The sequence below is a fragment of the Allobosea sp. TAF32 genome (assembly GCF_052113585.1).
In the GTDB taxonomy this organism is placed as follows: Bacteria; Pseudomonadota; Alphaproteobacteria; order Rhizobiales; family Beijerinckiaceae; genus Allobosea.
Genome location: NZ_JBFRDM010000002.1, coordinates 1 through 54,932, shown reverse-complemented (window position 1 = coordinate 54,932; position 54,932 = coordinate 1). Strand labels below are relative to the sequence as shown.

General features: G+C 66.6%; 54 protein-coding genes (1 of these 54 running past the window's edge). 22 read left to right on the top strand and 32 right to left on the bottom strand.

Annotation, left to right across the window (positions count from 1 at the left end; genetic code table 11):
- The 3 genes from tilS to glmM form a co-directional block, all read left to right on the top strand.
- Nucleotides 1–951, top strand: the 3' portion of a protein-coding gene (gene tilS, locus AB4Z16_RS04670) for a tRNA lysidine(34) synthetase TilS (protein ID WP_441510179.1). The gene continues 78 nt to the left of window position 1, outside the view; 951 of the gene's 1,029 nt are visible here — the last part of the coding sequence; its start codon lies beyond the left edge, outside the window; the stop codon is at nt 949–951.
- A gap of 109 nt (nt 952–1,060) precedes the next feature.
- Nucleotides 1,061–2,986 (top strand): ATP-dependent zinc metalloprotease FtsH, encoded by a 1,926-nt coding sequence (gene ftsH / locus AB4Z16_RS04665; protein WP_441510178.1) that lies wholly within the window; start codon nt 1,061–1,063, stop codon nt 2,984–2,986.
- Between the two features lie 162 nt (nt 2,987–3,148).
- Nucleotides 3,149–4,492: a phosphoglucosamine mutase gene (gene glmM / locus AB4Z16_RS04660; protein WP_441510177.1), complete on the top strand. Its 1,344-nt coding sequence runs from the start codon at nt 3,149–3,151 to the stop codon at nt 4,490–4,492.
- Nucleotides 4,493–4,625: 133 nt separating this feature from the next.
- On the opposite strand, the gene AB4Z16_RS04655 is transcribed toward glmM, so the two are convergent.
- Nucleotides 4,626–5,393: an SDR family NAD(P)-dependent oxidoreductase gene (locus AB4Z16_RS04655; RefSeq protein WP_441510176.1), complete on the bottom strand. Its 768-nt coding sequence runs from the start codon at nt 5,391–5,393 to the stop codon at nt 4,626–4,628.
- 252 nt (nt 5,394–5,645) lie between these two features.
- Here AB4Z16_RS04655 and AB4Z16_RS04650 point away from each other — a divergent pair, with 252 nt between their 5' ends.
- A complete protein-coding gene (locus AB4Z16_RS04650) occupies nt 5,646–6,683 on the top strand; it encodes an L-idonate 5-dehydrogenase (protein ID WP_441510175.1) in 1,038 nt (345 codons plus the stop codon).
- A gap of 5 nt (nt 6,684–6,688) precedes the next feature.
- Here the strand turns inward: AB4Z16_RS04650 and AB4Z16_RS04645 are convergent, their stop codons facing one another.
- The 4 genes from AB4Z16_RS04645 to AB4Z16_RS04630 form a co-directional block, all read right to left on the bottom strand.
- Nucleotides 6,689–7,834 (bottom strand): alpha-D-ribose 1-methylphosphonate 5-triphosphate diphosphatase, encoded by a 1,146-nt coding sequence (locus AB4Z16_RS04645; protein ID WP_441510174.1) that lies wholly within the window; start codon nt 7,832–7,834, stop codon nt 6,689–6,691.
- Between the two features lie 85 nt (nt 7,835–7,919).
- Nucleotides 7,920–9,593 (bottom strand): formate--tetrahydrofolate ligase, encoded by a 1,674-nt coding sequence (locus AB4Z16_RS04640; RefSeq protein WP_441510173.1) that lies wholly within the window; start codon nt 9,591–9,593, stop codon nt 7,920–7,922.
- A gap of 158 nt (nt 9,594–9,751) precedes the next feature.
- Complete coding sequence (locus tag AB4Z16_RS04635) at nt 9,752–10,438, bottom strand: glutathione S-transferase family protein (RefSeq protein WP_441510172.1); 687 nt, start codon at nt 10,436–10,438, stop codon at nt 9,752–9,754.
- Between the two features lie 19 nt (nt 10,439–10,457).
- Nucleotides 10,458–11,207: a haloacid dehalogenase type II gene (locus AB4Z16_RS04630; protein WP_441510171.1), complete on the bottom strand. Its 750-nt coding sequence runs from the start codon at nt 11,205–11,207 to the stop codon at nt 10,458–10,460.
- Between the two features lie 117 nt (nt 11,208–11,324).
- Here AB4Z16_RS04630 and gpmI point away from each other — a divergent pair, with 117 nt between their 5' ends.
- On the top strand, nt 11,325–12,839 hold the full coding sequence (gpmI, locus tag AB4Z16_RS04625) for a 2,3-bisphosphoglycerate-independent phosphoglycerate mutase (protein WP_441510170.1): 1,515 nt from the start codon (nt 11,325–11,327) through the stop codon (nt 12,837–12,839).
- A 75-nt stretch (nt 12,840–12,914) separates the two neighbouring features.
- Here the strand turns inward: gpmI and AB4Z16_RS04620 are convergent, their stop codons facing one another.
- From AB4Z16_RS04620 to AB4Z16_RS04585, 8 genes are all read right to left on the bottom strand, one after another.
- Nucleotides 12,915–13,766 carry an outer membrane protein gene (locus tag AB4Z16_RS04620; RefSeq protein ID WP_441510169.1) on the bottom strand — a complete coding sequence of 284 codons (852 nt, stop codon included), beginning with the start codon at nt 13,764–13,766 and terminating at the stop codon, nt 12,915–12,917.
- 212 nt (nt 13,767–13,978) lie between these two features.
- Complete coding sequence (locus tag AB4Z16_RS04615) at nt 13,979–14,263, bottom strand: hypothetical protein (RefSeq protein WP_441510168.1); 285 nt, start codon at nt 14,261–14,263, stop codon at nt 13,979–13,981.
- A gap of 93 nt (nt 14,264–14,356) precedes the next feature.
- Nucleotides 14,357–15,193 (bottom strand): S-formylglutathione hydrolase, encoded by an 837-nt coding sequence (gene fghA, locus AB4Z16_RS04610; RefSeq protein WP_441510167.1) that lies wholly within the window; start codon nt 15,191–15,193, stop codon nt 14,357–14,359.
- A gap of 159 nt (nt 15,194–15,352) precedes the next feature.
- Entirely contained in the window at nt 15,353–16,465 is a 1,113-nt protein-coding gene (locus AB4Z16_RS04605) for an S-(hydroxymethyl)glutathione dehydrogenase/class III alcohol dehydrogenase (RefSeq protein ID WP_441510166.1), read from the bottom strand.
- Between the two features lie 25 nt (nt 16,466–16,490).
- On the bottom strand, nt 16,491–16,775 hold the full coding sequence (locus AB4Z16_RS04600) for a metal-sensing transcriptional repressor (protein ID WP_441510165.1): 285 nt from the start codon (nt 16,773–16,775) through the stop codon (nt 16,491–16,493).
- Nucleotides 16,776–16,913: 138 nt separating this feature from the next.
- Complete coding sequence (locus AB4Z16_RS04595; RefSeq protein WP_441510164.1) at nt 16,914–17,831, bottom strand: hypothetical protein; 918 nt, start codon at nt 17,829–17,831, stop codon at nt 16,914–16,916.
- A gap of 327 nt (nt 17,832–18,158) precedes the next feature.
- Nucleotides 18,159–18,722 (bottom strand): NUDIX hydrolase, encoded by a 564-nt coding sequence (locus tag AB4Z16_RS04590; RefSeq protein WP_441510163.1) that lies wholly within the window; start codon nt 18,720–18,722, stop codon nt 18,159–18,161.
- 5 nt (nt 18,723–18,727) lie between these two features.
- Nucleotides 18,728–19,771, bottom strand: a complete 1,044-nt coding sequence (locus AB4Z16_RS04585; protein WP_441510162.1) for a DUF3616 domain-containing protein — start codon at nt 19,769–19,771, stop codon at nt 18,728–18,730.
- A gap of 174 nt (nt 19,772–19,945) precedes the next feature.
- On the opposite strand from AB4Z16_RS04585, the gene AB4Z16_RS04580 reads away from it, so the two are divergent.
- From AB4Z16_RS04580 to AB4Z16_RS04570, 3 genes are read left to right on the top strand one after another with little or no spacing between them, the layout of a single operon-like run.
- The gene (locus AB4Z16_RS04580; protein WP_441510161.1) at nt 19,946–20,158 is read left to right on the top strand and encodes a hypothetical protein; all 213 of its coding nucleotides are present in this window, start codon (nt 19,946–19,948) and stop codon (nt 20,156–20,158) included.
- Nucleotides 20,159–20,166: 8 nt separating this feature from the next.
- Nucleotides 20,167–21,111, top strand: a complete 945-nt coding sequence (locus AB4Z16_RS04575) for a dihydrodipicolinate synthase family protein (RefSeq protein WP_441510160.1) — start codon at nt 20,167–20,169, stop codon at nt 21,109–21,111.
- Between the two features lie 44 nt (nt 21,112–21,155).
- A complete protein-coding gene (locus AB4Z16_RS04570; RefSeq protein WP_441510159.1) occupies nt 21,156–21,317 on the top strand; it encodes a hypothetical protein in 162 nt (53 codons plus the stop codon).
- A gap of 62 nt (nt 21,318–21,379) precedes the next feature.
- Here the strand turns inward: AB4Z16_RS04570 and aceB are convergent, their stop codons facing one another.
- Nucleotides 21,380–22,987 carry a malate synthase A gene (gene aceB / locus AB4Z16_RS04565; RefSeq protein ID WP_441510158.1) on the bottom strand — a complete coding sequence of 536 codons (1,608 nt, stop codon included), beginning with the start codon at nt 22,985–22,987 and terminating at the stop codon, nt 21,380–21,382.
- Nucleotides 22,988–23,241: 254 nt separating this feature from the next.
- Here aceB and AB4Z16_RS04560 point away from each other — a divergent pair, with 254 nt between their 5' ends.
- Nucleotides 23,242–24,609, top strand: a complete 1,368-nt coding sequence (locus AB4Z16_RS04560; RefSeq protein WP_441510157.1) for a pilus assembly protein TadG-related protein — start codon at nt 23,242–23,244, stop codon at nt 24,607–24,609.
- On the opposite strand, the gene AB4Z16_RS04555 is transcribed toward AB4Z16_RS04560, so the two are convergent.
- From AB4Z16_RS04555 to ygfZ, 3 genes are read right to left on the bottom strand one after another with little or no spacing between them, the layout of a single operon-like run.
- Nucleotides 24,584–25,210: a YfbR-like 5'-deoxynucleotidase gene (locus AB4Z16_RS04555; protein WP_441510156.1), complete on the bottom strand. Its 627-nt coding sequence runs from the start codon at nt 25,208–25,210 to the stop codon at nt 24,584–24,586. The genes AB4Z16_RS04560 and AB4Z16_RS04555 overlap by 26 nt on opposite strands.
- Entirely contained in the window at nt 25,210–25,854 is a 645-nt protein-coding gene (locus AB4Z16_RS04550; protein ID WP_441510155.1) for a DNA-3-methyladenine glycosylase I, read from the bottom strand. The genes AB4Z16_RS04555 and AB4Z16_RS04550 overlap by 1 nt, the downstream gene beginning before the upstream one ends.
- Nucleotides 25,851–26,750, bottom strand: a complete 900-nt coding sequence (ygfZ, locus tag AB4Z16_RS04545) for a CAF17-like 4Fe-4S cluster assembly/insertion protein YgfZ (RefSeq protein WP_441510154.1) — start codon at nt 26,748–26,750, stop codon at nt 25,851–25,853. The genes AB4Z16_RS04550 and ygfZ overlap by 4 nt, the downstream gene beginning before the upstream one ends.
- A gap of 150 nt (nt 26,751–26,900) precedes the next feature.
- On the opposite strand from ygfZ, the gene AB4Z16_RS04540 reads away from it, so the two are divergent.
- From AB4Z16_RS04540 to AB4Z16_RS04525, 4 genes are all read left to right on the top strand, one after another.
- Nucleotides 26,901–28,241 (top strand): dihydroorotase, encoded by a 1,341-nt coding sequence (locus AB4Z16_RS04540; protein ID WP_441510153.1) that lies wholly within the window; start codon nt 26,901–26,903, stop codon nt 28,239–28,241.
- 182 nt (nt 28,242–28,423) lie between these two features.
- Entirely contained in the window at nt 28,424–28,846 is a 423-nt protein-coding gene (locus AB4Z16_RS04535) for a YciI family protein (protein ID WP_441510152.1), read from the top strand.
- Between the two features lie 35 nt (nt 28,847–28,881).
- Nucleotides 28,882–29,307 carry a YciI family protein gene (locus AB4Z16_RS04530; protein ID WP_441510151.1) on the top strand — a complete coding sequence of 142 codons (426 nt, stop codon included), beginning with the start codon at nt 28,882–28,884 and terminating at the stop codon, nt 29,305–29,307.
- Nucleotides 29,308–29,369: 62 nt separating this feature from the next.
- On the top strand, nt 29,370–30,641 hold the full coding sequence (locus tag AB4Z16_RS04525) for an RNA polymerase sigma factor (RefSeq protein WP_441510150.1): 1,272 nt from the start codon (nt 29,370–29,372) through the stop codon (nt 30,639–30,641).
- Here AB4Z16_RS04525 and AB4Z16_RS04520 read toward each other — a convergent pair.
- The 5 genes from AB4Z16_RS04520 to pdxH all read right to left on the bottom strand — a co-directional run bounded on the left by AB4Z16_RS04520 (nt 30,638) and on the right by pdxH (nt 33,431).
- Nucleotides 30,638–30,907 carry a hypothetical protein gene (locus AB4Z16_RS04520; protein ID WP_441510149.1) on the bottom strand — a complete coding sequence of 90 codons (270 nt, stop codon included), beginning with the start codon at nt 30,905–30,907 and terminating at the stop codon, nt 30,638–30,640. The genes AB4Z16_RS04525 and AB4Z16_RS04520 overlap by 4 nt on opposite strands.
- Nucleotides 30,908–31,089: 182 nt before the next feature.
- Complete coding sequence (locus AB4Z16_RS04515; protein ID WP_441510148.1) at nt 31,090–31,533, bottom strand: TIGR02301 family protein; 444 nt, start codon at nt 31,531–31,533, stop codon at nt 31,090–31,092.
- Nucleotides 31,530–32,009: an NUDIX hydrolase gene (locus tag AB4Z16_RS04510; protein ID WP_441510147.1), complete on the bottom strand. Its 480-nt coding sequence runs from the start codon at nt 32,007–32,009 to the stop codon at nt 31,530–31,532. Before AB4Z16_RS04510 ends, AB4Z16_RS04515 begins: the two co-directional genes overlap by 4 nt.
- Nucleotides 32,010–32,025: 16 nt before the next feature.
- Nucleotides 32,026–32,802 (bottom strand): SDR family NAD(P)-dependent oxidoreductase, encoded by a 777-nt coding sequence (locus AB4Z16_RS04505; RefSeq protein WP_441510146.1) that lies wholly within the window; start codon nt 32,800–32,802, stop codon nt 32,026–32,028.
- Between the two features lie 14 nt (nt 32,803–32,816).
- Complete coding sequence (gene pdxH, locus AB4Z16_RS04500; RefSeq protein ID WP_441510145.1) at nt 32,817–33,431, bottom strand: pyridoxamine 5'-phosphate oxidase; 615 nt, start codon at nt 33,429–33,431, stop codon at nt 32,817–32,819.
- Nucleotides 33,432–33,554: 123 nt separating this feature from the next.
- Between pdxH and AB4Z16_RS04495 the strand changes: the two genes are divergently transcribed.
- The 3 genes from AB4Z16_RS04495 to fabI all read left to right on the top strand — a co-directional run bounded on the left by AB4Z16_RS04495 (nt 33,555) and on the right by fabI (nt 36,113).
- Nucleotides 33,555–34,010 carry an RT0821/Lpp0805 family surface protein gene (locus AB4Z16_RS04495; RefSeq protein WP_441510144.1) on the top strand — a complete coding sequence of 152 codons (456 nt, stop codon included), beginning with the start codon at nt 33,555–33,557 and terminating at the stop codon, nt 34,008–34,010.
- A 153-nt stretch (nt 34,011–34,163) separates the two neighbouring features.
- Nucleotides 34,164–35,108 carry a DnaJ C-terminal domain-containing protein gene (locus AB4Z16_RS04490; protein ID WP_441510143.1) on the top strand — a complete coding sequence of 315 codons (945 nt, stop codon included), beginning with the start codon at nt 34,164–34,166 and terminating at the stop codon, nt 35,106–35,108.
- A 165-nt stretch (nt 35,109–35,273) separates the two neighbouring features.
- Nucleotides 35,274–36,113: an enoyl-ACP reductase FabI gene (gene fabI, locus AB4Z16_RS04485; protein ID WP_038359560.1), complete on the top strand. Its 840-nt coding sequence runs from the start codon at nt 35,274–35,276 to the stop codon at nt 36,111–36,113.
- A gap of 64 nt (nt 36,114–36,177) precedes the next feature.
- On the opposite strand, the gene folK is transcribed toward fabI, so the two are convergent.
- The 3 genes from folK to folP are packed head-to-tail and all read right to left on the bottom strand — an operon-like array spanning nt 36,178 to nt 37,896.
- Complete coding sequence (gene folK, locus AB4Z16_RS04480; RefSeq protein WP_441510142.1) at nt 36,178–36,693, bottom strand: 2-amino-4-hydroxy-6-hydroxymethyldihydropteridine diphosphokinase; 516 nt, start codon at nt 36,691–36,693, stop codon at nt 36,178–36,180.
- The gene (folB, locus tag AB4Z16_RS04475; RefSeq protein WP_441510141.1) at nt 36,683–37,057 is read right to left on the bottom strand and encodes a dihydroneopterin aldolase; all 375 of its coding nucleotides are present in this window, start codon (nt 37,055–37,057) and stop codon (nt 36,683–36,685) included. The genes folK and folB overlap by 11 nt, the downstream gene beginning before the upstream one ends.
- On the bottom strand, nt 37,054–37,896 hold the full coding sequence (folP, locus tag AB4Z16_RS04470; protein WP_441510140.1) for a dihydropteroate synthase: 843 nt from the start codon (nt 37,894–37,896) through the stop codon (nt 37,054–37,056). The genes folB and folP overlap by 4 nt, the downstream gene beginning before the upstream one ends.
- A gap of 151 nt (nt 37,897–38,047) precedes the next feature.
- Here folP and AB4Z16_RS04465 point away from each other — a divergent pair, with 151 nt between their 5' ends.
- Entirely contained in the window at nt 38,048–38,644 is a 597-nt protein-coding gene (locus AB4Z16_RS04465; RefSeq protein ID WP_441510139.1) for a histidine phosphatase family protein, read from the top strand.
- Between the two features lie 245 nt (nt 38,645–38,889).
- Nucleotides 38,890–42,909 (top strand): Pls/PosA family non-ribosomal peptide synthetase, encoded by a 4,020-nt coding sequence (locus AB4Z16_RS04460; RefSeq protein WP_441510138.1) that lies wholly within the window; start codon nt 38,890–38,892, stop codon nt 42,907–42,909.
- 12 nt (nt 42,910–42,921) lie between these two features.
- Here the strand turns inward: AB4Z16_RS04460 and AB4Z16_RS04455 are convergent, their stop codons facing one another.
- The gene (locus AB4Z16_RS04455) at nt 42,922–43,713 is read right to left on the bottom strand and encodes a pseudouridine synthase (protein ID WP_441510137.1); all 792 of its coding nucleotides are present in this window, start codon (nt 43,711–43,713) and stop codon (nt 42,922–42,924) included.
- Nucleotides 43,714–44,111: 398 nt separating this feature from the next.
- Between AB4Z16_RS04455 and aroC the strand changes: the two genes are divergently transcribed.
- Nucleotides 44,112–45,230 (top strand): chorismate synthase, encoded by a 1,119-nt coding sequence (gene aroC / locus AB4Z16_RS04450; protein WP_441510136.1) that lies wholly within the window; start codon nt 44,112–44,114, stop codon nt 45,228–45,230.
- Between the two features lie 197 nt (nt 45,231–45,427).
- Complete coding sequence (gene ribB, locus AB4Z16_RS04445) at nt 45,428–46,708, top strand: 3,4-dihydroxy-2-butanone-4-phosphate synthase (protein ID WP_441510135.1); 1,281 nt, start codon at nt 45,428–45,430, stop codon at nt 46,706–46,708.
- A 7-nt stretch (nt 46,709–46,715) separates the two neighbouring features.
- Here ribB and AB4Z16_RS04440 read toward each other — a convergent pair whose 3' ends face one another.
- Nucleotides 46,716–47,645 (bottom strand): histone deacetylase family protein, encoded by a 930-nt coding sequence (locus AB4Z16_RS04440; protein ID WP_441510134.1) that lies wholly within the window; start codon nt 47,643–47,645, stop codon nt 46,716–46,718.
- 223 nt (nt 47,646–47,868) lie between these two features.
- On the opposite strand from AB4Z16_RS04440, the gene AB4Z16_RS04435 reads away from it, so the two are divergent.
- Nucleotides 47,869–48,465 (top strand): L,D-transpeptidase, encoded by a 597-nt coding sequence (locus AB4Z16_RS04435; RefSeq protein ID WP_441472844.1) that lies wholly within the window; start codon nt 47,869–47,871, stop codon nt 48,463–48,465.
- A 150-nt stretch (nt 48,466–48,615) separates the two neighbouring features.
- Here the strand turns inward: AB4Z16_RS04435 and AB4Z16_RS04430 are convergent, their stop codons facing one another.
- The 4 genes from AB4Z16_RS04430 to AB4Z16_RS04415 all read right to left on the bottom strand — a co-directional run bounded on the left by AB4Z16_RS04430 (nt 48,616) and on the right by AB4Z16_RS04415 (nt 52,478).
- The gene (locus AB4Z16_RS04430; protein ID WP_441510133.1) at nt 48,616–48,825 is read right to left on the bottom strand and encodes a hypothetical protein; all 210 of its coding nucleotides are present in this window, start codon (nt 48,823–48,825) and stop codon (nt 48,616–48,618) included.
- A 210-nt stretch (nt 48,826–49,035) separates the two neighbouring features.
- A complete protein-coding gene (locus tag AB4Z16_RS04425; protein WP_441510132.1) occupies nt 49,036–50,412 on the bottom strand; it encodes an aspartate aminotransferase family protein in 1,377 nt (458 codons plus the stop codon).
- A gap of 130 nt (nt 50,413–50,542) precedes the next feature.
- Nucleotides 50,543–52,006: an amidase gene (locus tag AB4Z16_RS04420; protein ID WP_441510131.1), complete on the bottom strand. Its 1,464-nt coding sequence runs from the start codon at nt 52,004–52,006 to the stop codon at nt 50,543–50,545.
- Nucleotides 52,007–52,013: 7 nt separating this feature from the next.
- Nucleotides 52,014–52,478, bottom strand: coding sequence for a MarR family winged helix-turn-helix transcriptional regulator (locus AB4Z16_RS04415; RefSeq protein WP_441510130.1), 465 nt, complete (start codon nt 52,476–52,478; stop codon nt 52,014–52,016).
- 135 nt (nt 52,479–52,613) lie between these two features.
- On the opposite strand from AB4Z16_RS04415, the gene AB4Z16_RS04410 reads away from it, so the two are divergent.
- Complete coding sequence (locus tag AB4Z16_RS04410) at nt 52,614–54,242, top strand: long-chain-fatty-acid--CoA ligase (RefSeq protein WP_441510129.1); 1,629 nt, start codon at nt 52,614–52,616, stop codon at nt 54,240–54,242.
- A 96-nt stretch (nt 54,243–54,338) separates the two neighbouring features.
- Here AB4Z16_RS04410 and AB4Z16_RS04405 read toward each other — a convergent pair.
- On the bottom strand, nt 54,339–54,932 hold a 594-nt coding region (locus AB4Z16_RS04405; protein WP_441510128.1), incomplete at its 5' end, for a methyl-accepting chemotaxis protein.

Genomic DNA, 54,932 nt, shown 5'->3' with positions numbered 1-54,932 from the left:
TCAGGCGGACCGGATTCGGTCGCGTTGCTGGGGCTGCTGGCCGAATGGGCGCGCGCTCCGGGCCGGCCCTTGCTCCATGCCGCGACCGTCGACCATGGCTTGAGGCCGGAGGCCGCGGCGGAGGCCGCCGCCGTCGCCGCGCTGTGCGCGCGCCTCGGCATCGCGCATGCGATCCTGCGCTGGGAGGGAGAGAAGCCCGCAAGGGGTATCCAGGCTGCGGCCCGGCACGCCCGTTACGCGCTGCTGGCGGGAGAGGCGAAGCGGCTCGGCGGCGCCGCTCTCGTGACTGCCCACACGCTCGACGATCAGGCCGAGACGATGCTGATGCGGCTCGCCCATGGCTCCGGCCCGTCCGGTCTCGTCGGGATGCGGGCCCGAACCGTGAAGGACGGTGTCAAGCTCATCCGCCCGCTTCTCGGCCTCCCGAAGGCGCGGCTCATTGCGGCCGCCCGGGCGCGGGGCCTTCCTTTCGCCAGCGATCCGAGCAATGCCGACCAGCGCTTCGAGCGTGTTCGCTGGCGCGAGATCATGCCGGTTCTCGCTGAGGAGGGGCTGACGGCCGAGCGCTTCGGGCGGATGGCGGAAAGGATGGCGCGGCTGGACGCTGCGGCGAGCCAGCGCGCGCAGGCCGTGTTTGCAGCGGTCGATTTGCCGCGAGAGGCGGGCGAGGACCGGCTGCGGCTCGATTTTTCGGCGCTGATGGCTGAGCCGGACGAGATCGTTCTGCGCGTGGTCGGGCGGGCGCTCGATGCCATCGTGACCACCGGCGACCGCTACCGTCGGCTGGAACGGCTGGAGGATTGCGTGCAGGCGCTGCGTGCCGCGACGAAGACAGGTTCTGCCATGAGACGGACATTGTCCGGCTGCATGATAAGGCTCGGCTCCGACGGCGTTCTGCTCCTCGAACGGGAGCCGCCGCGGCGACGCGGGGTTCACCCTGCGACATCTTAGTGCCCCTACGTCTTCTGTTTCCCTTGGCAAGGGCGACCGCCGCTCCTAGATTAGTCCAGTAAACCCTTGGCCTTATCCGGTTGGTCCGGCAGGCCCGATCGGACTGGTGATGAATCCGAATTTTCGTAATTTCGCCCTCTGGGTGGTGATTTTCCTTCTCGTCCTGGCGCTGGTGACTCTGTTCCAGAGCCCAAGCCAGCGCGCGAGCACCAACGAAATCCCCTACAGCCAGCTCATCAACGAGGCTGAAGCCGGGCGTGTCGCCAATGTCGTGGTTGCCGGACAGGAGATTTCCGGCAGCTTCTCCGATGGCCGCAATTTCGTGACCTATGCGCCCTATGGCGACCCCAACCTCCTGAAGACCATGGCGCAGAAGGGTGTGCAGGTGTCGGCCCGTGCGCCGTCCGAGGGCACGCCGTGGTTCATGGCGCTGCTGGTCAATTCGCTGCCCTTCGTCATCTTCATCGGCCTGTGGATCTTCATGTCCCGCCAGATGCAGAATGGCGCCGGCCGGGCGATGGGCTTCGGCAAGTCGAAGGCCAAGCTGCTGACCGAGGCGCATGGCCGCGTCACCTTCGAGGACGTCGCGGGCATCGACGAGGCCAAGGAAGACCTGCAGGAGATCGTCGAGTTCCTGCGTGATCCGCAGAAGTTCCAGCGGCTGGGCGGGCGCATCCCGCGCGGCGTGCTGCTCGTCGGCCCTCCCGGCACCGGCAAGACCCTCACGGCGCGCGCCGTCGCGGGTGAGGCCAATGTGCCGTTCTTCACCATCTCGGGCTCTGATTTCGTCGAGATGTTCGTCGGCGTCGGCGCGAGCCGCGTCCGCGACATGTTCGAGCAGGCCAAGAAGAATGCGCCCTGCATCATCTTCATCGACGAAATCGACGCGGTCGGCCGTCATCGCGGCGCTGGCCTCGGCGGCGGCAATGACGAGCGCGAGCAGACGCTGAACCAGCTCCTCGTCGAGATGGACGGCTTCGAGCCGAACGAGGGCGTGATCATCATCGCCGCGACCAACCGTCCGGACGTGCTCGACCCGGCGCTGCTGCGCCCGGGCCGCTTCGACCGCCAGATCGTCGTGCCGAACCCGGATGTTGCCGGCCGCGAGAAGATCCTCAAGGTTCATGTCCGCAAGGTGCCGATGGCCCCTGACGTCGATCTCAAGATCCTCGCCCGTGGCACCCCCGGCTTCTCCGGCGCGGACCTGATGAATCTCGTCAACGAAGCCGCGCTGCTGGCGGCCCGTCGTGGCAAGCGCATGGTCACCCATGCCGAGTTCGAGGACGCCAAGGACAAGGTCATGATGGGCGCCGAGCGCAAGTCGATGGCGATGTCCGAGGAAGAGAAGAAGCTGACCGCCTATCACGAGGCCGGCCATGCGATCGTCGGTCTCTATGTCCCGGCCGGCATCCCCGTCCACAAGGCGACGATCATTCCGCGCGGCCGTGCGCTCGGCATGGTCAAGTTCCTGCCGGAGGGCGACCGCTACTCGATGAAGTTCAAGGAGTTCACCTCGCAGCTCGCGGTCGCCATGGGTGGGCGCGTGGCGGAGGAGATGACCTTCGGCCGCGAGAACGTCACCTCAGGCGCGACCGGCGACATCCAGCAGGCGACCAAGATGGCCAAGGCCATGGTCACGCAGATGGGCTATTCGGACGAGCTCGGCATGGTCGCCTATGGCGACAACCAGGAAGAGGTCTTCCTGGGCATGTCGATGGGCCGCAGCCAGTCGGTCTCCGAGGCAACCGCCCAGAAGATCGACGCCGAGGTCAAGCGCCTCGTCGACAATGGCTATCAGGACGCCAAGAAGATCCTGACCGAGCACCATGACGAGTTCGTTTCGGTGGCCGAGGCGCTGCTCGAATTCGAGACGCTGACGGGCGAGGAGATCCGCGACCTGATCGCCGGCAAGCGCCCCTCGCGCGATCTCGACGACACCCCGCACGCCCCGCGCGGTTCGGCCGTGCCGAGCGCCGGCAAGGGCCGCAAGCGCGGCGAGCCGGATGCGGGCATGGAGCCGCAGCCGCAGGTCTGATGCATCAAGCAGCGTTGAAGGAACGGGCGGCCTCAGCGGCCGCCCTTTCTGTTTGACCGGCCACGATGTCACGTTCCGTCATAATTTGTGAGAAGGCGGAAAGATTTTTTGGCTATAGAACACGCACAATCGGGCGTTGCAGCCCCTCGGAAGCGGAACGCAATGACGCGCAAATATTTCGGAACCGACGGCATTCGCGGGCGCGCGAACGGCGTCATCACGCCCGACCTTGCCATGAAGGTCGGCCAGGCGACTGGGCTCGCCTTCCGCCGCGGCGAATATCGCCATCGGGTCGTGATCGGCAAGGATACCCGCCTCTCCGGCTATATGATCGAATATGCCATGGTCGCCGGTTTCACCGCGGTCGGCATGGACGTGTTGCTGCTCGGCCCGATGCCGACGCCGGCCGTCGCCATGCTGACGCGCTCAATGCGCGCGGATCTCGGCGTGATGATCTCGGCCTCGCACAACGCCTATGAGGATAACGGCATCAAGCTGTTCGGGCCCGATGGCTACAAGCTCAACGACGAGGTCGAGCGGGAGATCGAGGCGCTGATCGACGCCGATCTCGGCCCGCGCCTGGCGACGTCGCCGGCGCTCGGCCGGGCCAAGCGCATCGACAGTGCCGATGCGCGCTATGTCGAGTTCGCCAAGCGGACGCTGCCACGCAATCTGAGCCTTGAAGGCCTGCGCATCGTGCTCGATTGCGCCAATGGCGCCGCCTATAAGGTAGCGCCGCAAGCGCTCTGGGAGCTGGGCGCCGAGGTCATCACCATCGGCGTCGAGCCCGACGGCTTCAACATCAACCGCGAGATCGGCTCGACCCATCCTTCGACGCTGATCGAGAAGGTCAAGGAGATGCGCGCCGATGTCGGCATTGCGCTGGATGGCGACGCCGACCGCGTGCTGATCGTCGACGAGCACGGCCATATCGTCGATGGCGACCAGCTCATGGCCGTGATCGCGCGCAGCTGGATGGAAGACGGCCGTCTCTCGGCCCCGGGTATCGTCGCAACCGTGATGTCCAATCTCGGGCTGGAGCGTTATCTGGCGGGGCTGGGCCTCTCATTGGCGCGCACGGCGGTCGGAGACCGCTATGTGCTGGAGCATATGCGCAACCACGGCTTCAACCTTGGGGGCGAGCAGTCCGGCCATATCATCCTTTCGGATTTCGGCACGACCGGCGACGGCCTCGTCGCAGCGCTGCAACTGCTCGCGGTGGTCCAGCGGATGGACAAGCCGGTCTCGGAGGTCTGCCACTGCTTCGAGCCGCTGCCGCAGATTCTCAAGAATGTGCGCTACAAGGCCGGCAAGCCGCTGGAGGAACAGCCCGTGATCAGCGCGATCGAGGCGGCGAAGCAGTTGCTGGGCGATAGCGGGCGCCTGGTGATCCGCCCGTCCGGAACCGAACCGGTGATCCGCGTCATGGCGGAGGGCGACGACCGCGATCTGGTCGAGCGCGCCGTGGACGATGTGGTCGATGCGGTGACGAAGGCCGCGGCCTGAGCCCAGGCGTCATGCTCGGGTTCGACCCGAGCATCTCCAGCCGGAGGAGGCTTTTGTGCTGTCTCCTCCTGCCGTCTCGTTCCGCGCTTCTCGGGTCAGCTGACGCTGCCCGAGAAGGCCGGCTGAGGCGTCCTCACACCACCGCGGTCAGGCCACCGTCGACCATCAGCAGGTGGCCGTTGACGTAGTCGGATGCCGCCGCGGACAGGAAGATGGCGGCGCCGACGAGTTCCTTCGTCTCGCCCCAGCGCCCGGCCGGAGTGCGGGTGGAAACCCAGTTCGAGAAAGCTTCGTCCGCGATCAGCGCGGCATTGATCTCGGTGGCGAAATAGCCGGGGCCGATGGCGTTGGCCTGGATATTGTGCTTGCCGAGCTCGGCGGCGAGTCCCCGCGTCATCATCTTCACCGCGCCCTTCGAGGCGGTGTAGGGGATGATGGTGGCGCGGCCGAGCTCGCTCATCACCGAGCCGATACTGATGATCTTGCCACGTTTGCGCGGCACCATCCGCTTAGCCACCGCCTGAGTGACGTAGAACACCGAATGCAGGTTGGTGTTCATCACTTCGTGCCAGCCCTCGACCGGGAATTCGGTGATCGGCGCGCGCTTCTGCATGCCGGCATTGTTGATGAGGATGTCGATCGGGCCGATCTCGGCCTCGATCGCGGAGATGCCTGCCTCGACCGCCTTCTGGTCGGTGACGTCGAAGGGGGCGATGGAGGCCTTGCGGCCGGCCGCTGTGAGCGCCTGCTGGGCACGTTCGAGCTTGGCCTTGTCGCGGCCGTTCAGCACGACATGGGCGCCGGCCTCCGACAGGCCGTCTGCGAGCGCCAGACCGATGCCCTGGCCGGAGCCGGTGACCAGCGCGATCTTGCCTTCGAGACTGAACAGCGACAGCGACATGGCGTATCCTCGCAGCGTTCTGGTGTGAGCAAATTCGGTTTGCGCAAAGACTGCATCTTTGGGTAAGCAGGTTTCAATCGATTAGACAATGATGGATTGGCTTTCTCGGCCGTCATCATGAGGAGCAAGGCGCAAGCCTTGCGTCTCGAAGGAGGCCCCCGAGGGCGCTGGATCAGCCTTCGAGACGCCGCTTCGCGGTTCCTCAGGATGAGGGCTGAGAAAAGCAGGCCAGTCGGATCAGGGAGAGCCACCATGCGGGCCGTCGTTATTCATGCCGAGAAGGATCTGCGCGTCGAGCCGACCACGGCGCCTGAATTGGGACCGCGCGACGTCCGCGTGAGGATCGAGGCCGGCGGCATCTGCGGCTCCGACCTGCACTATTATCTCCATGGGGGCTTCGGCACGATCCGCGTGCGGGAGCCGATGATCCTCGGCCATGAGATCGCCGGCCGGGTCGAGGCGGTCGGCGGCGAGGTCTCGCGGGTGCAGCCGGGCGATCGCGTCGCGGTCAATCCGAGCCGGGCCTGTGGCCATTGCCGCTACTGTCAGATGGGACTGCAGCAGCACTGCACCGACATGCTTTTCTACGGCTCGGCGATGCGCTTCCCGCATGTGCAGGGCGGCTTCCGCGACGTGCTCGTCGTCGAGGAGCGGCAGGCGGTGAAGGTCGCGCCACATGTCACCGCTGCCGAGGCCGCCTTCGCCGAGCCGCTCTCGGTCTGCCTCCATGCCGCCAAGCGTGCGGGGCCGTTGCTCGGCAAGCGCGTGCTGGTGACGGGAGCGGGGCCGATCGGCGCGCTCACCATCGTGGCCGCGAAAGCGGCGGGCGCCGCCGAGATCGTCGCGACGGATGTCGTCGACGGGCCGCTACCGATTGCGCGGAAGATGGGCGCGAGCGCAACCGTCAATGTCGCGGCCGAGCCCTATCGGCTGAAGGCGGAATACGGGCCCGAGAAGGGCGCGTTCGACGTGATGTTCGAGGCCTCCGGCAATCAGCATGCGCTGACCGGCGCCTTCGACGTGATCAGGCCGGGCGGCGTCATCGTGCAGATCGGCGTTGGCGGCCAGTTCACGCTGCCGATGAATGTCCTCGTCGCCAAGGAATTCGACCTGCGCGGTTCCTTCCGTTTCCATGAGGAGTTCGACTGGGCGGTGGCGATGATCGGCTCCGGGAACATCGATCTCTCGCCGCTGCTGACGGCGACGATCCCGGTCGACCGAGCGGTCGAGGCCTTCGATCTTGCCGCCGACAAGTCGAAGGCGATCAAGGTGCAGCTCGATTTTGCCTGAACGCCTCAGCCGGTGAGCAAGCTCGGGTCGGCGAGATGGACGAGCCGCCCGCCGGCGATGGTCGCCACCACACGCGGTGTGGGCTCGGGTCTGACGAGGACGAGGTCGGCCCTCAGGCCCGGCGCGATCCGGCCGCGGTCGGTCAATCCCAGCGCCGTCGCCGGGTTCTCCGAGACAAGCTTCCAGGCTGCGGCGAAGGAGGCCGCGCCACGCTCGGCCAGCAGGAAGGGCGCGAGCGGCAGCGCCGGGTAATAATAGTCAGAGGCCAGGATGGTGCAGAGCCCCTGGCGCACCATCTCCTCGGCAGCCGGGCAACCCGTATGCGAGCCGCCGCGCACCACGTTGGGCGCGCCGAAGACGATCGCCTCTCCAGCCCCGGCTGCTTCATGCGCCGTCGCTTCGTTGATCGGGAATTCGGCGACGGCGATTCCGAGCGCGCGATGTTCCCGCCGCATCTCAGGGCTCATGTCGTCATGGGACATGATCGGCACCCCGGCTTTGCGCGCCGCCTCGGCCAGCCTGATGATCGAGCCCGCCACCTCGCCCTTGCGGGCATAGACGCGATCGACGAGCTCCATGAATTCGCCGTGGCTCAGGCCCGTGCGCTCGACCATCTTGCCGACCTTGTCCGGCCGGTGGCGGGATTTCAGGGTGCCCTCGGTGTGGTCGTTGAAGGCGAGGACGCCGATGCGCCCCTCGGCGAGCCACGCGGCTATCTCGTCCTCGGCATCGAGGTTGAAGGTCTCGTGGCGCATGTGGAAGCGGGTATCGGCGCCCAATTCCGGCTTGAGCGCGGCGATGCGTTCGACCAGCCGGCGCGCGTTCTCCGCACCGCGCAGGCCCGGTTCCCAGGACCAGGTGACGCCGTGGAAGGCGGTGGTGATGCCGCTCGCCAGGAGAGCCCGGTCGGCGTCACGCAGCGCCAGATCGATGTCGAAGGCAACGCCCGGGCGCGGCATGATGTGGCGCTCGAAGGCATCGCCATGGCAGTCGACGATGCCCGGCAGGACAAGACAGCCTTGGGCGTGGATTACGAGGTCCGCCGTTTGCGTGCCCCCACCCAGCGAAGCGATCCGACCTCCGTCGAGCGCGACGTCCGTCGTGACGAGTTCGTCGAGGAGCGCTTGGCCGCCCGTGATCTTCATGCTCATCTTTGCCGCCCCGCTTTCGATGCCGAGGCGCGCCGCTTCGACGAGCCACATGACGAAGGCGTGACGGCAGCCATGGGAAGAGCCGTCAGAACAACCCTTCGATCCGCCCCAGCGCGTCGATATGGATACGCTCGGCCGCCGGATGACGCGGCAGGCCGGGCATCGTCATGATGTCTCCGCAGATCGCGACGACGAAGCCCGCGCCGGCCGAAAGCCTGAGCTCGCGCAGCGGCACGATATGGCCGGAGGGGGCGCCACGCAGCGCCGGGTCGGCCGAGAAGGAATACTGGGTCTTGGCGACGCAGATCGGCAGGTTACCGAAGCCGGCCGCCTCCAGCTCGGCCAGGCGGTCACGCAGCCTGCCGTCGACGCCGACGCCTGCAGCCCCGTAGATCTCGCGGGCGATCGTCTCCAGCTTCTCCCGCAGCGGCATCTCGTCGGGGTAGAGCGGGGCGAAATCGGCGTCGTCCTCGTCGGTGAGCGCGGCGACCTTGCGGGCGAGCTCCTCGGCGCCGGCGCCTCCCTCGGCCCAGTGCCGGCAGACGATCGCCTCGGCACCAAGATGGTTGCGGCAGTAGTGGCGGATCAGATCGTGCTCGGCCGCCGTGTCGGTAGCGAAGTGATTGATCGCGACGATCGGCGGCACACCGAATTTGCGGATGTTCTGGACATGGCGAGCGAGGTTGGCCATGCCGGCTTCCAGCGCCTTGAGGTTCTCCTGGCCGAGCTCGTCCTTGGCGACGCCGCCATGCATCTTGAGGGCGCGCACTGTGGCGACGACGACAGCCGCAGCGGGCTTGAGCCCGGCCTTGCGGCATTTGATGTCGAAGAACTTCTCGGCGCCGAGATCGGCGCCGAAGCCGGCCTCGGTGACGACGTAGTCGGCGAGTTTGAGCGCGGCGCGTGTCGCGATCACCGAATTGCAGCCATGGGCGATGTTGGCGAAGGGGCCGCCATGGACGAAGGCGGGCGTGCCTTCCAGCGTCTGCACCAGATTCGGCATCAGCGCGTCCTTGAGCAGGACGCTCATCGCGCCGGTCGCCTTGAGGTCGGAGGCGGTGATCAGGCGCTTGTCGCGGGTGCGGCCGACGACGATGCGGCCGAGACGCTCCTCGAGGTCGGTCGCGTCGCGCGCCAGGCAGAAGATCGCCATGACCTCCGAGGCGACGGTGATGTCGAAGCCGTCCTCGCGCGGAAAGCCGTTGCCGGGGCCGCCGAGCGAGGAGACTGTCGAGCGCAGCGCCCGGTCGTTCATGTCGAGCACGCGTCGCCAGGCGATGTGCCGGGTGTCGAATTCCAGCCCGTTGCCCCAGTAGACATGGTTGTCGACCATGGCCGCGAGCAAATTATGGGCGCTGGTGATGGCGTGGAAGTCGCCGGTGAAATGCAGATTGATCTGCTCCATCGGTACGACCTGGGCATAGCCGCCCCCGGCCGCGCCGCCCTTGACGCCGAAGCAGGGGCCGAGAGAGGGCTCGCGGAGTGCGATCAGCGCGCGCTTGCCGATGCGGGACAGGCCGTCCCCGAGACCGACCGTCGTCGTGGTCTTGCCTTCGCCGGCCGGTGTCGGGCTGATCGCCGTGACCAGGATCAGCTTGCCGTCCGGCCGCGTTTCGAAGTCGGGGATCGCCTGGGTGTCGATCTTGGCGATATGCTTGCCGTAGGGATTGAGCGCCTCCGAAGGAATGCCCGCCTGCTCGGCAATAGCGGCGATAGGTTGAAGCGTCGCGGCGCGCGCGATCTCGATATCGGTCGGCATCCGTCCTCTCGGAGACTGTACTTGCTCCGCGCCTCCCCGGGGGCAGAGCCGCGGCGACACTGGCGTGAAACGTCCGTCGCCGCCAGCGCTTTTGCCGCGGTGGCCGCCATGATGCACAGGCGTGCGGCGCTTCGCGGTGAGCGCGCCGCACGGGCCGCTCAAGCTTTCAGATGAGCGTTCTGCGGGAACAGGTACTTGAACGCTTCCGCGTCGAAATCGGTCTTGAAGGCGAACTGATCCTTAAGGGCGACCGCGCGCTGTGCGGCAGGGCGGGCCGAGATCTCGTCGAGATGGCGCTTCACATGCGGAAACATCTCCGGCCAGGTCTCGCCCACCGCGAAGGAAAGGCGGGTCGCCCAGCCCCAAATGGACATGTCGACCAGCGTGTAGACGTCCCCGAGCATGTAGCGGCGCTTGGCGAGGAGATCGTTGACGATGCCCCAGTGGCGCTCGGCCTCACGGGAATAGCGGTTGATGGCGTAGGGGATTTTCTCCGGGGCGAAGCGGCTGAAATGCACGGCCTGGCCGCAATAGGGGCCGATGCCGGTGGCGACGAACATCAGCCAGGACAGCATATCGCCGCGTGCCTTCGGCGTATTCTCAGGCAGGAACTGCCCGGTCTTCTCGGCAAGGTAGAGCAGGATGGCGTTGGAATCGAAGACGGTGACGTCGCCATCTGTGAGGGCCGGGGTCTTGGCGTTGGGGTTGATCGCCAGGAATTCCGGCTTGAACTGATCGCCCTTGCGTGTGTCGACCGGCACCATCTCGTAGGGCAGGCCAGCCTCTTCGAGGAAGAGCGCGATCTTCGCCGGGTTCGGGGACGGGTGGTAGTAGAGCTTGATCATGGGGCTCCTCGGCGGCGCTTCACGCCTGTCTCAATGCGGCGACATAGGAGACGAGATCGGTCAGCGCGGCAATGGTCGCGTCGGCCTGGAAGCCGAGCTGCTCCGGCTGCATCCTGAGCGCCTTGAACATCAGGGCCGGGTCGATCGTCGCGGCCATTTCCAGCTCGCAGCGCAGCCTGTCTGTCGAGACGCGCTCGATGCGGGCGACGTGGAAGCCGTGCGATTTGGCACCGGCGATGTCGAAGCCGTTGGAGGAGACGAAGAGGATTTCGTCACGCGTCAGCCCGAGCCGCTTCTCGACATAGGCGTAGCCACGCGGGTCGGGCTTGTAGATGCCGATCTCGTCGACGCTGATCACGGTCTCCAGCAATTCGCCGAGGCCGGCATGGGTAACGAGCCGCTTCAGCATAGCCGGGCTGCCATTCGAGAAGATGGCGAGCCGGTATGGGGCGAGCCCTTCCAGTGCCGCCCGCGCCTCCGGATAGAGGGCGAGCGCGTCATAGGCCTCGGCGATCTGCCAGACGAGATCAGGCGGCGCCGAGAGCCCGAGCGTCCGCAAGGTGAAGTCGAGCGAGTCGCGCGTGACGGTCCAGAAATCCTCGTAGCGGTCCATCAGGGCGCGCAGCCAGGTGTATTCGAGCTGCTTCAGCCGCCAGATCTGGGTGATCGTCGTGCCATGTCCGGGAAACGCTCTGTCCGTGACGGCCGCGACGGATTGCACGTCGAACAGCGTGCCATAGGCATCGAAAACCAGCGCCTTGATCGTCATCGGGGCCTCCCATTGGGGCTTCGCCGCGGTTCCGCCGCTTTCTTAGCACTCGCATAGACGAGCGGGTGCGTGATATCCGCACAAGCACCTTTCACAGATGCCGACAGGTCAAAGCCGATGCCGCCTCGCCCCGTGATGCTGATGATCCTCGACGGCTGGGGCTGGCGCGAGCAGAGCGAGAACAATGCGATCCGGCTGGCGAAGACGCCGAATTTCGATCGTTTCTGGGCGAGTTGCCCGCATGCCTTCCTTCGAACCTCCGGCCTCGATGTCGGGCTGCCCGAAGGCCAGATGGGCAATTCCGAGGTCGGGCACCTCAATCTCGGTGCTGGCCGGGTGGTGATGCAGGACCTGCCGCGGATCAACCAGGCGATCGCGGATGGCTCGATCGAGGCGGCGCTCGCGGCGTCGGGCCTCGTTGCGGCGCTGAAGGCGAGCGGCGGGGCCTGCCATCTGCTCGGCTTGGTCTCGCCCGGCGGCGTCCATGCCCATCAGGACCATGCGGTGGCGCTCGCCCATATCCTGGCGAAGCAGGGTATCCCGGTGCAGGTCCACATCTTCACCGACGGGCGCGATACGCCGCCGCAATCGGCGGCTGAGTACGTGAAAGCCTTTGCCGCCGCACTGCCGCCCGGCGCGACCATCGCCAGCGTCTGCGGCCGCTACTACGCGATGGACCGCGACAATCGCTGGGAGCGGGTCGAGAGGGCCTGGCGTGCGATGGTGCTGGGGGAGGGCGAGGCCTTCGCCACGGCCGATGCCGCGATCGCGGCTGCCTATGCCGGCAAGGTCAACGACGAATTCATCCTCCCGGCGGTGATCGGCGGCTATGCCGGAATGAAGGATGGCGACGGGCTGCTCAGCTTCAACTTCCGCTCGGACCGCATCCGCGAGATCCTGAATGCGGTGCTGGAGCCTGATTTCACCGGCTTCGTGCGCCCGCGCCGGCCGCAACTCGTCAAGGCGGTCAGCATGACCTCCTACAGCGCCGAGCTCGGCAAGATCATGCCGGCGCTCTTCCCGCCGCAGACGCTCGCCAACGGGCTGGGCGAGACGGTCGCCAAGGCCGGGCGGACGCAGATCCGCATGGCGGAGACGGAGAAGTATCCGCACGTCACCTATTTCTTCAACGGCGGCGAGGAGACCCCTTATGCCGGGGAGGAGCGGGCGATGGTGCCGTCGCCCAAGGTCGCGACCTATGATCTGCAGCCGGAGATGTCGGCGCCGGAGCTGACCGCCAGGGCGGTCGAGGCGATCGACTCCGGTCGCTACGATCTTGTCGTGCTCAATTTCGCCAATCCCGACATGGTCGGCCATACCGGCGTGCTGGCGGCGGCGATCAAAGCGGTCGAGACGGTCGATGCGGGCTTGGGCGCCATCGCCGAGGCGGTGCAGCGCCAGGGCGGCGCACTGCTCGTTACCGCCGATCACGGCAATGCCGAGCTGATGGTCGATCCGCAGACTGGCAAGCCGCATACGGCGCACACGACCAATGTCGTGCCGCTGATGCTGATCGGCGGGCAGGCCAAGGCGCTGGCGGATGGGCGCCTGGCGGACATCTCGCCGACATTGCTGGCATTGATGGGGATGGCGCAGCCAGAGGAGATGACCGGGCAGTCGCTGCTGCGCTGAAGCGCGCCGACCGACAAATGCAAAACGGCGCGGAGATGATCCGCGCCGTTTCGTTTGCTGGCTGTCGAGGCCGCCTCAGTACTTGCGCACGACCGGCGGTGCGTAGGCGACCGGCTCCGGCGTGCCGCAGCAGTTCGGGTCGCCGAAGTTCCAGCGCATGCCGATGCGGAAGTCGTGGCTGTCGATGTCCTTGGCCTTGAGCGGGCCATAGCTCTCGGGGAGGAAGGCGTTCTGGATGCGGCCCGACTGGCCGTCGCCCAGGTTGAGGTAGCGATAGCCGAGTTCGAGCGTGAGGTTCTTGTTCACCTCGTAACCGAGGCCGGCCATGAGCGCCCAGGCGACGTTGGTCTTGGTGCCGTTGTTTGCAAAACCCAGCGTCGGGAAGCCGGCGACCGAGCCCTGGTCGGTGAGGCCGCTGATGCGGTTCTGCGTGAAGCCGATGCCGGCGCCGATATACGGCGTCAGGCAGTTCCAGGTGCCGAGGTCGATATAGCCGTTGAAGAGCGTGACCAGCGAGGACAGGTTGCCCTTGTAGGTGTTGGTCTGGTTGTCGTTGATGAAGGGGTTGAAGACGATGTCGTTCACCCCGATCGACGAAGAGCCGCGATATTCGCCGGTGACGTCGAAGCGGAGCCAGTTGTTGAAGCGATAACCAATGCCGAGGCCGGCGAAGAAGGCCGAGTTGTCGGTCTTGCCGAAGAACCTGCCGCCGAACTGAGCAACATCTTCCTGAAAATACTTGCCGACGGTCTGGACGCCGACGCCGACATCGCCGCGCAGGTAGATGCCGCTGGAGATCGTGCCCTTGAGGCCGAGGGGCTCGGGCGGGGGAGGCGGAGGCGCGTAGGCCAGATCGGCCGCTTGCGCCGCGAGGGAGGCACCGAGGGTCAGGGCGCCCGCCAGCGCGAGAGTTTTCAGGCTGCCCATGGCAGTGTCCTTCGCGTTTGCGCGGCGCAAGAACGCAGCCCGCGCGAGTTACCAACGGGAAGAACCTGCCAGATATTTCTTAAATGACCCTTAACCCTAACTGCTAACCTTACTTTTGCCTGAAGAATGCCCGGATTCTTAACGAAATCTTGTCGCTTGCGGAATTGGCCGAAGCTCGAAGCGGGCACAATGGCGGGCAGGCCGCCACCCTGTCATTGGCAGGGCAGAGTCGCGTTCAGCTTGCTGCGGATGATCGGCAGCGACAGGCTCCGGAAGAAGCTGTGAAAGCGTTGGGGTGCCCGAAAGGCCAGGCGGTCGCCATGCTGCCAGACGGGAACGACCGTGCCGTTGAGATGCGCTGCCATCGCAGCAAGCCGCATTCTGTCGATCGCGGCCTCCTGAGCCACGCGGGACTGCGCGCCGAAGGAGCTTTCGACCGGAACGATGACAAAAAAATTCCCACGCTCATTCAGATGAGCGATCTGCATTTCCATCATTGATAGGCCGCACCTGTGGCCCCCCGGGGCATAGTTGGCCCCAAATAGCGTTAAGCAGCATCCTCCATTTGGATGAATACCGCGGGGCGCCGGCTACGCGAACAGCCGCTCGGCATGCCAGGCGATGTGCTGCGCCATGAAGGTCGAGACGAAATTATAGGAATGGTCGTAGCCGTCCCGCATCGTCAGCTGCAGGGGGATTCCGGCCGTTGCGCAGGCGATTTCGAGCAGTTGCGGGCGCAGGCCCTCATCGAGGAAGCCGTCGGCGGTGCCCTGGTCCACCAGCAGATCAGGGATACGATGCCCATCCGCAATCAGCAGGGTTGAATCATAGGCGCGCCAGGCCGTCTCGTCGGGGCCGAGATATTTCTCAAAAGCGGGCCGGGACCAGCCGGCGGTGGAGGGCTGGGCGATCGGCGCAAAGGCGGAGATCGACGCGTAGCGTCCGGGGTTCTTGAGCGCGAGCGTGATCGCCCCGTGCCCGCCCATGGAGTGGCCGAAGATGCCCTGCCGGCGCATGTCGAGCGGAAAATTCTTGCTGACCAGCGCGGGCAACTCGTCCCGGATATAGCTCTCCATCCGGTAGTTGCGGGCGTAGGGCTCCTGGGTGGCGTCGAGATAGAAGCCGGCGCCCGAGCCGAATTGCCAGTTGTCGGGCTCATCGGGCACGGCTTCGCCGCGCGGGCTGGTGTCGGGGCAGATGATGGCGATGCCGTTGGCGGCGGCTGCGGCGCGGTACTCGCCCTTATCCATGACATTCTGATGGGTGCAGGTCAGCCCGGAAAGATACCAGAGCACGGGAACCGGGCCATCCTCGATCTGGTGCGGCAGATAGATCGCGAAACTCATCGGGCAGGCGCAGGCCGTGCTTTCATGACGATAGACGCGCTGGGAACCGCCGAAGGCCTTGGAGGAGGAGAGGAGTTCCATATGGGGTCCTTTCTTGTGGGCGGCGGCGAGACGTCATTTTCCGGATGGGGAGCACTGTCCCGGGAGCCGGAGTTCAGAGAATGCCAGCAAAGAGGATGGCCGGGGCGCGCCCGGCCATCGCGTCCTGATGCCCGCCCTATGAGGCGGCAAAACGGCGGCTCAATACACCACGACGCTGCGGATCGACTTGCCCTCATGCATCAGGTCGAAGCCGTGGTTGATCTCGTCGAGGCTCAGCTTGTGGGTGATCAGGTCGTCGATGTTGATCTTTCCTTCCATATACCAGTCGACGATCTTCGGCACGTCGGTGCGCCCGCGCGCGCCGCCGAAGGCGGTGCCCTTCCAGACGCGGCCGGTGACCAACTGGAAGGGACGCGTCGCGATCTCCTTGCCGGCCTCGGCGACGCCGATGATGATCGACTCGCCCCAGCCGCGATGGCAGCACTCCAGTGCCTGACGCATCACATTGGTGTTGCCGGTGGCGTCGAAGGAGAAATCGGCGCCGCCGCCGGTGAGGTCGACGATCGCCTGCACCACCTTGTCGTTGCCGATCTCGGCCGGGTTGATGAAGTCGGTCATGCCGAACTTCTCGGCCATCGCGCGCTTGGCCGGATTGATGTCGACGCCGATGATCTTGTCGGCGCCGACCATGCGGGCGCCCTGGATGACGTTGAGGCCGATGCCGCCGAGGCCGAAGACCACGACGTTCGCCCCTGGCCAGACCTTGGCGGTGTAGATCACAGCGCCGATGCCGGTGGTCACGCCGCAGCCGATATAGCAGATCTTGTCGAAGGGCGCGTCCTCGCGGACCTTGGCAAGCGCGATCTCAGGCAGGACGGTGAAGTTCGCGAAGGTCGAGCAGCCCATATAGTGGAAGACCTCGCCGCCGTCGCAGGAGAAGCGGCTGGTCCCATCGGGCATCAGGCCTTGCCCCTGGGTGGAGCGGATCGCGGTGCAGAGATTGGTCCGGCGCGACAGGCAGGACTTACAGCTGCGGCATTCCGGCGTGTAGAGCGGAATGACATGATCGCCGGGCTTCAGCGTCGTCACGCCGGCGCCGACCTCGCGCACGATGCCCGCGCCCTCATGGCCGAGGATCGCCGGAAACTTGCCCTCCGAATCCAGGCCCGACAGCGTGTAGGCGTCGGTGTGGCAGATGCCGGTGGCCATGACCTCGACCAGCACCTCGCCGGCCTTGGGGCCGCCGATCTCGATGGTTTCGATGGTGAGGGGCTTGCCGGCTTCCCAGGCGACGGCGGCACGGGTTTTCATCGGGGGTTTCCTTCCTTGCGAACGGCTATTTCAAATAGGGGCGGATGACCCGCATGATCGCGGCGATCTCGTCGGCATCGTCGGGCGGCGCCTTGGCCGCGTCGGCAGTGCCGTGCATGGTCTCGCGCAAGTGACTTTCCAGCACCTCCGCCATCAGCCCGGTCGCTGCGCCGCGCAGCGCCGCGAGCTGCTGGAGCAACGCGCCGCATTCCTCGCCGCGCTCCACGGCGGCGATCAGGGCGTCGGCCTGCCCCTTGATCCGGCGCAGCCGCGTCACGGCGCGCTTCTTTTCTTCAGGCGTGTGAGGCATTGGGGGGCATCGAGCTTCGATCTGCCGGTCAGGCTATGGTACTCGGGGGGAGTATGTCAATGCGGACGACCTGCCGACATGAAAAAGGGCGGCAGCGTTGCCGCTGCCGCCCTTGCGCAGGCGCGATGTTCGGAAGGCTCAGAAGCTGTAGCCGAGCTTCACCTTGACGAGGTGCTGGCTGAAATTGGTCAGGTCGAGATTGCCGGGCTCGCCCTTGGCCTTGCCGGCGATCTGGATGTTGTAGGCGGCGGAGAGGGCGAGCTGCTTCGTCGCCTGCCAGAAGATGCCAGGGCCGGCGAAGGTGGCGTAGCCGGCTTCATTGCCGAAGCCGAGCTCGTTATGGGCGCGCATATGGCGGACCTCGCCGCTGAGATAGAGCCCGTCCGACACCTGCCAGGAAAGCGAACCGCCGACCGTGAAGGTGGATGAGCGCTGATAGGGTGATGGCCCGGTCCAGGTCAGATCCTGCGAGAGGTTGAGCGCGGCGTACAGTGTATTCGGGATCAGCGTCTTGTCGGCGAAGAGGCGGATGCCGGTGTTGTAGGTGGTGAAGCGGCCGGCGCCGTCCGGATCGGCGCGGTTGAAGCTGGGGTCGATCACGAGGGTCAGGCCGAGCCCGTGCATGTCCCGGCCGAGCAGCTTGTACTTCATCTCGACGCCGGCGCCCAAGGCGCCCGAGTCGGCGCTCACGCCGCCCGCCGAGGCATTCGTGAAGTTGCCCAGCACATAAGGGCCGACTTCGAAGCAGGGGAAGAGCCCGTAGGAGCCCTGCAAGGTAAGGGCGTGCCCGTTCGAGGAGCCGACGCGCGTGCCGAAGCCACCGTTATAGGTCAGGCTCGGGCCGAAGGAGCCCTTCTCCGCAACATCCGAGCCGGTGGTGAAGCCGAAGGCGTCGGTCGGGATGCCTTCGCTCTCGATACAGGCCGAGACGACTGGCGCCGGTGCGGGAGCGGCCTTGCGGGATGGCAGGTCGGCGGCGGAGGCGATGGAGGCGGCGCAGGTGCCGACGAGGGCGAGACCGAGGCGGGCGGAGAGGAGGGCGGAGGCCAGCTTCATAGCAGAAATTCCAGTTGAGTGGGAACCGGGCGCGTGCAAACCGCGCTCAGTCATCCGGGATCGGTGCAAGGATGCATTCGTGGCCCGCCTGCCGCGATAAAGGAGCCATAAGTATTGCGACAATCCATCCGGCTGTTGTGCCGCAGCAACAGAGACGGGTTTGTCAGCATGACGACTCCAGCGGGTGAGCGACGGTCATACGTTATTGCAAGTGATTTGCAATAGAGGGGCGCCTCCCGACGAACTATGGCGTGACCGCGACGGCGACGCGAGAGTTGGAATGCCTCTTGTTCCGTTATAAAGTTACATGTTGCGTTGCAGCAACAATCAGGCGGGCAGGGACAGCATCGCGATGCGGGCCAGGGCGCGCGGCGCGATCGCCGCCAGTTCCTCGACGGGTTTCCAGGCCGCGGCATGTACCTCCTCCGCCTGGGCAACCAATGGCCAGGCAGGATCGGCCAGGAAGAGGTATTGCAGATCGTGATGGATATGGTCCGGCTCGCCGCGCGCGGGCTTGCCGGGCACGTCGTGGCTGTCGATGGTGAAGGGCACGTCGCCGCCCGCGTGCCAGGGATGCAGGGACAGCCCCTGGACGCCGGTCTCCTCCTCAGCCTCGCGCGCCGCCGAGAGGTGGAAGTGCTCAGCCTCCTCCCAATGGCCTCCGGGCTGGAGCCAGCGACCGATCACGACATGGTCGATCAGCAGGATCTGCGCATGGTCGGGGGAGAGCACGAAAGCGCTGGTCGTGAGATGGCCGGGAAAGGTATCGCGGCGGTCGAGCACATGGCCCTCCGCCATCTGCCAGCGCAGCAGCGAGAGATGCTCGCGCGGGCCGGCGACCTCGCTCCGGTAGCGCGCGACGGCGCGGGAGAGGCGGGCGTGGAAGTCCATGGCGTTCAGCGGGTCTCTGCCGGCAGGGGCAATCGGTAGGATTCGAAATGGCCGTTCTTGCGGCCGTCATAGCCGATCAGGACGTTGAGCGCGCCGCGGCCCTCGGCCAGAACGGTCAGGGATTCCGCCTTGCCGCCGCCGCGGGCGGGCAGCTCGCCGAGGGTCTCAGCCGCCTCGGGCCGGGCCGTGTCGACCAACATCAGGGAATATGGGAGCGATTGCTCCTGTGCCGGGCCAAGCAGCGCGAGCAATCGCCCACCGGGCAGGGGGGCGAGGTCACGAATGCCGCGATCGCGCCCGGCCGGCAGCGCCACCACCGTCGGAGCCGCTGTCGCGGCCGCATGCCCGGGTGCGAAGAGCGCTGTGAGCGAAGCGCCGACGAGGAAGCTGCGGTCGCCGAGCGAAGGTGCGCGCAGGCCGGCCCAGAGCGTATCGCCGATGACGGCGATGCCTTCCACATTCAGCCCGTTGTCGTCCATCAGGCTCCGGCCGAAGAAGGCTCCCGCCTCGCCGGCCTGGCGCAGCATGTCGCTCAGGCGATAGGTCAGCTCGACGCGGCCGGTCGGGGCGCCTTCCACATCGACCTTGATCCGCGCCAGATGGAAGGCGGAGAGTCGGAATTCGCCCTTGTTGCGCGAGCAACCATGCGAACCCGCCAGATAGAAGGCGCCATCCGCATAGGCGACGGCCTCGCCGTCGAGTTCGGCAAAGCGGCCGGGGGCCCGGCAGATGCCCTGCGGCGGCTGGCCGAGGGTGTCGGGCGAAGCGTCCGTGCCGACGATCGGGAGCGTGGCGCGGGGCGTGATGCGGTTCTCCGCAATCCGGGCGAACTGGGCGAATGAGCCCTCGTCATTGATCAGCAAGCAGCGCTGGGCGCCGTTCGCGACCGGCATGCAGGCGAGGCCGCTGACATCGCGGGCCGGCTTGCCGGGCTTTTTGCCCGAGAAGTCGCCCAGCGTCCTGAAGCGCTGTTCGGGGGCGAGCGTCGCGGCCTGGGCGAAGGAGGCGCAAAGCAGGGCGGCGAGGAGGGGGAGAAGGCGGGGGCGCATGCGGCGAATCCAGACGAGAGGGCCGGATTGAGCGCGAGCGGCCCGCGGAAGTCAAAAGCGGTTTCGCGTTCTCCTTATGCATCGTTGATGTTGTCGCCCCTTGCCCTGTCTCGAATGGCTATGGCGGCGAAAATACCTTGTCCGTGCGGTCCCGGAGACCGTTCGGGAAACAGGATGATGCTCAGTATCCCTCGCAAACCCTTTGGCGGCCCGCTCGCGTTTCTGATCGGGCGAGACGTTGAAGGTCACTGGCTGGCCGTCGAGACCCATGGTCGCGGCGGCGGAATCTTCGCCGATCAGGGGGCCGCGCTGCGCTATGCCGTGTTCGAAGCCGGCCGCAGGCCACGCGCGGTCCGTATGACCGCGAAAACGCTCCGGCTGCTTTGAGGCGCGCCATGAACCACTGGCTTCACGGCACGTTCACAGCGCTGGTCACGCCCTTCGACGAAGACGCGATCGACTACGGCGCTCTGGAACGCCTCATTCACTGGCAGATCGCTCAGGGCGCCGACGGTATCGTGATCGGCACTGCCACAGGCGAGAACTCGACGCTGAACGAGGCGGAGCGCAGCGAACTTTGTGCTGCCGCCCGCCTCATCGCGGGCAGGCATGTCCCGGTGATCGCGGCCGTCGGCAGCTATGCCACGGCCGAGACGATTGCCGAGATCGTCGCCGCCGAGAAGGCCGGCGCCTCGGCGCTGCTGCTGCGCATGCCCTATTACAACAGGCCGACGCAGGCGGGGCTCGCGGCCCATGCGCTCGCGGCGGCGCAAGCAGCGGGTCTCGAGGTCATCCTCGACAATGATCCGGACCGCTGCAGCGTCGAGATCGCGTCGGAAACCCTCGAGATGCTCGCAGGCGCGGCGAACATTGTCGGCATCCTCGAACGGCGCGGCGATCTCGCGCGCTGCGACCGGATCGCGCGGCTGCGCGACCGCCGGTTCATGCGGCTCACCGGTGCGGCCGAAACTATCCCGGCCTATCTGCTCGCGGGTGGATGCGGGGCGGTCACCAGCGTCGGCAATCTCGCGCCGCATTGGCTGGCGCGGCTGGAGAGCGCGGCGCGCTCCGAGCTCTACGGGCAGGCGCAGATCCTGCAGCGGCGCCTCGTCCCGCTGCTCGACCTGCTGGCGCGGGAGCCCGATCCGGTGCTGGTCAAGCTCGCCTTGTCGATACTGCATCCCGGCATCGGCGCGGCCTGCCGCGCGCCGCTCGCCTCGGCGCGCTCCGAGCTCGCAACCTTCGTGCGTGATGTGATCGAGGATCTACCGCGCCCGCTCGCAGGGACGGTACCGGCCGCCGTGAGCCGGGGCGCGATGGGGCCTGCCCACCGCGCCTGACCGGCGTGGGGGAAGCGCCCGCAATGTTTCGGATGGAGACTTCAATGAGCACGATCGGCAGCTATCGTCGTCGCCGGGAAGCGATCTACCGGCATGTGCGCTCCTCGCCGGCCGGCGGCTGGAAAGCCGATCTCCTGCACCTCTTCGGGGCGGTGATCCTGCTTGCCGTGATTATCGGCGGGCGCGTCTGGTGGCACCTGAACTGACCACGAAAGCGAAAGGGCGCCACCATCTGGCGGCGCCCTTCCTGGACTGATCGGAGCTGTGTTCAGCCCAGCTTGGCGTAGGCGGGCACGGTGAGGAAGTCCTCGAAGTTCGGCGCCAGCGACAGCGTCTCGAAGAGCGCGATCGCTTCGGGGAACCTGCCCTTGGCATAGGCCTCCGCCCCGAGCTCGCCCTTCACCCTGTCCATCTCCTCGGGCAGGCAGCGCTTGAACAGCGCGGCATCGGCCTTGACCCCGCCTTCGAGTCCGACGCCGTACTGGACGAACTGCCAGATCTGGGCGCGGCTGATCTCGGCGGTCGCGGCATCCTCCATCATGTTGTAGATCGGCACCGCGCCGCGGCCGCGCAGCCAGGCCTCGATATACTGCACGCCGATGCGGATATTCTCGCGGAAGCCTTCCTCCGTGCGTGTGCCCTGATGGACCTCAAGCAGGTCCCTGGTGCCGATGTTCACGTCGTCGCGCTTCTTGCCGAGTTGGTTGGCCTGCGGCATCAGCCGGTCAAAGACCTCCATGGCGACCGGGACGAGGTCGGGATGGGCGACCCAGGTGCCGTCATGGCCATCGCCGGCCTCGCGCTCCTTGTCGGCCTTGACCTTGGCGAAGGCGGCGGCATTGGCCTCGGGGTTGTTCTTGACCGGGATCTGCGCCGCCATGCCGCCCATCGCGAAGGCGCCGCGCTTGTGGCAGGTCTTGATCAGCAGCAGCGAATAGGCGCGCAGGAAGGCCTTGGACATCACGACCTGCGACCGGTCGGGCAGGATATAGGCCTTGTTGCGGGCGAGCTTCTTGATGAAGGAGAAGATGTAGTCCCAGCGACCGCAGTTGAGGCCTGCCATGTGCTCGCGCAATTCGTAGAGGATCTCGTCCATCTCGAAGGCGGCGGGCAAGGTCTCGATCAGGACGGTCGCCTTGATCGTGCCGTTCTTCAGGCCGAGCGCCGATTGCGCGGCGACGAAGACGTCGTTCCAGAGCCGGGCCTCGAGATGGCTCTCCAGCTTCGGGAGGTAGAAATAGGGGCCGGAGCCGGCGGCCAGCGCCGCCTTGGCGTTATGGAAGACGTAGAGGCCGAAATCCATCAGGGAGCCGGAGGCCTCCTCGCCGTCGATCTCGATATGGCGCTCCGGCAGATGCCAGCCGCGCGGACGGATGATCAGGACCGCGGGCTTTTCCTTGAGCTTGTAGTCCTTGCCGTTTGACGGGTCGGTGAAGTCGATCTTGTTCGCCCAGCGGTCGCGGAGATTGATCTGGCCTTCGATCATGTTGGCCCAGACCGGCGAGGAAGCATCCTCGAAATCGGCCATGAAGACCTTTGCGCCGGAATTGAGCGCGTTGACGATCATCTTGCGGTCGACAGGGCCGGTGATCTCGACGCGGCGGTCCTGCAGATCGGCCGGGATGGGCGCGACGCTCCAGTCGCCTTCGCGGATATGCCGGGTCTCGGCCAGGAAGTCGGGCGTCTCGCCGGCGTCGAAGCGTTTCTGCCGCTCGGCGCGAACGGCGAGCAGCCGCTTGCGCGTTTCGTTGAAGCGGCGATGCAGGTCGGCGACGAAGGCGAGCGCTTCCGTGGTGAGGATCTCGTCGAAGCGCGGCTGCACGGCGCCCTTGATGACGACGCCGGAGGGCAGGGAGAGAGCGGGGGTGTCCGACATGGCTGCTCCTTTGGTGATCTGATCGCATTGTCCTGTGAAATCATTATTTTCAAAACGACAAAAAATGATCATCACTTGTTCTGAAGTGGCAATAATATTCCGCACGTCGAAGGCGATGTGACGTCGCGGTACCTATTTTACGGCAAAATATGCAGATAGGGCCGAGTTCCACGAATCGATTTTAGCAATTCGTAAGCTCCGACCCCCAACGCTCATCCGGCTCAATGCGGCAATCCGGCCCAGGATGAGATGTGATGGTCAAGCTCGCTTTCGTTTCGGAATTGATGCGGCGGTTGCGCCGCGATCAGCGCGGCAACGTGCTCGTCATGACCGGCTTCCTGACCCTTCCGCTGATCGGAATCGTCGGGGTCACCGTCGACTATGCGCGTGCCAGCAACGCCCGCCAAGCGCTGAGTTCGGCGATCGACTCCGCCTCGCTGATGGCCGCGCGCGATGCCCAGAAGCTGACCGACGCTCAGCTCCGGGACCGTATCGATTCCTGGATCCGCGACAACCTGCCAGCGAGCGTGAAGAGCGAGTTCGCTGGCGCGACGGTGTCGATCGACCGTACGGCGCGAACGATCAAAATCTCGGCGAATGCCAGTGTGGAGACGACGATCGGGCGCGTGCTCGGCCCTCAGTCCATCGCAGTTGCGAGCGATAGCCAATCGACCTGGGGCACCAACACGATCGAGCTCGCGCTGGTGCTCGACAATACCGGCTCGATGTCGTCCTCGGGAAAGATGACGGCGCTGAAACAGGCGTCGAAGGATCTGATTCAGATCATGAAAGACGCGACGATCGACACAGATCAGATTCGGATCTCGATCGTGCCGTTCAACACACAGGTTCGTATCGACCGAGCCCTGAAGGACGAGCAGTGGATCCGCTACGGCATGACCCGTTCGGTGACGATGACCTGCGATAAGAATGGCAATAACTGCAAGGCGCCGAGCGGTGCAGCTTCGTCGGATCCAACGATCTCGGGCTGCAAGACGAACAAGGGCGTGATGACCTGCACCGAGACCCTGACCAAGGCCAATTGGGCTAAGACCGAGGGCTGCATAGCTGACCGGGACCAGAGCTATGACGTCACCGATGGCGGGTCGTATTCCGCCAGCGCCCAGCAGTATCCGGCGACGTGGTGTGGCCAGACTTCGCTCGCGCAGACGATGGGGCTGAGTTCCGACTGGACAGCACTGTCAGCCAAAATCGATACGATGACGCCGGTCGGCGCCACCAACGTCACCATCGGCGCAGTCTGGGGCTGGGCGACGCTTTCGCCCGGCGCGCCCTACACTGAGGCAAAGCCAAATACGGAGCCGCGGCTGAAGAAGTATATGATCCTGCTGACCGATGGCGACAACACACAAAATCGTTTCGAAGGCGACGGTAGCACCTCGAATCCAAATATCGATGCACGGACGAAACTTGCTTGCGCGAACGTCAAGGCGGCGGGCGTCAATGTCTATACGATCCGAGTCATGGATGGAAACGCAGCGATGCTGCGTAACTGTGCTAGCGATGCGAGCATGTACTATGAGGTGACGAGCGCCTCCCAGTTGAGCCCGATCTTCAAGTCGATCGCGAACGAGATCAGCGCGGTGCGTCTGACGCACTGAAGCCGCCGCCGAGTTCCGCGAAGCGCGCCAGGAAGCGCGCTTGCGCTGCCTCGGTGTCGAGCGGATCGAGCCAGGCGATGACCTCGGCCGGCAGCGCCTGCGGCCGGCCGAAGAATTTCAGCGCCTCCGCGCGGGCGAAGCCGGCGAGCTGCGTCGCCTCGAAGAAGGCGGCGATGGTGTCGGCCTCCTTGGTTCTGCGCTTGAGCATCGCCGGCGTCGTCGCAGGCAAGCCGAAGCGCAGATGGATGGCCGTGAGCAGGCGCAGTTCCACGCTCTTATAGGCATCGCCCATCACCACCTTGAACGGCGAGATCATGTCGCCGATGACATATTCCGGCGCGTCGTGCAGCAGCGCCATCAGCCGCCAAGCATGGCTCCAGCCCGGATTGAGATGGCCCGCGATGGCCTCGACCAGGAGGCAATGCTGCGCGACCGAGAAGGAATGCGCGCCGCGCGTCTGGCCGTTCCAGCGGGCGACACGCGCAAGGCCATGGGCGATGTCCTCGATCTCGATGTCGAGCGGCGAGGGGTCGAGCAAGTCGAGCCGGCGGCCGGAGAGCATGCGCTGCCAGGCGCGCGGCGGTTCAAGCTTGCGGGCCATCAGGCGGCGGAGCGGGAGTCGCGAGCCAGTGCAGCGCATTCCGCATAGCGGAAGCAGCCGGTCAGGTGGTCGTTGACCAGCCCGCAGGCTTCCATGAAGGCGTAGACGATGGTCGGGCCGCAGAAGGTAAAGCCGGCTTTCTTCAGCTCCTTGGCGATCGTCTCCGACACCTTGGTCTGTGTAGGCACCTCTCCCTGCGTGCGATAGCTGTTCTGCAGCACGCGGCCGTCGAGATGCTTCCAGAGGAAATCGGCGAAGGGCTCGCGCTCGCTCAGCCTGAGATAGGCCTGTGCGCTCTTGATCGTGCCCTCGATCTTGCCGCGATGACGGATGATGCCGGGATCGGCGAGCAGGCGCTGGACATCGGCCTCGCCGAAGCGGGCGACCGCTTCCGGCTCGAAATCGGCGAAACCGGCGCGGAAGGCATCGCGCTTCCTGAGGATGGTGATCCAGGAGAGGCCGGCCTGGAAACCGTCGAGGATCAGCTTCTCCCAGAGCGCGCGGGAATCATATTCCGGCACGCCCCATTCAGTGTCGTGATAGGTGAGGTAGAGCGGGTCCGTGCCCGGCCAGCGGCAGCGGAACTTGCCGTCAGGCCCTTCGATCGCGATGCGCTCATCGCTCAAGACAATTGCCTCGCTCATAGGGCGACCTCTGCGGCTGCTCCGAAGCCCGGCTCGCCGGGCAAGGGGAAGCGGATGAAATCGGGCTTCTCCGCCAGATGGAAAGCGAGGCCGCCGCCGAGCGGCGTTTCGCCGGCCGCGAGTGCGTCGGCCAGCCGGTCGAGGCGGAGCATGGCGAGCGCCTTGCCGTTCGCGCCCGAGCCGATGCTGCCGATCATCTTGCCGCCGGCCACCGCCTCCGTGCCGGTCTCGGCGACGATGCCGTCGTCGAAGTCAACGGGCACGACGCGGGTGCGGGCGGTGCCGCGATGCTGCATGCGGGAGACGACCTCCTGGCCGATATAGCAGCCCTTCTTGAAGGAGACGCCGCCGAGCTGGTCGAGCAGCGCTTCGTGCGGGAAGGTGTCGCCATAGGGGAAGTCGCGCCCGCCGGCGGGTATGCCCAGCGCGATGCGGCGGGCGTGGTAGGCATCAGCCGTTGCCGTGACGAGATCGTCGATGCCCTCGGCATCGGCGATGGCCCGCTGGCCGAGTGCGGGCAGGCGCGGGTCGTCATAGACGAAGCCGGCGTCTTCCGGCAGCGGCGCGCCATCGGCGGAGGCGAGCACCGTGCTCTTCTCGGTGAGGTCCTCCAGCACGATCCTGGAGCGCAGCTTGTAGAGCTTCAGGCGTTTCATCAAATCGGGGGTCTGGAGCAGCGGAGTGTCGAGCAGGAAGCCGCCGCCGTCTTCCGGCGACAGCGCGACGATGAAGAAGTCGCAGATGATCTTGCCCTGCGGTGTCAGCAGCGCACCGTAGCCGGCGTGGCCCGGCGTGACCGGGTCGAGATCGTTGGTGACGAGGTTCTGCAGGAAGTCGCGGGCATCCTCGCCACTGACGCGGATGACACCGCGATCGATCAATCGGGTAGCGGACATGGGCAGCCGTTCCAGTTCTGATTCCGTGGCGGGCTCGTGCGGCCGAAAGGGAGCACTGCGCCACCCGAAAGCTGTTTCCACTTCCGAGACGGCGACTCTGCCGATAGGTAGGCCGCATCGCCCCTTTGCTCAACCGCCCGGAGAACCGCCATGCCGCAGACCTATGACGTCATCCTCAAGGGCGGCACGGTGGTGAACCAGGATGGCCGCGTTGCGCGCGACATCGGCATCACCGGCGGCAAGATCATGGCGCTGGGCGATCTCTCGCAGGCCTCGGCCGGTGAGGTGGTCGATTGCACCGGCCTGCATATCCTGCCGGGCGTGATCGACAGCCAGGTGCATTTCCGCGAGCCGGGGCTCGACCATAAGGAGGATCTGGAGACGGGCTCGCGCTCGGCCGCACTCGGCGGCGTGACCTGCGTCTTCGAGATGCCGAACACGATCCCGCAGACGACGACGCCGGAGGCTCTGGCCGACAAGATCAGGCGCGGCCGGCACCGCATGCATTGCGACTTCGCCTTCTGGGTCGGCGGCACGCATGAGAACGCTGCCGATGTGCCGGAGCTGGAGCGGCTGCCCGGCGCGGCCGGGATCAAGGTCTTCATGGGTTCCTCCACCGGCGACCTCCTGGTCGAGGATGACCGGGGCGTCGCCGAGATCCTGAAGCGCACGCGCCGCCGCGCCGCCTTCCATTCCGAAGACGAGATGATGCTGCGCGAGCGCATGCCGCTGCGCGTCGAGGGGGATCCGTCGAGCCATCCGGTCTGGCGTTCGCCGGAGGTAGCGCTGACCTGCACCAAGCGGCTGGTGCGGATCGCGCGCGAGACCGGCGCGCGCGTCCATATTCTGCATATCTCGACCGGCGAGGAGATGGTCTTCCTCAAGGACCATAAGGATGTCGCGACGGTCGAGGTGCTGCCGAACCATCTGACGCTGGTCGCGCCGGATTGCTACGAGCGGCTCGGCACCTACGCCCAGATGAACCCGCCGATCCGGGACGACAGTCATCGCCAGCGCATTTGGTGGGGCGTCGAGCAGGGCATCGTCGACGTGCTCGGCTCCGACCATGCGCCGCATACCCATGAGGAGAAGCACCACCCCTATCCGGCGAGCCATTCCGGCATGCCGGGCGTGCAGACGCTGGTGCCGATCATGCTCGACCATGTGAATGCCGGCCGGCTCACGCTGGAGCGCTTCGTCGACCTCAGCAGCGCCGGGCCGCAGCGCATCTTCGGGCTGGAAGGCAAGGGCCGGATCGCAGTCGGCTACGATGCCGATTTCACCGTCGTCGATCTCAAGCGCCGCGAGACGATCACCAAGGAGTGGAGCGCCTCGAAATGCGGCTGGACGCCCTATGACGGCGTCACCGTCACCGGCTGGCCGGTCGGCACCTTCGTGCGCGGCCTCAAGGTGATGTGGGAGGGAGAGCTAACGATGCCGTCGCAGGGCGAGCCGGCCCGATTCCTGGAGGCGCTGCCGCGCGGCGCCTGAAACGGATCGGCGCCGCCCGCGTTCGGCTCTGGATGAGCGCGCGGTCGGCTCCGCAAAAAAATCGAAAAAAGATTTCCGGCGCTGTCGATTCCAGCCGCGCCCGTTCGACGTGCAGTCAGAGAACGGGTTTCGGCGGTCCGCGCCGGAGCCGCCCGGTTCTCCCAAACCCAAGGAGAAGACCGATGCGTGTGATGGTTCTGGTCAAGGCCAGCAAGGACAGCGAAGCCGGCGTGATGCCGGACCCGGACGTCTTCGCGAAGATGGGTGTCTACAACGAGGAGCTGATCAAGGCTGGCATCCTACTCGCCGCAGAAGGCTTGCACCCGACTTCCAAGGGGCTGCGCATGCGCTTTTCCGGTAGCGAGCGGACGATCACGGACGGCCCCTTCGCCGAGACCAAGGAACTGCTCGCAGGCTTCTGGCTCTGGCAGGTGAAGTCCTTCGACGAAGCCGTCGAATGGCTGAAGCGCGCGCCCTTCGACGGCGGCACCGAGATCGAGCTGCGTTCCGTCTTCGAGATGGAGGAATTCGGCGAGATGGTGACTCCGGAGCGGCGCGAGCGGAAAGACCAGCTGCGCGCCGAAGCCGACAAGCGCATCAGCTGACCCGACCTGACATCCCAAATCCAAGGAGAAAACCGATGCGTTTCATGGTGATGGTCAAGGCGACCCCGGACAGCGAGGCCGGCGCTCCGCCGACCCAGGAACTGCTCGAGGCAATGATGGCCTATAACGAAGAGCTGGTGAAAGCCGGCATCATGAAGGGCGGCGACGGTCTGCAGCCCAGCTCGAAGGGTGCGCGTGTCCAGTTCGACGGCACGAAACGCGCCGTCGTCGACGGGCCCTTCGCCGAGACCAAGGAACTTGTGGCCGGCTACTGGCTCTGGGAATGCGCTTCGCTCGACGAAGCCATCGCCTGGGTCAAGCGTTGCCCGAACCCGATGCCCGGCCCGTCCGAAATCGAGATCCGGCCGCTGTTCGAATTGGCCGATTTCGGTGAGATCGTCACGCCGGAAACTGCGGCGCAGTGGGATCGCCTGAAGGCCGAGTCCGAGCGGCAGGGCTGACCGACCGACGCCTCGCCTGCGACCCTTGCCAGCCGATGGGCTGATGGTGTGTATCGCTTCCCATGTCGGGCAGCGATGCACACCGCACCATCGAGACGGTCTGGCGCATGGAGGCGCCCCGGCTGATCGCGGGCCTTGCGCGTCTGACCCGCGATGTCGGCCGGGCCGAGGAACTGGCGCAGGACGCGCTGGTCGCGGCGCTCAGGCAATGGCCCGAGGAGGGCGTGCCACGCAATCCGGCTGCCTGGCTGATGCAGGTCGCCAAGCACCGCGCCGCCGATGCCGCCCGCCACGAGATCATGGCCCGGCGCAAGCAGGACGAGATCGGCCGCGATATCGACGGCGAAAGGCCGGCGATGCCCGATCTCGACGAAGCGCTCGATGACGCGGTTGGCGACGACCTGTTGCGCCTGATCTTCACCGCCTGCCATCCGGTGTTGCCCAAGGAAGCGCGGATCGCGCTGACGCTCAGATTGCTTGGGGGCCTGACGACCGAGGAGATCGCCCGCGCTTTCTTGGTGCCGGAGCCGACCATGGCGCAGCGCATCGTGCGGGCGAAGAAGACGCTGAGCGAGGCGAAGGTCCCCTATGAGGTGCCTGCCGGCGCCGAGCTCGGCGAGCGCCTGGCCTCGGTGCTGGAGGTCGTCTACCTGATCTTCAACGAGGGCTATGCCGCGACGGCAGGGCAGGATTGGGTGCGGCCGGCGCTGTGCGAGGAAGCGCTCAGGCTCGGGCGCGTTCTCGCGGCGCGGGCGCCTGACGAGCCGGAGGTGCATGGGCTTGTCGCGCTGATGGAGCTGCAGGCCTCGCGGCTCAGGGCGCGCATCGGCCCCGACGGCGAGCCGATCCTCCTGCTAGACCAGAATCGTGCGCGCTGGGACCGGCTGCTGATCGGGCGAGGGGTCGCGGCGCTGGAACGGGCGCAGCGGCTCGCCGGCGCCGCGCCGGGGCCCTATCTGCTGCAGGCAGCGCTGGCAGCCTGCCATGCTCGCGCGCGAACGGCGGAGGAGACAGACTGGCAGCGAATCGCGGCGCTCTACGCGGTGCTCGGCCGGGTGATGCCGTCGCCGATCGTCGAGCTCAACCGGGCCGTAGCGGTCGGCATGGCTGAAGGGCCGGCAGCGGGCTTGGAACTGGTCGAGGCGCTGGGTAGCGAGCCGTCGCTCAAGCGCTACCACCTGCTGCCGAGCGTGCGCGGCGACCTGTTGTCCAAGCTCGGCCGGCACCGGGAAGCGGCGGAGGCCTTCGAGCAGGCGGTGGCGCTGACGGGTAACGTCAAGGAACGGGCGTTGATGGAAGCGCGGGCGGCGAGGGCCCGCACCGCGGCAGATTAGTGCCGCGTGCCGATGGTGAAGGCGCCGCAGCGCACCTTCTCGGGGAGGGTCTCGGTGAAGACGGCCGTGGCTTCCTCGCCATAGGTCTCGACCAGTGTGCGCAACGCCGCAAAGAGCGCGGCATGCGCGAGCGCATCCGAATCGAGCCCGTCCTGCTGGGCCTCGGTGAAGGCGTCCTCGACATAGCCATAGGCGACGCGGCGCGCATCGCCGTGGTCTTCGGCGAGATTCGGGTCGAGCATCGTGTCTTCGGGCTGGATCGGCATCGAAACGGGACTCTGCGCCTTCAATCTGATGCGAATCGCGCCGGTTGTGACCCGGATCGCGACGGTTGGGCGATGCTCAAGTCATAAGCCGTGCCAGAGCGGCACGCTACCGCGGTGTTTAAGAAAGGTTAACGCGACCGGAAGAATTCCACCGAAGATCGCATTCGGGCAACAGCTGTTGCCTATCCGCCATAACGGCTCGCCAGCGCCCGCGACAGGGCCTCGCCTTCGGCCGCGAGGCGCGCGGATGCCTCCTGGCTGGCATCGGTGCAGGAACGGTGGGTCAGCGAATAGGCCTTGAAGCCGCGGTTGAAGGCGGCGGTCAGGCGGTCGCGCCGTTGCGGGGTGCGCCCTTCGGCATCGAGCAGGGCAGCCATGCGGGCGCGCCAGTCCTGCGCCTCCTTGCCGCCGCAGAGCGTGCGCAGATAGGCAAGCGACCCCATGATCTCGGCGAGCTGGAGAAGCTGCGGCTCATAGGGCGGCCCGTCCGGCTCCTGGACGGGCGGCTCGGCAGGCTTGGCCGCGGGCGGCTTTGCCGGCTGCGGCGTGCGTTGCTGCGCCTGGGAAACCATCGGAGCGAGGAGGACAAGGGCCAGAATGGCCCAGGCGCGCGCACCGCGCATCATGCCGCACCGCGGGCCGTGAACAGGCTGTGAGCCCGGCGCAGCACGTCTGCGAGTTCGCGCGTGGTTGCGAGCCCGCCGAGCTTCAGCGGATCGGCCCACATCACGGCCCCGGCCTCCGGACCGGGTTGCGGTTCGCCGGAGAGCCACTCGCCGACGAAGGAGGCGACGACGAAGTGATGCGTCACGCCGCCCTTGGCGTCGCGGCCGAAGATCTCGACATGGCGGTTGAAGCCGAGGATGCGGGCGGTGACGCCGACCTCCTCCTCAAGTTCGCGCAGGGCCGCCTGCTCGAGCGTCTCGCCAACCTCGACCTTGCCGCCGGGCAGCGACCAGAGCTGCTCGGCCGGCGGTTTGGTGCGAGTCGCCAGCAGCACCTTGCCGTCGCGGAAGACAGCGACCGAGGCCGCGAGCACAGGCCGGGCCGCCGCGCGGCCCGCGGCCGGGAAGCGGATGACCTGGCCGCTGTCGGCCGTCATGCTGCCACGTCCCGCATCAAACGTGCTGTCCGCCGTTGATGTGCAATTCCGAGCCGGTGACATAGCTCGAAGCGTCCGTGCAGAGGAAATAGATCGCCTTGGCGACCTCGTCGGTCTTGCCCAGCCGCTTCATCGGCAGGGTGGCGACGATCTTCTCGGTGCCCGGCGACAGGATCGCCGTGTCGATCTCGCCGGGCGAGATGGCGTTGACCCGGATGCCGAGCGGGCCGAAATCGGCGGCCATCTCGCGGGTGAGACTGGCGAGCGCGGCCTTCGAGGTCGCGTAGGCCGCGCCGGCGAAGGGGTGGACGCGAGAACCCGCGATCGATGTGACGTTGACGATGGCGCCCTGGGCGGCGGTCAACTCGTCGAGCAGGCCGCGCGCCAGCATGATCGGCGCGAAGAAATTGACCTGGAAGACCTTGTGCCAGTCGTTGAAGGAGGTGGTCGCGGCGCCGAGCCGCTCGCCATTGCGCCCCTTCGGCGAGATGCCGGCGTTGTTGACGAGGGCGTTGAGCTTGCCGCCCTCGGCCACGAGGCGCTTCTTGATCTCCGCGATGCCGCGCATCGTGTCCTCGGGGTCGCCCAGGTCGATCTGGACATGGTCGTCGGCGCCCGAGGGCCAGGGGCATTTCTCGGAGAAGCCCTGGCGCGAGCAGGACAGGATGCGCCAGCCGGCCATGGCGAACTGCATCACCGTGGCGTGGCCGATGCCGCGGCTCGCCCCGGTCAGCAGCATGACCGGGCGCTTGCCCGCTTCGGTCTTTGGAAAATCGAACTTCGGCATCGCCATGGGCGGGATGTCCTTCAAGGGTAGAAGCGCGTCTTGGTCCAGGGCTCGCCGGCCGCGCCGCGTCGGAAGACGCTGCGGTCATGCAGGCGGAAGGCGCCATCGCGCCAGAACTCGATATAGAGCGGGGTGATGCGAAAGCCACGCCAATAGGGCGGGCGCGGGATCTCGCCGAGGCCGAATTTGAGCGTATAGGCGGCGACAGCCTTCTCCAGCGCGAAACGGCTCTCCAGCGGGCGCGACTGCTGCGAGGCCCAGGCGCCGATCCGGCTGTCGCGCGGGCGGGACTGGAAATAGGCGTCCGATTCGGCGTCGCTGACGAGGGCGACGGTGCCGCGGATGCGGATCTGCCGGCGCAGGCTCTTCCAGTGGAACAGGGCGGCGGCCTTGGGCTGGCGGAGCAATTCCTCGCCCTTCTGGCTTTCGGTGTTGGTGTAGAAGACGAAACCGTCCGGCCCGTGGCCCTTCAGCAGCACCATGCGGCTATTGGGCAGGCCGTCGGCGTCGACGGTCGAAAGCGCCATGCCGGTCGGGTCGTTCGGCTCGGACTTCGTCGCTTCGTCCAACCACTTCTGGAACAAGGCGAAAGGCTCGTTTTCCTCGGTGAAGTCACCGCTCGTTAACGGTTGCACGTTCTAATCCTCGGTCAGTGGAAGTTGGGCGTCGGGCGAGCGCAAGTGATCCGGTTTCGGGCGGTTGGTTTATATAGGGCAGGGGCCGGAGCGTTCCAAAGCCTTCCTGATCGCGCAGCCCCCATGCGTCCGCTGATGGCTGTGGCCATGCTGGCGCTGTTCTCAGCCGGCTGTTCGGTCTCGTTTCCGATTCTCGGCCTGTCGAGCAAGAGCGAGGATGAGGTTGCGACCACCTCGGCAGTCCTGCCCTCGCGCGGCGGCGACCGGCCGGCGGCGCTCGCGAGTCTTTCGGCCGAGCTCGGTCCCGAAGACATGCGCCGCGCCGACGGGGCGATGGGCGTTGCGCTCGACCCGCAGGGCAATGGCGCCGCCGTGTCCTGGGACAACCCCCAGAGCGGCATCAAGGGGTCCTTCGTTCCGGTCGGTGGTCCATTCCTGCGCTCGGACGAGATCTGCCGCGCCTTCATCGCCAGCGTCCAGACTCAGGTTCGGCCGGTGAAGCTGCAGGGCACCGCCTGCCGCCCGTCCGGCGGCGAATGGGCGGTCAAGGATGTCTCTCCCTGGAAGGGCGTGAGCTGACGCAGGCCATGCGCTTGCCTCGACGTTGCTACGGGTGCAGAACGGCGCCGCGAAGGTGTTGCGCTCGCGCCACACCATCCCCAGATTAGGCGAAGTGGACGGCTGGCGGCTTGGGCGCCGGGAGTTCGACTTTGCGTGAAAACGAGGTTTTGGATGCGCGATCCCTATCAGGTTCTGGGCGTCGCCCGCGGCGCGAGCGATGCGGAGATCAAGAAGGCCTTCCGCCGCCGCGCCAAGGAGCTGCACCCGGACCGCAACCAGGAAGATCCGAAGGCGCAGGACCGCTTCTCCGAGCTGAATACCGCCTATGAGATCCTGGGCGACGAGACCAAGCGCAAGCAGTTCGACCGCGGCGAGATCGATGCCGCGGGCAAGCCGAAGTTCCAGGGCTTCGAGGGCATGGGCGCCGGCCGCGGCGGACGCAATGGCGGCTTTGAATTCAATTTCGGCCAGGGCGGCAACCCCTTCGGTGGGCGCGGCGGCGCGCAACCCGGCGGCGGCCAGCCGGGTGGCGATGCCGGCTTCGACGCTTCCGACATCTTTTCCTCGCTCTTTGGCGAGGCGAGCCGGCGCTCGCGCGGCCGGCCCGAGCCGCAGAAGCCGCCGGAGCAGAGCTTCACGCTGGAGGTCACGCTGGCGCAGGCCGTGACCGGCGGCGCGCGCCGGGTCAAGCTGCCGACCGGGCGCGAGGTCGAGATCACGATCCCCGAGGGCGTCACCGATGGCAAGGTGATGCGCCTGCGTGGACTGGGCCAGACCGATCCGTTCTCCGGTGAGACCGGCGACGTGATGATGACGATCAAGATCAAGCCGGACCCGCGCTTCACGGTCGACGGCAAGGATCTGCGCACCCGCGTCGCGGTGCCGCTCGCCAAGGCGGTGCTCGGCGGGCCGCTGCACGTCCCGACGCTGACCGGCGCCGTCGAGATGACGATCCCGCCGCTGACCGGCACGACCAAGCAGTTCCGCCTGCGCGGCAAAGGGCTCAAGGGCGAAAAGGGCGCGGTTGGCGACCTCTTCGTCGCGATCGACATCGAGATGCCGGCAAGCGACGCCGAGCTGACCGCCCTGATGAAGACGCGCAGCGACACGGACTGACCTTTCAGCCTGCTGCGATGAGCTTTTGCCGGCCTTGATCGGAGGAAAATGCCCCCGATTGGGGCCGGATGCATGATTCAGCCGTGGAGGCCGTCGTCAAAAGCGGTTCCCACTTCCCTGCGACTGTTCTAAGAGACCTGCTCATCGTTCATCTGCGGGTCCCCCATGCCTGATTCCAACGCCGTTTCGCCGACCGCCAATCTCCTCAAGGGCAAGCGCGGACTCGTGATGGGCGTCGCGAACAACCGCTCCATCGCCTGGGGCATCGCCAAGGCGGCGGCCGACGCGGGCGCGGAACTCGCCTTCACCTATCAGGGCGATGCGCTGAAGAAGCGGGTGGAGCCGCTCGCCAAGGAACTGGGCGGCCATGTCGTCGGCCATTGCGACGTCACCGACGGCGCGACGATCGACGCGGTCTTCGCCGAGGTCGAGAAGCTCTGGGGCAAGCTCGACTTCGTCGTCCACTGCATCGCCTTCTCCGACAAGGACGAGCTGACCGGCCGCTATGTCGAGACCACCGAGGCGAACTTCTCCAAGTCGCTGCTGATCTCCTGCTACTCCTTCACAGCGATCACCCAGCGCGCCGAGAAGCTGATGCCGGATGGCGGCTCGCTGCTGACGCTGACCTATTACGGCGCCGAGAAGTGGATGCCGCATTACAACGTGATGGGCATCGCGAAGGCGGCGCTGGAATCGAGCGTGCAGTATCTCGCCGCCGATCTCGGGCCCTCGAAGATCCGCGTCAACGCGATCTCGGCTGGTCCAATCAAGACGCTGGCCGCCTCCGGCATCGGCGATTTCCGCTACATCCTGCGCTGGAACGAATACAACTCGCCGTTGCGCCGCACCGTCACCATCGAGGAGGTCGGCGAGACCGCGGTGTTCCTCGTCTCCGACATGTCGCGCGGCATCACCGGCGAGATCATGCATGTCGATGCCGGCTACCATGTCGTCGGCATGAAGGTGCCGACCGCGCCGGACATTTCGCTCGACAAGGGCGAGTGAGCATGAGCATCGGAACGGAAAGTGGCATCCGCTTTCCGGATCGATCCGATGCGGAGATAAAGAACTAGCCCGCCAGCAAAGTTTTCAAGCGGTCCGTCGCGACGTCGTCGCGGCGGATCGTTTCGTCTGCGGTGGCGGCCAGCAGATCGGCCACCGTCCGCCCGCCGATCAGGCGCTGCGGCAGGATCTCCGCCAGCGGCGTCAGCACGAAGGCGCGCTCGGGAATGCGCGGGTGCGGAATCTGCAGCCTCGCCTGGTCGATGACCGCATCGCCATAGGTCAGGATGTCGATGTCGAGCGTGCGCGGTCCCCAGCGCTCGCGCCGTTCGCGGCCGCCGGCACGCTCCAGCTCAAGGCAGAAGGCGAGGAGGTCCTGCGGGGCGAGCGAGGTTTCGACCAGGGCCGCCATGTTGAGGAATTCCGGCTGGTCGGTCTTGCCCCAGGGCGGTGTGCGATAGATCGAGGACAGCCGGCCGAGCGCTATGGCCGGGTGGTCGCGCAGCCCCTGCAAGGCTGCGGCGAAGGCGGCGACGGGGTCGCCGAGATTGCCGCCGAAGGCAAGCGCGGCCTCAACCTTCACGCTGGAATCTCAACTGGATGCCAACCGAGCCGAGCGTCGCGGGAATCGGAGGAGCCGGCTTGCGCAGCGTGACCTCGACTCCCTCTACCGAGGGGAAGGCGTCGAAGATCGCCAGGGCGACGGCGCGCGCCGCGCCTTCCAGCAGGTGATAGCGGCGGCCCGTGAAAGCGTCGTTCACGATGGCGACGGCGCGCCCGTAATCGACCGTATCGGCCAGGCGGTCGCTGGCGGCGGCGGCGCGCAGGTCGACGTCGAGCGCGAGGTCGAGGATGAAGCGCTGACCGAGCCGCTCCTCCTCCGAAAAGAAGCCGTGATAGGCGTAGATATCGAGCTTCTCGATCAGGATGCGGCCGGTTTCGCTCACAGGTCTGCCTTCGTGCTGTCCTCGATCGCAGCCCAGGTCTTCAGCGCATCGATATGGGGCGCGACGTCATGGGCGCGGATGATAGCGGCGCCGCGGCTGGCGCCGTAGAGATGGGCGGCGATGCTGGCGGCGAGGCGCTCGGCCGGGATCGCGCGGCCGGTGATATGCCCGAGCGTCGATTTGCGCGAGGCGCCGAGCAGGATCGGGCAGCCGAGCTCGCCCAGCCGATCAAGATGGTGGATGAGGTCGAGATTCTGGCTGACGGTCTTGCCGAAGCCGATGCCGGGATCGACGACGATCTGGCCGCGCGGCACGCCGGCCTGCGTCGCGATCGCGATCGAGCGTTCGAGAAAGCGCAGCACCTCGTCGAAGATGTCGAGGGCAGCGTCGATCCTCTCGCGGTTGTGCATCAGGATGATCGGAGCGCCGGCCTGCGCTGCGACGGCGGCGATGCGCGGGTCGCGCTGAGCCCCCCAGACGTCGTTGACGATCGATGCGCCGGCGGCGAGCGCCGCTTCCGCGACCTCTGCCTTGTAGCTGTCGATGGAGATCGGCGCCTCGATCCGGGCCTTCAGCCCGGCGATCACCGTTAGCACGCGCGCCTTCTCGGTCTCGGTATCGACAGTGGCATGGCCTGGCCGGGTCGACTCGCCACCGACATCGACGATGCCCGCCCCCTCGGCCACCAGGCGCTCGCCATGCGACACCGCGGCCTCGATGCCCAGGTGCAGGCCGCCATCCGAGAAGGAATCGGGCGTGACGTTGACGATGCCCATGACCAGCGGCTGCGCATCGAGCGCGAGGCAGCGGCCATCAGGCAAGGCGAGGGAGAAGGGCATGCGGTTCCGCCGATGATTGGGCAAGGGCGCTATACACACCCCTTGTGCGATGGGCCACAGAAAGCGGCCGATTGTCGCTATGGGGCCGATGCATGGGCTCCGGCCGTCATTGGCTTTTGACGCGGGCGGCATCAGCGTGCAGAAGCCCCGCATGCTACCGCTATCGCTTTCGCATCGGCTCATCCTCGTTCGCCATGGCGAAACCGACTGGAATCGTGAGGGGCGGCTGCAAGGCGGCCAGGACATCCCGCTCAACGAGCTCGGTCGTGAGCAGGCGGCCGAGGCCGCCGACCGCCTCAAGACGCTGGAGCCGGCCTATGCGGAGCTCGACTACATCGCCTCGCCGATGCAACGGGCGCGCGAAACGATGGACATCCTGCGCCGCGAACTCGCTCTGCCGGACGGCGGCTACGCCATCGATGACCGGCTGCGGGAGCTGACCTTCGGCGAATGGGAAGGCTTCACCTGGCGCGATGTCCGCAAGGCCGAGCGCGAGCAGGCGCATCTGCGCGAGCGCGACAAATGGGGCTTCGTGCCGCCGGGCGGCGAGAGCTATCGCATGCTGGCAGAGCGGGTGCGCCCGGTGCTCGAAGGCTTGCGGCGCGAGACGGTGATCGTCAGCCATGGCGGGGTAGCGCGGGCGGTGCTGGCGCTGGTCGGCGCGGTTGCGCCACGCGACGCTGCGAGGGTCGAGATCTGGCAGGGCAAGTTGCTCGTGATCTCGGGAAACCAGGCCGACTGGCTCTGAGCCGCCAGGGCCGCTCCGGGCGCAGCTTCACATTCATCGCCGGTTCACGCGTGATTCGGCAGGAAGAATATGTTAGCAGAGCGTCGTGATGCGGCGGCCTGCCCGGCCGGGGGGCTCACGCGGATGTCGCGGCGCAACGGCGACGGATTCCGGGTTTCTTCATAAGGTGCGTGGCAAGGTGCCGCCCGGCCGAAGGCATGAGTCGCCTCGGTGACAGCGGCGGGCTTTGAGCGCAGCGGGGCGCGATGAACGATATGACGAAGCTGTCGGCGGCGTCTGATCAGGCCGGCGCAAACCTCCTCGCCATGCTGGCCGGCGAGAAGCGCCCTGATCTGATCCACGATGAGGTGCTGGCCGAGATCTTCGCGGCCACGGTTGCCGCGCGCCCCGATCATCCTGCTCTTGTCGATCGCGAACGCCGCCTCGGCTATGCCGAGGTCTGGGCCCGGGCCGGACGGCAGGCGCGGGGCTTGCAGCTTGCCGGCGTCGGGCCGGGCGACATGGTCGGCCTGTGGATGCCGCGCGGCATCGACCTCCTCGTTGCACAGATCGCGATCACGCGCGCGGGAGCGGCCTGGGTGCCCTTCGACGCGGATGCGCCAGTCGAGCGCATCGCGACCTGCCTCAACGACGCCGAAGCCAAGGGCATCGTCACCTGCGCCGGCTGGGCTGCCCGGGCCGAGGAGACGGACCGCAAGGTCTGGTCGCCTGAAATCCTCGCAGCCGCGGCGGACGATCATGAGCCGCCGGCGCGCCCGGCCGGGCTGACCAAGGATCATCCGGCCTATCTGATCTACACCTCCGGCTCGACGGGCACGCCGAAGGCGATCGTCATCAGCCACCGCAACATCTGCCATTTCCTGCGCTCGGGGAACGCGCTCTACGGCATCGGCCCCGACGACGTCGTCTTCCAGGGTGCCTCGGTCGCCTTCGACCTGTCGATGGAGGAGATCTGGACGCCCTATCTCGTCGGCGCGACGCTCTTCGTCGCCTCGCCCGAGATGATGGGCGATGCCGAGAAACTGCCTGCCATCCTCAACGAGGCCGGCGTCACCGTCATCGACACCGTGCCGACCCTGCTCGGCATCCTGCCGGCCGATGTGCCGTCGCTGAAGCTGATCCTGCTCGGCGGCGAGGCGCTTCCCCCCGCAATCGTCCAGAAATGGTCGAAGCCGGGCCGGCGCATCCTCAACACCTACGGCCCGACCGAGGCGACGGTCGTGGCGACCGCTGCCGAGGTCGTCCCCGGCGAGACCGTCACCATTGGCAAGCCGATTGCGAACTACACCGCCTATGTCGTCGGCGAGGATCTGCGCCTCGTTCACCCGGGCGAACAGGGCGAGCTCCTGATCGGCGGGCCGGGCGTCGCCAAGGGCTATCACGGACGGCCCGAGCTGACGGCCGAGAAGTTCATCGCCAACCCGTTTTCAGGCCTGGCCGGCGCGGACGATCCGGTGCTCTACCGCTCGGGCGATGCGGTCAGCCTCGATGCCAACGGCAACATCGTCTTCCACGGCCGCATCGACGACCAGATCAAGATCCGCGGCTTCCGCGTCGAGCTCGGCGAGATCGAATCGAAGCTCGCCGACGAGCCCGGCGTAGCGCAGGCGGCGGTCGTGCTGCGCACGGATGACGGCATCGAGCGGCTCGTTGCCTTCGTCGTGGCCGAGCCGGGCGTGGCGGTAGACGGGGCTGCTCTAAGGGCGGCGCTGCGCGAGAAGCTGCCGCCCTACATGGTTCCCGCGCATTTCGAGGCAGTCGGTTCGCTGCCGCGCATGGTTTCCGGCAAGGTCGACCGCAAGATGCTCAAGGCCGCGCCGCTGACGGCGCCGAGCGCCGAGGGCGAACAGGAGCCGCCGCGCAACGAGACGGAAGCCGCGTTGCTCGACGCTGCCAGGCGCGTGCTCGGCGCAGCCAGCCTGCCGCTGGAAGCCGACTTCTTCGTCGATCTCGGCGGGCATTCGCTGCTGGCGGCGCGCTTCATCTCGATCGTGCGCGAGACGCCGGCCTATGCCGGCATCACGTTGCAGGATGTCTATGGCGCCCGGACGCTGCGTGCGATGGCCGCGTTGCTCGACGAGCGTGGCGCGGCGACGGCGGAGGACCTCTCCTTCACGCCTCCGCCCTTCCTGCGCCGCTTCCTCTGCGGATTGGCCCAGGCTGCGGTGCTGCCGGTGATCATCGGTCTGTCGACGGCGCAGTGGCTCGGCGTCTTCGTCACCTACATGATCCTCTCGGGCGAGGACCTGCCGCTGCTCGGCCAGATCGTCGCGCTGCTCGGCGTCTACATCATGATCATCGTCGCGACCGGCCTCGTCGCCGTCGCGTTGAAATGGATCGTGCTCGGCCGGACCAAGCCCGGAGTCTACCCGCTCTGGGGCGTCTATTATTTCCGCTGGTGGTTCGCGGCGCGTGTCGCCGGCCTCGTCCATATCAAATGGCTCCAGGGCACACCGGTGATGCGCTTCTACTGGCGCCTGCTCGGCGCCAAGGTGGGGCGCGACGTCATCATCTCGGACTACGAGGCCGGCGCCATCGACCTGATCGAGATCGGCGACGGCACCAGCTTCGGCTCCAAGACCACCTTCGCCAATGGCGAGGCGATCGGCGACAAGCTGATCATCGGCCGCATCAAGATCGGCAAGGACGTCTCGGCCGGGGCTTCGGTCGTGCTGGGCCATGGCTCGGTCATCGGCAATCATGCCGAGATCGGCGATCTCACCGCCATTCCACCCGGCATCCATGTGGGAGAGGCCGAGATCTGGGACGGCACGCCGGCACGCAAGGTCGGTACGGTCGATCTCGCCGCGCTGCAGCCGCAGGCGGAAGCCTCGATGGGGCGACGTGCGCTGCTGACGGCCTTCTACATCCTGATGCTGGTGGTGCTGCCGCCGGTCAGCCTGTTGCCGATCTTTCCGGCCTTCTGGCTCTTCGACAAGATCGACTACTTCATCGCCGGCTGGACCGACATCAGCTATCTCTGGTTCCTGCCTATCCTGACCTGGCCGACCGCGATCGGCCTCATCGCCTTCACCGTGCTGCTGATGGCGGGGCTGCGCTGGGCGATCCTGCCGCGCGTGACCTCCGGCTCCTATTCAATCCATTCAGGCTTCTATGCGCGCAAATGGGCGGTGGCGCTGGCAACCGAGGTGACGCTGGAGACGCTCTCCTCGCTCTTCGCCACCATCTATATGCGGGCCTGGTACCGGTTGATGGGCGCACGCATCGGCAAGGGCGCGGAGATTTCGACCAATCTCTCCGGCCGCTACGATCTCACCGGCATCGGCTCGGGCAATTTCATCGCCGATGAGGTCGTCTTCGGCGACGAGGATATGCGCCGCGGCTATATGCGCCTCGACGCGACACGCACGGGCGAGCAGGTCTTCGTCGGCAACGACGCGGTGGTGCCGCCCGGTGCCGTCATTCCCGACCGCGTGCTGATCGGCATCAAGTCGAAGCCGCCGGCGAACGACCGGATGCAGCCGGGCGATACCTGGTTCGGCTCGCCGCCGATCAAGCTGCCGACCCGGCAGAAGGTCGATCTCGGTGCCGACTGGACCTACAAGCCCTCCTTCGCCAAGCAGTTCGGGCGCGGCGTCTTCGAGGCGCTGCACACCTCCTTCCCCTCGATGCTGTTCATTACCTTCGGCACGATCGCAGTCGACATGGTGCTGCAGCAGAAGATCAACGAGGGCGATTGGCTGGGCCTTGTCGTCTCCTTCATGGGGGTGGCGGTTCTGATCGCCGTGGCGCAGGCGCTCATCTGCGCCGCCGTCAAATGGCTGATGATGGGGACCTACAAGCCGGTGATGAAGCCGATGTGGTCGTGGTGGGCGATGCGCACCGAGGCCGTCGCCGTGATGTATTGGGGTCTCGGCGGCAAGGTGCTGTTCGACTATCTGCGCGGCACGCCGTTCCTGCCCTGGTTTCTGAGGCTGTTCGGCGCGAAATACGGCAAGGGGGTCTGGCTGGACTCGACGGATATCACCGAGTTCGACTGCATCAAGGTCGGCGATTTCTGCACGGTGAACGCCCATTCGGCGCTTCAGACGCATCTCTATGAGGACCGCGTGATGAAGGTCGGCCGTGTCAGGCTGGGCAAGGGCGTCTGCGTCGGGGCAGGCGCGACCGTGCTCTACGACACCCATGTCGGCGACTACGCCCAGGTCGGGCTTTTGACCGTGATTATGAAGGGCGAGAACCTGCCGGCGCATACGCGCTGGGAGGGCGCGCCGGCCCTGCCGGCGAAGGCCGCGGCGCACTAAGCCATCGGACGCTCAGCGCGCCGAACCCCAGGTCTTCTCTTTGGGGGCGGCGCGGCCGGCCAGCGGCTGTGCCCTTTCCACGCTGCCGAGCTCGCGAACAGCGCCCTTGGGCAGGTTTCCGAGTTCGAGTTCGCCGATCCTGACGCGGACAAGGCGCAGGACTTCGGCCCCGGCCGCTTCCACGATCCGCCTGATCTGCCGGTTGCGGCCCTCGTCGATCACCATCTCGACCCAGGCATTGCGCTGACCATGGCGCAGCAGCGTGGCTGCGCGGGTCGTCAGGATCTCGCCATCATCTGTGGCTCCCCCTCGCAAGCGGGCCATGAAGGCCTCGTCCGGCACGCGGTCGATCTGGACGTGATAGGTCTTCTCGACGCCGGAAGCGGGATCGAGGATGTGCTGCGCCCAGCGGGTGTCGTTGCTCATGAGCAGCAGCCCCTCGCTCGCCATGTCCAGGCGCCCGACTGGGGACAGGAAGGGCAGGTCGAGGCCTTCCAGGCAGGCATAGACTGTCTGGCGCCCGTCCGGGTCGCTGGTCGTCGTCACCACGCCGCGCGGCTTGTTGAGCATCAGATAGACGCGGCTCGCGGCGGAAACGGCCTGGCCATCGACCCGCAGACTCGCCCGCCGCGGATCGACGCGCAGCTCCGGATGGCGGGCGCGGCGGCCGTCGACGTCGACGCGTCCCTCGAGGATCAGCTTCTCGGCCTGGCTGCGCGAGCAATAGCCGAGCTTGGACAGGGCGCGGGCAAGGCTGACGCCTGCCGCTGTTCCCGGCACGGGACGCCGGCGGAAAGGTTTCATGATGAGCCTGAGCGTCGATGGCACGGCATGCCCGACAGATCGGAAAAGCCCGCAGGCAGCGGTGCGGCCGGCGCGGCCGGCATGCGGCGGAGCCCGTCCTGAAGAGCGAGCGCTGGCGACAGGGAGTGATTTGATGATCTGTGGCTCGGTGCCGCGATTGCGCTGGCAGGCGCGAGCCTACTCAACCCCGAAACCGCCGACGGGCGGCTCGGGGCTAAAGTCCCGCGATGATGGGGCTCCCGGGGCGCCAGGAGCGCAAGGGGCAGGGCGCCTGGCAACTCATGCGGTCAGCTTGAAGCCGGCGGGGCCCGGCGTTGTCAATGGGCGCCACCATCCGGGCGGGGTTTCGCCGCGCCCCAATCCGGCTTAAGAGCCGGTGCATAACCCAACGGGCTCCCATGTCGCACAACAGCTTCGGCCATCTCTTCCGCGTCACCACTTTCGGCGAGAGCCACGGCCCTGCCATCGGCTGCGTCGTTGACGGCTGCCCGCCGCTGATCCCGCTGACGGAAGCCGATATCCAGGGCGACCTCGACCGGCGCCGCCCCGGCCAGTCGCGCTTCACCACGCAGCGTCAGGAGCCGGACCAGGTCCGCATCGTCTCCGGGGTCTTCGCGCGCGAGAGCGACGGCGTGCAGGTGACGACGGGAACCTCGATCGGGCTGCTGATCGACAATGTCGACCAGCGCTCGAAGGACTATTCCGACATCAAGGACAAGTACCGGCCGGGCCATGCCGATTTCACTTATGACGTGAAATACGGCATCCGCGACTATCGCGGCGGTGGACGCTCCTCCGCGCGCGAGACGGCGATGCGCGTCGCCGCCGGCGCCATCGCCCGCAAGGTCGTGCCGGGCATGGTGGTGCGCGGCGCGCTCGTCCAGATGGGTCCGCACAAGATCGACCGCGGCAACTGGGACTGGGAGGAGGTCGGCCGCAACCCCTTCTTCTGCCCGGATGCGAAGGCCGCGGCATTTTTCGCTGATTATCTCGATGGCGTCCGCAAGGCCGGTTCCTCGATCGGTGCCGTGCTCGAAATCGTCGCCGAGGGCGTGCCGGCGGGGCTGGGCGCGCCAATCTATGGCAAGCTCGATGCCGAGATCGCTGCGGCGCTGATGAGCATCAATGCGGTGAAGGGCGTCGAGATCGGCGAGGGCTTCGGCGCGGCCGAGCTTTCCGGCGAGGAGAACGCCGACGAGATGCGCGCCGGCAATGACGGGCGCCCGCTTTTCCTCTCCAACCATGCCGGCGGCATTCTCGGCGGCATCTCGACGGGGCAGCCGATCGTGGCCCGTTTCGCTGTGAAGCCGACCTCCTCGATCCTGGCGACGCGCGCGACCGTGACGCGGACGGGCGGCGAAGCCGAGATGTTCACCAAGGGCCGGCATGACCCCTGCGTCGGCATCCGCGCCGTGCCGGTTGGCGAGGCGATGGTCGCCTGCGTGCTGGCGGATCAATATCTGCGCCATCGCGGGCAGGTCGGCGTGGTCGAGCCGCGCTGGCCGTTTCAGGAGTGAGTTTCGCGCCGTCATTCTCGGGTGAAGCGTAGCGGAGACCCGGGAATCTCTGGCCGGGAGAGGTGCCGTTAAGTGCGTCTCCCGCGTCATGCTCGGGGCAAGCCAGAGCGTGACGCGCAGCGGCTTGCATTTCAGCAATACTGAAAATGCATCGATCGTTCATTGCGGATGAAGTCTCGCCGTATTAGCTTGCGGGCATGAAGCTCGACGTCTGGCTCCGGCAGAACAAGATTGCGCGCAGCGCCTTCGCCAAGCGGGTTGGCTTGTCGCCGGCCAGCGTGACGGCACTTTGCAACGACCCTGCCGCCTGGATTTCCCGCGAAAGCGCCGAGCGCATCGCCGCCGCTACGGGCGGCGCCGTCACCCCCAACGATTTTCTCGGCCTGTCAGGGCCGCGCGAGGCCGCCATGTCGAATAAAGTCGCCGAGACCATCGAAGCCTTCGCACGCGGCGAGATCGTCATCGTCACCGATGACGATGATCGTGAGAACGAGGGCGATCTCATCGTCGCCGCCTCGCTCTGCACGCCGGAGAAGATGGCGTTCATCATCCGCAATACCTGCGGCATCGTCTGTGCGCCGCTGACGACAGCCGAGGCCCGGCGCCTGCGCCTCGATCCGATGGTCTCGTCCAACGACGCCCCGCTCGGCACGGCCTTCACCATCACGGTCGACGTCAAGCACGGGCTGACGACCGGCATCTCGGCCGAGCAGCGCACCAACACGGTCCGCGCGCTCGCCAACGGCAATATGGGTGCGGCCGATTTCGTCCGGCCCGGCCATGTCTTCCCGCTGATCGCCAAGGATGGCGGCGTGCTGATGCGCTCCGGCCATACGGAAGCCGCCGTCGATCTGTGCAAGCTCGCCGACCTGCCGCCGGTCGGCGTGATCTGCGAACTCGCCAATGACGACGGCACGGTGATGAAGGGCGCGCAGATCACCGCCTTTGCCGAGAAGCACGGGCTGAAGCAGATCACGGTCGCCGACCTCATCGCCTATCGCCAATTGCGCGAGAAGCTGGTCGAGCGGGTGCATTCCTTCCCGGTCAAGACCGAGTTCGGCGAGATGACCGGCCATGTCTACATCACGCCGTTCGACAACACCCAGCATTTCGCCTTCGTGATGGGCAAGCTCGGGGACGGCGAGAAGGTGCCGGCCAGGCTGCACCGGGCCGATGTCGTCGCCGACGTGCTCCGCGGCGCCGGCTCGATCCAATGCGCGCTGCGGCGTTTCCAGCAGGAAGGCCGGGGCGTTCTCATCTATCTGCGGGACGGCAGCGCCGGCGTTCCGATCAAAAGCGTCGAGGAAGAGGGCTCGGACGCGCTGCGCAGCCAGCAATGGCGCGAGGTCGGACTCGGCGCGCAGATCCTGCGCGATCTCGGCGTCAGTTCGATCGTAAACCTCGCCTCCTCGCCGCGCTCTTTCGTGGGGCTCGGCGGCTTCGGCATCGAGATCGTGGAGACGGCGCCGCTGGAGTGAGGCGCGGTCAGGCGCCCATCAACGCCCCGACATGGGCGGCGGCCGATCGCGCCAACGCGTCGAGATCGTAGCCGCCCTCGAGAACGGAGACGATGCGGCCGCCGGCATGCCTGTCGGCCAATTCCATCAGCTTCTGCGTCGCCCAGGCGAAATCGGCTTCGCGCAGGTTGAGACTGGCGAGCGGGTCGCGCCAATGCGCGTCGAAGCCGGCCGAGATCACCACGAGGTCGGGGCGGAACGCGTCGAGGCGGGGCAGGATCGCGATCTCGAAGGCCTCGCGAAATTCGTCCGACCCTTCCCCAGGATGCAAGGGCACATTCACGATCGTGCCATGGGCGCCGCGCTCCGACGCCGCACCTGTGCCGGGATAGAGCGGCATCTCGTGGGTGGAGGCGTAGAGGACGCTCGCATCCTGCCAGAAGATGTCCTGCGTGCCGTTGCCGTGATGGACGTCCCAATCGACGATGGCGACACGCGCGGCGCCGTGGGTCTTCTGCGCGTGGCGAGCGGCGATCGCCGCGTGGTTGAAGAAGCAGAAGCCCATGGCGCGGTCGCGCTCGGCATGGTGCCCCGGCGGGCGCATGGCGACGAAGGCATTGCGGGCCTTGCCGCTCATGACCTCGTCCACGGCAGCGGTTGCACCGCCGACCGCGCGCAGGACGGCCGCGATCGTGCCCGGTGACATGAAGGTATCGCCGTCGACCTGAACGAAGCCGGCGGCCGGGCTCGATGCGACCAGCGCCTCGGCATAGGAGGCCGCGTGGCAAAGCGTCACCTGTTCGAGCGTGCCGAGCGGCGCCTCCACCCGAATCAGTGCCGCGAAACGCTCCGCTTCCAGAGCCTGGTCGACGGCCCTCAGCCGCTCGGCGCATTCGGGGTGGCCGGGCGGCATGGCGTGGCCGAAGCCGGCCGGATGGGTGATCAGAAGCGTGGTCAAGCGGATCAATCCAAACGATTGCGGTCAACGGGGCCGAAAGCGTGGCCTGTTTGCCACGGCTGCGCGCGTTCAGGGCACGCTAAAGGGAACCTGATTGCGCCTTGCCGGTTTGGCGCCTAGTGCTTCGCCCGACCGTCGCCCTCCTGGGTATGTCTTGGGCGATACGAAGCGTTAACTCTTGATTCATCATAAAGGCTGCCTTCGGGTCGCGCTGGTGGGGGCTATGAAGAAAACCGTTTTCGTTGCCTTGGCACTGTCGGCCCTTCTCGGCGCCTGCCAGTATAAGAGCGTGGCCGCTCCGGAGCTGTCAGCCCGCGATGCGGAATATATCGCGCTCGTCCCCAAGTTCGATACTTACCTGCCTTATCTTCCGTATGAGATTGCAGATCCGACCGGCCAGCCGCCGGGCACGGTCTATGTCGATACGAAGGAGAAGTTCCTCTATCTCGTCCTCCCGAACAAGAAGGCCATCCGCTACGGCGTCGCCACCGGTGACGAGGCCTATGGCTGGACCGGCGAAGCGGTGGTGCAGCGCAAGGCCGAATGGCCGCGTTGGACGCCGCCGGCCGAGATGGTCAAGCGCTGGCCGCATCTGAAGCCCGTGGCGGGCGGAATGAATGGCGGGCCGGAGAACCCGCTCGGCGCACGCGCGCTCTATCTCTACCAGAACGGCCACGACACGCTCTATCGCATCCACGGCACCAACGAGCCCGAGACGATTGGCCGTTCGGCCTCGTCCGGCTGCATCCGGATGCGCAATATCGATGCGATCGATCTGTTCAATCGCGTGCCGGTCGGCGCCAAGGTCATCGTCGTCTGACGTCTTAGGCCGGTTTTCGGAGTTTCGGCGGGCGGCCTCAGGGCCGCCCGTTTTCGTTTCGGGGCGTCTTCCGCCCGGATGACCGGCGCACGAAAAAGGCCGGTGGGAGCAAGCTCCGCACCGGCCAGTTTAGGGTCTCGAAGGGAGGTTTCAGTCGTCGAAACCGTGGCGGAGCACGCCGGGGAGTTCGGTCCTGCGTGCCTCGCCGTGCTTCTTCAACGCGCCTGACAGCTGCCGGGTTCCCGCAGCGACCGCCTGAATCGCGATCGGGCGGAACTGCGACGTGTAGTTTTCGCGTGCCGTGGCATCGTGGAAACTCTTGCGCGGCTGCATCTGGGGACGGGCGTCGTGTTGAAACATGGCTCCTGACTCTCTGATGACCTGACGTCGTGGGCTCACGCCCGCCGACCCCTCAACACTGCCCGTGGATCAGGACGGGGCCGGGGCGCGTCTGTGATTTGTTCGTGGCGATCTCGGGCCGGGAGCGGTTTCGGCCACATTGATGAACGGAAAGAAAAAAAGGCCGGGCGATCGCCGCCCGGCCTCAAAATATTTCCTATGCCCAATCGCTCAGGCCAGCAGGCCTTCCGCCTTGGCCCAGTTCAGCGTCTTGTCGAGTGCGCGCTCGCAGCGATCGAACATCTCGTTGATCTCGGCTTCCGAGATGACGAGCGGCGGGCAGAAGGCGAGACGGTCGCCCATGGCGCGGGTGATGAAGCCCTCTTCCAGAGCGTAGGCGACGGCCTTGGCGCCGACGCCCTTCTTGGTCTCGAAGGAGGCCTTGGTCTGCTTGTCCTTGACCAGCTCGGCGCCGCCGATGAGGCCGACGCCGCGCGCTTCGCCGACGAGAGGATGCTCGGCGAGCTTATCGAGGCGGCGGACGAAGGTCGGGGAGACCTTGTTGACATGATCGACGATCTTGTCGCGCTGGTAGATCTCCAGCGTCTTCACGGCGACGGCGCAGCCGACGGGGTGGCCGGCATAGGTGTTGCCGTGGCCGAAGGTGCCGATCTTGCGGCTCTGGTCGACCAGGACCTCATAGACCTTGTCGTTCATCATCACCGCGCTGAGCGGGAAATAGGCCGAGGTGATCTGCTTGGCGAGCGAGATCGTGTCGGCGTTCATGCCGTAGGTCTCGGTGCCGAACATCTTGCCGGTGCGGCCGAAGCCGGTGATGACCTCGTCCGAGATGAACAGGATGTCGTATTTGGCGAGGACGGCGTTGATCTTCTCGAAATAACCCTCCGGCGGGATGATCGCGCCGCCGGCGCCCATCACCGGCTCGGCGATGAAGGCGGCGACCGTGTCGGGCCCCTCGCGCAGGATCATCTCCTCGAGCTCGGCAGCGAGGCGCGTCGAATAGTCCTGCTCGCTCTCGCCGGGCTCGGCGAAGCGGTAATGATGCGGGCAGGAGGTGTGCAGGATGCCCGGCAGGGGCAGGTCGAAGTCGATGTGGTTGTTCGGCAGGCCGGTCAGCGAGGCCGAGGCGACGGTGACGCCGTGATAGCCCTTCAGCCGCGAGATGATCTTCTTCTTCTGCGGCCGGCCGAGCGCATTGTTCATGTACCAGACGATCTTGACCTGGGTGTCGTTGGCGTCCGAGCCGGAGGCGCCGTAGAACACCTTCGAGATCGGAACCGGGGCGATCTCCTTGAGCTTCTCGGCGAGCTCGATCGCCGGGTCGTGGCTGCGCCCACCGAAGATGTGGGTGAAGGGCAGCTTCTTCATCTGCTCATAGGCGGTCTCGATCAGCTCCTGGTTGGAGTAGCCGAGCGAGGTGCACCAGAGGCCCGCCATGCCCTCGATATATTCCTTGCCGGCGGAATCGTAGACGTAGATGCCCTTGCCGCTTTCCAGCACCAGCGGGCCGTTCTGCCGGTGGGTGGCGAGGTTGGTGTAAGGATGGACGAGGGTCTCGATATCCCTGACTGCGACATTCGACAGCATGATCGGTTTCCGCTCCCTGTTAAAGATTCTTGCCACCTTAAGCTGAACTGACCGCAAATGTTGAGCGAATTCGACGCAGGGGGTGGCAGACCCTGGCGCAATGCGCGCGAACGCGGAACAGCATGGAGGCTCAACGAATGATCGGCGGCGGGGCGAAGCGGCAGCCAACCTCTTCCAGCATCGCGCCGACGGCGATCGCCGTGCGGTCTTCGCCGAAAGGCGCGATGATCTGGACGCCGAGCGGTAGCCCGCCGCGGGAGCGCATCACCGGCGCGCAGAGCGCCGGCAGGTCGGCGCCGGTGGCCGGCGCGGCCCAGAGCAGAAAATCGAGATAGGGGCGTGGCTCGCCATTCACGATCAGGCGGCGGGCGTGGATGTCCGGGCCGTGGTCGTGGGCGATCGCCGCGACGGGGGCCGGCGGACAAAGCACGACATCGTAGCGCTGGAAAAAGCGCGCCCATTGCCGCTTCTGGGCGAGGCGGCGATGGGCGAGCTGCTGATAGAGACCGGGCGTCATCCGCGCGCCGCGCGCCTGCAGCGCCTGATGCGACAGGTCGTTCGGGCTGAAGCGCGAAGCCTGCGCCTGGATGCGAGCACGCACCTTCGGCGGCAGGCCATAGGCCACGACAGCGTGGTTCAGCAGCGCATAGACCTCGAAGGCGTCGGCAAAGCTCACCGAGGGGCGGGCAGTCTCGTCGACGATGGCGCCGGCTTCGCCAAGGCGGCGAGCTGCTTCGCGCACGGCGTCCGCCACCTCCCGGTCGACCGGAGCGAAGGGATCCTCGGCCCAGAGCGCCACGCGCAGCCCTTTCGCCGTTCGGGCGCGCGCCTCCGCCAAGGAAGCAGCGGTGAGCGTGGCATCGCGCGGGCCGGCGATGACCGGGAGGATCAGGTCGAGATCCTCCGCGGTGCGGGTGATCGGGCCGGCAACCATCAGATCGACGTTGCGCGCGGTTCGCCGCTCGGGCGGGGGCGGGATCGCGCCCCAGGTCGAGACCAGCCCCCAACTCGTCTTGAGGCCGAAGACGCCGCAGGCATGCGCCGGCCAGCGGATCGAGCTGCCGAGGTCGGAGCCGAGCTCGAAGGCGCTCATCCCCGTCGCGACGGCGACCGCCGCGCCGCCAGAGGAGCCGCCCGGAGAGCGCGTTTCGTCCCAGGGGTTGTTGGTCACGCCATGGACGGGGTTGTAGCTCTGGAAATCGCCGGAGAAGACCGGAACGTTGGTCTTGCCGATGATGACCGCGCCGGCGGCGCGCAGCCTCGCGACCGCCGCCGCGTCCTCGGCCGGGACACGCTCGCGATAGGCCGGCAGGCCGCCGGAGGAGGGCAGGCCGGCGACGTCGAAGGCGTCCTTGATCGTGATCGGCAGGCCTTCGAGCGGGCGCGCGGTGCCGTTTGCGATCCGCGCGTCGCTGGCGCTGGCCATGGCGCGGGCGGCCTCGCGATCCTCGGCCACGATGGCGTTGAGCCGCGGGTTGAGCGCATCGATGCGGGCGAAGCTCGCTTCCAGCAGATCGGAGGCGCTAAAACGGCGCGCGAGCAAGCCCGTGCGCAGAGCCGTGGCGGAGGCGGTCAGGTCGATATCGGCAGCCATGGCGGGATCATTCCACGTCGATGGCGCGGGCATAATCGCGCCAGAGCAGGACGAGGCGGTCGAGCTCGGCGAGATCGTCGGTCTTGAGCTTGCCCAGCGTGCTGGCCACGAAGTCGCGCTGGGCGGCGATGCCGGCCTCGGCGAGCCGGCGGCCTTCCGCAGTCAGATGCATGGCATAGGAGCGCCGGTCGCCCGCGATGGCGCGGCGCTCGACGAGGCCAGCCTGCACGAGGCGATCGACCAGCCCCGAGACATTCCCCTTGGTGACGTAGAGCCGCTCGGCGAGCTCGCTCTGGCTGATGCCTTCCTGCTCCGTCAGCGTCGAGAGCAGGTCGAATTGCGGGATCGAGAGGCCGAGCTTGCGGATGCGCCCGGTCATCTGCATCAGCATGCGCTGGTGCAACCGCATGAAGCGGAACCAGACCCGGTCAGGCTCCGTCGCCGCGTGCGGCACGCTTTTCGGTGCGGTCATCGCGTTTTCCCCCCTCTGGAACGATCAGACCTAAACTATCTGGAGCCGGCAGGCGAGCCTTCGATAGTGCGACTTTCCTTTCGCGGAAGCACGTCGTTATCCTCTCGAAAAAGCAGGTCTTCGGGAGGAACGCGCATGCTCGGCCTGATGCAGGATTGGCCGCTTCTGCTCCACCGGATCATCGATCACGCCGCGACCCAGCACGGCACGCGCGAGGTCGTCAGCCGCGCCGTCGAGGACGGCACCTTACGGCGACGAAGTTATGCCGAGATCAGGAGCAGGGCGCTCCGCGTCGCCAAGCGGCTGCAACGCGACGGGATCGGGCTCGGCGACCGGGTGGCTACGCTCGCCTGGAACAGCGACCGGCATCTCGAGCTCTGGTACGGCATCAGCGGCATCGGCGCGATCACGCATACGGTCAATCCGCGGCTCTTTCCGGAGCAGATCGCCTGGATCGTCGATCACGCCGAGGACCGGCTGCTGTTCCTCGACCTGACTTTCGTGCCGATGATCGAGCAGTTGCAGGAGAAGCTGCCGAGCATCGAGCGCTACATCGTCCTCACCGATGCCGCGCATATGCAGCAATGCAGCCTCAAGGGTGCGGTCGCCTATGAGGACTGGCTCGCGGAGGCGGACGATGATTTCGCCTGGGGTGCATTCGACGAGAACACCGCAGCCGGGCTTTGTTACACCTCCGGCACGACCGGCGGGCCGAAGGGCGTGCTCTACTCGCATCGCTCCAACGTGCTGCATGCGCTCGCCTGCGCGGCACCGGACTATATGGGGCTGTCCTCGCGCGATACGGTGATGCCGGTCGTGCCGCTGTTCCATGCGAACAGCTGGTCTCTCGCCTATTCCGCGCCGATGACCGGGGCGAAGCTGGTGATGCCGGGGGCGAAGCTCGACGGCCCATCGCTGTACGAATTGCTTGAAGGCGAAGGCGTCACCATGACGGCGGCGGTGCCGACGGTCTGGCTCGGGTTGCTACAGCATTTGGAAGCGACCGGCGGCAAGCTCTCGACGCTGAAGCGCGTCGTCATCGGCGGTTCGGCCTGCCCGCGCGCCATGACCGAGGCCTTCGAGCGCAAATACGGCGTTACCGTCGCCCATGCCTGGGGCATGACCGAGATGAGCCCGCTCGGCTCCTTCTGCTCGATGAAGCCGGTATACGGAAACCTTTCGGGCGAGGCGCTCTACGATCTCAAGGTCAAGCAGGGCCATCCGCCCTTTACGGTGGAGTTTCGGCTCACAGACGATGCCGGCCACGACCTGCCCTGGGACGGCAAGACCTTTGGCCGCCTCAAGGTGCGTGGGCCGGCGGTGGCTGGCGCCTATTACCGGCGCGAGGACGAGGATATTCTCGACGAGCAGGGTTTCTTCGATACCGGCGACGTCGCGACGATCGATCCCGCCGGCTATATGCAGATCACCGACCGCTCAAAGGACGTCATCAAGTCGGGCGGGGAATGGATCTCCTCGATCGATCTTGAAAATCTCGCCGTCGGGCATCCCGACGTGGCGGAGGCGGCGGTGATCGGCATTACCCACCCGAAATGGGACGAGCGGCCGCTGCTGGTGATCGTGCCGAAGACCGGCCGCACGCCGAGCAAGGAAGAGATGCTGGCCTTCATGGCGGGCAAGATCGCGAAATGGTGGCTGCCGGACGATGTCGTGCTGGTCGAGGCGATCCCGCACACCGCAACCGGCAAGATCCAGAAGACGGTGCTGCGCGAGATGTTCAAGGACTATCGGTTGCCAGGTTGAGCTGTTGTGTCCTTCAAGCGGAAACGGCGCCCTTTCGGGCGCCGTTTCGTTTGAGGGCAGGAGGGCTGTGGGCGTCGAGGGCTCAGTCCTCCGCCCTCAGAACTCCTCCCAGCCTGCATCCTGGGCGCGGCCATTGGCGACCTTGCGCGGGGCGGGGATGGTCTTGGACTGGGCGAAGGCGGCTTCGGCGAGCTTGCGCAGCCGCTCGGGCTCGGCCGCCGGGGCCTTGGCGGAGGCGGCCGGCGCCATGTTCGAGACCGCGACGGGCCGCGCCGCAGCGCGAGGCACGGCTTTCACCGGGCGCGCCGTGGCAGCCGCGGAAGCGAGAGGCTGCGGATAGCTGGACTGCCCGACCGCCTCGCGGCCGGTGCGGAAGGTCGCGACGAGCTCGTTGAGCTGGCCGATCCGGCCGGAGAGGGCGTTGGCGGAAGCCGCGCTCTGCTCGGCCAGCGCCGCGTTCTGCTGGGTCATCTCGTCGAGATGCGCCACCGCCTGGCTCATCTCGTCGATGCCGTTGGCCTGCTCGCCCGACGCGGCCGAGATGTCGGCGATGGTCGCCGCCACCTTCTGCGAGGCTTCCAGGATGCGCGCGAGCTGCTCGCCGGCCTGGCGCACCAGCTTCACGCCTTCAGCCAGAACCTGCGGCACGAGCTCGCGGGGACCGGCGTCACCGTTCAGGTCGTGCTGCCG

Coding starts and splice junctions, on each gene's coding strand:
- ftsH (WP_441510178.1), top strand. CDS start 1,061: ATGAATCCGAATTTTCGTAATTTCGCCCTCTGGGTGGTGATTTTCCTT.
- glmM (WP_441510177.1), top strand. CDS start 3,149: ATGACGCGCAAATATTTCGGAACCGACGGCATTCGCGGGCGCGCGAAC.
- AB4Z16_RS04655 (WP_441510176.1), bottom strand. CDS start 5,393: ATGTCGCTGTCGCTGTTCAGTCTCGAAGGCAAGATCGCGCTGGTCACC.
- AB4Z16_RS04650 (WP_441510175.1), top strand. CDS start 5,646: ATGCGGGCCGTCGTTATTCATGCCGAGAAGGATCTGCGCGTCGAGCCG.
- AB4Z16_RS04645 (WP_441510174.1), bottom strand. CDS start 7,834: ATGAGCATGAAGATCACGGGCGGCCAAGCGCTCCTCGACGAACTCGTC.
- AB4Z16_RS04640 (WP_441510173.1), bottom strand. CDS start 9,593: ATGCCGACCGATATCGAGATCGCGCGCGCCGCGACGCTTCAACCTATC.
- AB4Z16_RS04635 (WP_441510172.1), bottom strand. CDS start 10,438: ATGATCAAGCTCTACTACCACCCGTCCCCGAACCCGGCGAAGATCGCG.
- AB4Z16_RS04630 (WP_441510171.1), bottom strand. CDS start 11,207: ATGACGATCAAGGCGCTGGTTTTCGATGCCTATGGCACGCTGTTCGAC.
- gpmI (WP_441510170.1), top strand. CDS start 11,325: ATGCCGCCTCGCCCCGTGATGCTGATGATCCTCGACGGCTGGGGCTGG.
- AB4Z16_RS04620 (WP_441510169.1), bottom strand. CDS start 13,766: ATGGGCAGCCTGAAAACTCTCGCGCTGGCGGGCGCCCTGACCCTCGGT.
- AB4Z16_RS04615 (WP_441510168.1), bottom strand. CDS start 14,263: ATGATGGAAATGCAGATCGCTCATCTGAATGAGCGTGGGAATTTTTTT.
- fghA (WP_441510167.1), bottom strand. CDS start 15,193: ATGGAACTCCTCTCCTCCTCCAAGGCCTTCGGCGGTTCCCAGCGCGTC.
- AB4Z16_RS04605 (WP_441510166.1), bottom strand. CDS start 16,465: ATGAAAACCCGTGCCGCCGTCGCCTGGGAAGCCGGCAAGCCCCTCACC.
- AB4Z16_RS04600 (WP_441510165.1), bottom strand. CDS start 16,775: ATGCCTCACACGCCTGAAGAAAAGAAGCGCGCCGTGACGCGGCTGCGC.
- AB4Z16_RS04595 (WP_441510164.1), bottom strand. CDS start 17,831: ATGAAGCTGGCCTCCGCCCTCCTCTCCGCCCGCCTCGGTCTCGCCCTC.
- AB4Z16_RS04590 (WP_441510163.1), bottom strand. CDS start 18,722: ATGGACTTCCACGCCCGCCTCTCCCGCGCCGTCGCGCGCTACCGGAGC.
- AB4Z16_RS04585 (WP_441510162.1), bottom strand. CDS start 19,771: ATGCGCCCCCGCCTTCTCCCCCTCCTCGCCGCCCTGCTTTGCGCCTCC.
- AB4Z16_RS04580 (WP_441510161.1), top strand. CDS start 19,946: ATGATGCTCAGTATCCCTCGCAAACCCTTTGGCGGCCCGCTCGCGTTT.
- AB4Z16_RS04575 (WP_441510160.1), top strand. CDS start 20,167: ATGAACCACTGGCTTCACGGCACGTTCACAGCGCTGGTCACGCCCTTC.
- AB4Z16_RS04570 (WP_441510159.1), top strand. CDS start 21,156: ATGAGCACGATCGGCAGCTATCGTCGTCGCCGGGAAGCGATCTACCGG.
- aceB (WP_441510158.1), bottom strand. CDS start 22,987: ATGTCGGACACCCCCGCTCTCTCCCTGCCCTCCGGCGTCGTCATCAAG.
- AB4Z16_RS04560 (WP_441510157.1), top strand. CDS start 23,242: ATGGTCAAGCTCGCTTTCGTTTCGGAATTGATGCGGCGGTTGCGCCGC.
- AB4Z16_RS04555 (WP_441510156.1), bottom strand. CDS start 25,210: ATGGCCCGCAAGCTTGAACCGCCGCGCGCCTGGCAGCGCATGCTCTCC.
- AB4Z16_RS04550 (WP_441510155.1), bottom strand. CDS start 25,854: ATGAGCGAGGCAATTGTCTTGAGCGATGAGCGCATCGCGATCGAAGGG.
- ygfZ (WP_441510154.1), bottom strand. CDS start 26,750: ATGTCCGCTACCCGATTGATCGATCGCGGTGTCATCCGCGTCAGTGGC.
- AB4Z16_RS04540 (WP_441510153.1), top strand. CDS start 26,901: ATGCCGCAGACCTATGACGTCATCCTCAAGGGCGGCACGGTGGTGAAC.
- AB4Z16_RS04535 (WP_441510152.1), top strand. CDS start 28,424: ATGCGTGTGATGGTTCTGGTCAAGGCCAGCAAGGACAGCGAAGCCGGC.
- AB4Z16_RS04530 (WP_441510151.1), top strand. CDS start 28,882: ATGCGTTTCATGGTGATGGTCAAGGCGACCCCGGACAGCGAGGCCGGC.
- AB4Z16_RS04525 (WP_441510150.1), top strand. CDS start 29,370: ATGTCGGGCAGCGATGCACACCGCACCATCGAGACGGTCTGGCGCATG.
- AB4Z16_RS04520 (WP_441510149.1), bottom strand. CDS start 30,907: ATGCCGATCCAGCCCGAAGACACGATGCTCGACCCGAATCTCGCCGAA.
- AB4Z16_RS04515 (WP_441510148.1), bottom strand. CDS start 31,533: ATGATGCGCGGTGCGCGCGCCTGGGCCATTCTGGCCCTTGTCCTCCTC.
- AB4Z16_RS04510 (WP_441510147.1), bottom strand. CDS start 32,009: ATGACGGCCGACAGCGGCCAGGTCATCCGCTTCCCGGCCGCGGGCCGC.
- AB4Z16_RS04505 (WP_441510146.1), bottom strand. CDS start 32,802: ATGGCGATGCCGAAGTTCGATTTTCCAAAGACCGAAGCGGGCAAGCGC.
- AB4Z16_RS04495 (WP_441510144.1), top strand. CDS start 33,555: ATGCGTCCGCTGATGGCTGTGGCCATGCTGGCGCTGTTCTCAGCCGGC.
- AB4Z16_RS04490 (WP_441510143.1), top strand. CDS start 34,164: ATGCGCGATCCCTATCAGGTTCTGGGCGTCGCCCGCGGCGCGAGCGAT.
- fabI (WP_038359560.1), top strand. CDS start 35,274: ATGCCTGATTCCAACGCCGTTTCGCCGACCGCCAATCTCCTCAAGGGC.
- folP (WP_441510140.1), bottom strand. CDS start 37,896: ATGCCCTTCTCCCTCGCCTTGCCTGATGGCCGCTGCCTCGCGCTCGAT.
- AB4Z16_RS04465 (WP_441510139.1), top strand. CDS start 38,048: ATGCTACCGCTATCGCTTTCGCATCGGCTCATCCTCGTTCGCCATGGC.
- AB4Z16_RS04460 (WP_441510138.1), top strand. CDS start 38,890: ATGAACGATATGACGAAGCTGTCGGCGGCGTCTGATCAGGCCGGCGCA.
- AB4Z16_RS04455 (WP_441510137.1), bottom strand. CDS start 43,713: ATGAAACCTTTCCGCCGGCGTCCCGTGCCGGGAACAGCGGCAGGCGTC.
- aroC (WP_441510136.1), top strand. CDS start 44,112: ATGTCGCACAACAGCTTCGGCCATCTCTTCCGCGTCACCACTTTCGGC.
- ribB (WP_441510135.1), top strand. CDS start 45,428: ATGAAGCTCGACGTCTGGCTCCGGCAGAACAAGATTGCGCGCAGCGCC.
- AB4Z16_RS04435 (WP_441472844.1), top strand. CDS start 47,869: ATGAAGAAAACCGTTTTCGTTGCCTTGGCACTGTCGGCCCTTCTCGGC.
- AB4Z16_RS04430 (WP_441510133.1), bottom strand. CDS start 48,825: ATGTTTCAACACGACGCCCGTCCCCAGATGCAGCCGCGCAAGAGTTTC.
- AB4Z16_RS04425 (WP_441510132.1), bottom strand. CDS start 50,412: ATGCTGTCGAATGTCGCAGTCAGGGATATCGAGACCCTCGTCCATCCT.
- AB4Z16_RS04420 (WP_441510131.1), bottom strand. CDS start 52,006: ATGGCTGCCGATATCGACCTGACCGCCTCCGCCACGGCTCTGCGCACG.
- AB4Z16_RS04415 (WP_441510130.1), bottom strand. CDS start 52,478: ATGACCGCACCGAAAAGCGTGCCGCACGCGGCGACGGAGCCTGACCGG.
- AB4Z16_RS04410 (WP_441510129.1), top strand. CDS start 52,614: ATGCTCGGCCTGATGCAGGATTGGCCGCTTCTGCTCCACCGGATCATC.